This is a genomic window from Vibrio sp. 10N.286.51.B11, from assembly GCF_041469245.1.
Lineage (GTDB): Bacteria > Pseudomonadota > Gammaproteobacteria > Enterobacterales > Vibrionaceae > Vibrio > Vibrio crassostreae_C.
In genome coordinates this window covers 1-41754 of the sequence record NZ_JBFRKI010000024.1, presented here as the reverse complement: position 1 = coordinate 41754, position 41754 = coordinate 1, and the positions used below count along the sequence as shown (strand labels likewise).

Sequence of the window (41754 nt, the reverse complement as noted above, 5' to 3'; positions counted from 1 at the left end):
CGCGATGAACCTTAAATAATTAGAGAGGCAAGGGGTGTTCTTTACTAGCAGCATCGGTGCTTATTCAACGCTGAAGCAAAGTTCCGCTGAGTCAGAGAGCTTAACTGAATCGCCAGTCTGCTTTTATTCTTGAGCTAACAATAAAAAATCCCTATCTAATTACTTTGATAGGGATTTGTTTTATCTAGCAATCAAGTCAAACCGACTTTCTAGTGAGAACTAGAATAGGTCTGAATCTAGGTTGTCGAAGTAGGTGTATGTCCCTTTTGAACCATTGTCACCAGTGTATAGTGCAATAGCGGTCGGGGAACCACCTGCATTTTCAGCTTTTAACCCAGTGTAGTCTGTTCCATCAACATTGACGGTAATGTCTGTATCTACCCATGAAATGGTCACATCTACCCATGTGTCTTTTGAGTATGAAGCAAGGTCAACTTGGCTGCCTGATTCGTTGCGGAATTTAATCATACTAGATGTAAATACAACTTCAGTGAAGCGACCACTAGATGATGCATCGTTATTAGAACCTAAGAAAATGTATGATGCTTTTACATAGCCATCGCTAGGGATGTATACAGATGTAGAAACAGAGCCAGTTTCTGCTGCGCCACTAGCAAAGTCGCGGCCAACGATAGCTTTGTTATTATCAGTGGTTGAGTCCGCACCATCTTCAATTCGTAAAGAGTTAGAACCCGACTTGGCAAAGTCACTACTGATCACTGCTGTATTTAAAACCCCATCAACACCTTTTGTCTGGTACGCAGGGTTAGCCACATCGATCTGCGTACCTACAGTATAAGAATCGAAGTTGTCTGTTACTTCGCCGGGCTCTGGATCTGGTTCAGGTTCAGGTTCAGGTTCTGGCTCAGTACTACCGCCATCAACAACAACTGTCGCTTCCGCAGTATTGTTGTTGTACGGATTACCTGATAGCGCTTGGCCATTCGGGTAATTGTTAAAGTTATCTTCAAATACTAACTCGTCAGTAGTCGTGTCATTTGAATAAACTTTAAAGTTATCAGCGTTCAATTCGTAATGTGTTGTGTTGGAAGTATCACCAAGCTTCAATGACACGATAGTAACGGCAGCTTTGTCGAAAGCCTCAAAACCGTTGCCGCTATTGTCGTATACAGTGTCATTGACTTTGAATGTGTAGTAACCGCTCGCCCAACTGATTTCAACCGCGAGATCTTCACCTAAAGTGTAAGTGCCTACAGGCTCATCAGGAATTTGAGGTTTACCGCTACTATCGGTAACCGTGGAACGGTAGAAAATTTCTCCAGCATTAAAAATAACTTCGCCGTGTAAATTAGTGTTAGAAGTACCAGAAGCGTAGAGACTAATATAAGCGTTGTTACCTGAACCATTCGCTTCTTGCTCGGTGTCTTCATCTACTTGGTAGATTAAGTCAACGGTTACCTTTCCTGATGCGATACTGTCTACTGTTGCCCCTGTGCTGCTGTCAGACAATTTCAAACGTAGTTCACCCACATCATTCTTTACACCGCCATTGTTGGTGTCCAAGATTTGAACGTAGCCATTGATACCATTTGCTTTATTGGCTTCACTGATAGCTTCTTGTACGGCGTCAGTCGCAGTTTGGTCTGAACCAGAGTAGTCTATGCCAGTGGTGTTATCTGAAATATTCAGAGCACCAGCGTCATCGAAAGAAAAAACACCATCTAGAATTTCGATCGTTGATGTGCCTGTTTCATAATATGTGAAAGAGACCGTACCGGCTTCTTCATCATAATTATTAGTAGAAGCACTTGCATCTTTAATCGTGTAAGTACCTAAGTCATCATCGTCGTCATAGTATTTATGATTACCATCTTCTTGGAAAACATACACATTTGGAAGATCTGCATTTGATGACGCGGATATTGAAGCGGAGTTACCATCACTGATTTGCCAGTAACCCGTAGTTAATGCTGAAGGTTGGTTACCTGGATCAGTAGAACCATCGGTCGGGATAGGTAAACCATCACTGTTACAACCGAATAATAAACCTGTCGAAAGAGCGACAGCTGTAGCGACTTTAGAAATCTGCATAAAATATTCTCTTTATGATATTAAATCCATATGTAAATCACATAAGAAGTAGATAATGAATAGTCGTTAAATATTTATTAGGATGAAACTAACGTTAATTAGAACATCCTATTATTTAAATAAAGTGCTTAAAATATGCCCCAAAAATTTACAAGAGGAGAGGGGTATTTTATAAATTGACTATTTCTAATTAGAATGAGTAAGCAACACCAACACGGTATTTTGCTTCGCGATCTTTAGAAGATGAGCTGATATCAGAAGACCAAATCTCAGCAAAAGGTTTCCAAGAACCGAACTTGTAGTTTACTTTTAAGCCAGCATCCCATTCCCAGTCATCACTATTATAAAGAAGTACGTTATCCAAAGATTTTACATAGTTTGCTTCGTAAGAAAGACCAAGCTTCGGTAGAGACTCAATTTTATATGCACCTGTTAGCGTTATTTTGGATTTTTGAGCTGATTCTAAACGTTCGCCAGTTTCTGAATCCTTATCACCAAACTGTGTATGGTTGCGGAAATCAGCATACTCGTGACGGTAACGAATGGCAGTCGTTAATCCCATATCCGCATTATAACCAACACGGAATTGAGGTTTGTAAGTGACTTTTTTCATCTTCCAGTCACCGCCGTTGTAGTTCGGCTCATCCCAGTCCCAAGCGATCGGCATACCAACTTGTAGATACCAGTTGTTATCGACTTTGTAAGTTGCTGTATTTTCTACTTCCATACCGTAAATATACCAATTGCCGTCATAGAAGCTTCTACTGTTTGCTGATTTAACTTCGCCAGAATCTGCGTCGTAGTAAGAATCGTCAGTATGGAATTTAACTTCAAGGCCCGTTGAGTGCTTCCACTTATCTGACAGTTTAAAGCTTTCACCTAGCTTCACTCGGTGTTGATGGCGAGCGTCTACGTGAGCCGTGTCGCCATTTGTTTTTGTATAATCCGTCGCAGCACGATACTCGTAACGATAATCAAGAGATGCACCAGTAGCTGTGCCCGCTAAAAGAGTACATGCAACAGCTGCAGCAATTTTTGTAACAGAATTCATACCTTTGTCTCACTATTATTTTTTAATTCTGGATACATCCAATGTACCCGTGGCTCACAAACCAATACCTTACATGGTATTAAATTAATGTATGACAAATATGGTATTTATTATTGAGTCAGATTTCTGTGAGATCTATCAAAAAGTTCTGACTAATGGCCCAAGTATATAGCTAAATGTTATGAATATCTCAATTTAGGGCTTGTGTATTAAATCAATCATGACGTACTTCTCATATTCACAAACCTTAGAAAATCACTTTTTTGCATGTGTTAAAATAATACAAATATTAAGTGTTTCTATATGTTAATAATGATGATTTTAACCATCGTGGCTTAAACATAGGGAGCATGTTGAGAGGCATAAATATAAACCATAGCCAGATGTTTAATAAAAGTTACAAAATGGCTAAATGTAAATTCTATTTATCGGTTGGCTTATTTAAGTCGAAGAGAAAATATTTAGTACTAATTCGTGTTCAAAAGTGGTTTCTGTACTGAGTGTGTACTCGGTATCTGTTAACAATAAAGGATGAGTCATGTTTAAGAAAAACATATTAGCAGTGGCGCTATTAGCGACTGTACCAATGGTTACTTTCGCAAATAACGGTGTTTCTTACCCCGTACCTGCCGATAAATTCGATATGCACAATTGGAAAATAACTATACCTTCAGATATCAATGAAGATGGTCGTGTTGACGAAATCGAAGGGGTGGCAATGATGAGCTACTCACACAGCGATTTCTTCCACCTTGATAAAGACGGTAATCTCGTCTTTGAAGTACAAAACCAAGCTATTACCACGAAGAACTCGAAAAACGCACGCTCTGAGTTACGCCAGATGCCACGCGGTGCTGATTTCTCAATCGATACGGCGGACAAAGGAAACCAATGGGCATTGTCTAGCCATCCATCAGCAAGCGAGTACAGTGCCGTTGGCGGAACATTAGAAGCGACATTAAAAGTTAATCACGTCTCAGTTAACGCTAAGTTCCCAGAAAAGTACCCAGCTCACTCGGTGGTTGTTGGTCAGATTCACGCTAAAAAACATAATGAGCTAATCAAAGCTGGAACCGGTTATGGGCATGGTAATGAACCACTAAAGATCTTCTATAAGAAGTTTCCTGACCAAGAAATGGGTTCAGTATTCTGGAACTATGAACGTAACCTAGAGAAAAAAGATCCTAACCGTGCCGATATCGCTTACCCTGTTTGGGGTAACACTTGGGAAAACCCAGCGGAACCGGGTGAAGCGGGTATTGCTCTTGGTGAAGAGTTTAGTTACAAAGTGGAAGTGAAAGGCACCATGATGTACCTAACGTTTGAAACCGAGCGTCACGATACCGTTAAGTATGAAATCGATCTGAGCAAGGGTATTGATGAGCTTGATTCACCAACGGGTTATGCTGAAGATGATTTCTATTACAAAGCGGGCGCATACGGCCAATGTAGCGTGAGCGATTCTCACCCTGTATGGGGGCCAGGTTGTGGCGGTACTGGCGATTTCGCTGTCGATAAAAAGAATGGCGACTATAACAGTGTGACTTTCTCGGCACTAAAGTTGAACGGCAAATAGTACATAAGGCTAGTTAGAAACAGGCCTTAAGGAATGTTTTCGAAGACCACTGAACCGAATGTTGAGTGGTCTTTTTGTTTTCTATGAGATTTAAGATGAGCCGGGTATCAGCGAGAGTACAATGAAGCTTACCAATGAACGGTACAGCTGAAACAATACAACCTTGTCAAAAGACAAGGTTGTAATCAGAAAGCGTAGAAAGATTTTAGGACGGCGACTCGATACCGGACTTAGTCATACATCAACTCTTTAGCTTTGTCGGCATCAAACTCCTTTAGAGACTTTCGAGCTAAGTGACGGAATGGGAAAGCTTTAACGACTTCTTCGAATGGTTGGATAGCAAAGGCCCAAAAGATAGAGCCATCTAAACCAAAGATGATCAATGCACACAATGGAATTGAAATTACCCATTGACCAGTAAAGTTGATTTTGAAGACTGCGGTCGTTTTTCCTAGTGCTCTTAGTACATTCCCATGAACCGTGTTGTAGCCACGAACAATTGGCAAGAATATGTAGAGTGGGGCGATAACGGCCAATGCTTGATAGGTAGATTCATCCAAGTTCGGGTAAATGTCACCAATGACCAGACTTAATCCTGCGAATAAGAGTGCACAAACGAAAGAAATGACGACTGCAATATCGATACTGGTATCGACGTTTTTGACTAGGTCATCCATCTTTTTGGAGCCAATCGCTTGGCTGATAGTAATCGCGGAAGAGTGAGCCCAAGCGGTAATAAATTGAGAGACAGCCCTGATCCAAGGCATCACCAAAGTAATCGCTACGTAAGCGTTGATGTTAAGTTGCGAATACAACAATTGATATATCGTTGCGCCAATCAAAAGCATGGTCACGTTCGCTGCTACAGGGAATATTTCGATAAAGTGACGGCGAACGTTGGTAAAGAATTCAGAGCGCTGAGCGTCTAATTTGAGTGAAATCGCTGAGCTTAAATGCACGCACAAAACCAAATACAGCAAGCGGATCGTTATTGCAATAATGCTGCCTAATGCAGCGCCTTGTACTCCAATCCCTTCAAAATTAGAAAAACCATGAATCAGCACATATGAGAGTACAGCATTGATAGGCAGTTCAATTAAGTAACCTTTGAATGGGACTTTAGTTCTGCCTAGCGCATTAAATAAAGCAATGATCACCTGCGTTAACGCGGTAAAAATAACGATGTATTTCGAGATGTCTAGATAGCGGCTGATTTCTAAGTGAAGGGAAGCGTCGTCTGTTAATGCTTGAATCAAGGGTTGTTCGAAAAAAGTAAGTAGAAGCCAAAACAGTGTTGCTACGCCAAGGTTGATAAATAACCCTGCCCAAAATGCTTTAGATAATGACGCGGCGATGCCAGAGCCCACTGCGCGGCTCAATACTAACTGAGTACCGTTTGCCAGCGCCATTTGAATTCCCAGTACAAAGGCAACGATAGTCGTCGCAATCCCCATTGCAGCTAAAGGGATTTCACCAAGAGGGGAAACCAGCAACGTGTCGATCATCAACATCGACTGCATCAAGATACCGTTTAAGGCGAGGGGCCAGGCGAGAGAGAAATTTTTCCTTACGTACGATTGTGAAGACACAAACAACACCTTATGTGTATAACCGTAAGCTTTCTCTGAGGTGGCGGAGTAGAGCGTTTAAAGAAGAAAACACTACGGTAGTTGATGGTTAAAAAATGGGTGCTAAAACAAGACTGACTTGTGTCTTTGAAAAACAAGTCAGTTTGGTTAATCTCGGTTATGCGATGGCTAATTCAACCCTAGAGAGCTTTTGGTTCTCATCGTCTAGCAGGACTTGAGAAGCAATTCGAGCTTGCTTGGTATCGCCAGACATTATTGCGTCGTAAATCGCTTTGTGTTCTTCTAAACAGAAGCGACCGCCTTCAGCGGAGTGGTCGATAAACTGCTTGAAGATAGTCGACAGAATGTTCGCGAATGGAATGTAAAATTGATTACCTGTCGATAAGAAAATCGTTTGGTGAAACAGGTGATCGTTGGTCGTCCACTCTTCATAATCGAAGCTATTTGCTGCGATGGTCATTTTCTGGAAAAGAATCGAAAGCTCTTTGCGTTGCTCTACAGTTGCATTGGTTGCAGCGAGCGCACACGCTTCCGGGTCAATCGCTTTTCTTAAGCCTAAAAATTGAGACAAGAAGGGTTTAGTATCTTCTAAATCTTGGATCCAGTATAGCAATTGCGGGTCCAAGAAGTGCCACTGTGTTCTCGGTTTGATACGAGTGCCCACTTTTGGCTTCGACTCGATTAAACCTTTTGCCGAAAGTAGCTTAGTTGATTCTCGAAGGGCAGTTCTGCTCACTCCAAAGATTTCGCACAGCTCCATTTCGCTGGGTAACTTTTGATTTTCTTCTAACTCGCCTGACAAGATCTTGCGAGCAATTTCTCTCGCCACTTGAACATGAATTCGGCGGCTTGAATCTTCCACCAATGTAAATATTGACATTTAAACCACCTGAAATTGAAACTTTGAAAACACTAAAAGCCAGACGAATCTGGTGTTTAGTGTCAGTGTATACGTCGAATTTAGTGTGAGGTTTTCCCTCATCTACTCGGGTCTGTTAACCTTATATAGTGTGGCGAACTTAAATCGCTGAGTGAGCTTATATAAACCAGCTAACTAGGGCGTTATTTGTCCGCCGTTAACATCTAGGATTTGACCTGTGATGTAACCGCTGCAAGCGTGCGATGCAAAGAAAGCGAATGAAGGGGCAACTTCATCAATATGGCCAAAGCGTCGCATTGGAATGTTGTTAGCAATGGTCGCTTTCAAATCGTCGCTCTTGCCATCGTGAAATGCGGTGTCGATAGTGCCCGGTGAAACAATGTTGAAACGGATATTGTCTTGCGCGAACTCTTTCACCCAATTGCGGTGAATGTCGTGTAACCAAGCCTTAGACGCGGCATAGATGCCTGCACCAACACCACCGCCTTCGCGAGCGGCGATAGATCCTGTGCTAATCACACAAGATGTTTGCCCGGACTCAGCAGCAGAGGCGCGTAAGTGCGGGATAGAGAACTTGGTTGTCATCAGCGCAGAGCGAACATTAAGGTTCATTACGCGCTCATAAAACTCATCATCGATATTTTCTAGATTGGCGCGACCACCAAGGCCACCGGCGTTGTTAATCAACACGTCCATGCCACCAAAATGATCAGTGAACTCTTTGACTAACCTTTCGCACTCTAATGTGTCCATTAGGTTTGCAGGAAAAAAGGCAACATCGCCACCCAGTGCGGTAAGTTCAGATAGAACGTCATCGACTTTTGGGCTGAAAGCACGACTATTGATGCCGATTTTTGCGCCGTATTTTGCAAAGACACGTGCGGTAGCTAAACCCATACCAGCAGTAGAGCCAGTAATTAGAATGCGTTTGCCTTTTAAATCGTTAAACATCAGAGCCGCCTATATTGTAGATTATTCACGCCAATAAATCATACAATAACACTTGCTATATTCAAGGGTGTTTATCTAAAAACGGGTTATTACCGACATAAATAGTGAGAGTAAGGGTGGTTTTGTGAGTTCACGCATACATTGAAATAGTAAATGAGAACTATTTGTATGAATTAATAGGTTAAATTGGTTTTATAAACCTAAAGATGAGCAGGTTTGTGAAATATTGCTCCAACCTTTACTGGTAGTGACCTCACGTTATTCTGATGCTGTGTTGGTGAAGATATAAATCAGTGCTATAGTCCGAGTTAAATAATACATATCTAATCGGTAAGTAGACACATGGCTGGCACTTTCAATTCTATTTCAGGCTCTAAGCGAAGCCTTCATGTGCAAGTTGCACGTGAAATCGCCCGTGGTATTTTGTCGGGCAATTTGCCTCAAGGTTCTATTATCCCTGGTGAAATGGCTCTGTGTGAGCAATTTGGTATCAGTAGAACAGCATTAAGAGAAGCGGTTAAGCTTCTGACTTCAAAAGGTCTATTAGAATCTCGTCCTAAGATTGGTACTCGCGTTGTTAACCGCGCGTTCTGGAACTTCTTAGATCCACAATTGATCGAATGGATGGACGGTTTGGCCGATACAGACCAATTCTGTCATCAGTTTTTGGGTTTACGCCGTGCAATTGAACCAGAAGCGTGTGCTTTAGCTGCTCAGTTCGCGAGTGCAGAACAACGCATTGAGCTGTCTGGTATTTTCCAACAAATGCTAGAAATTTCTAGCGAAGAAACGCTTGATCAAGAGCGTTGGCTAGATATCGACATGAAGTTCCATAGCCTGATCTTCAATGCAACAGGTAACGACTTCTATCTTCCATTTGGTAACATCTTAACCACCATGTTTGTTAACTTTATTTCTCACTCTTCTGAAGAGGGAAGTACTTGTATTAACGAACACCGCCAGATTTATGAAGCAATCATGGCAGGTAATAGTGACAAAGCACGCCACGCGTCAGCAAGTCACCTGTTAGAAACAAACCACAGATTACCAGCCGCTAGTTAATTGTTTTCACTGTTATTTTAGCTTTGATCGTTTTGCATTATCGACGAGAGGGCATTCTCGTAAAACTAGGGTAGTCAAAGTTAAAATTACGGTTATTCAAAAGCTAATTTCAGCAGTGACCTCTAAAAAGCACGTTTGATACGTGCTTTTTTTGCATCCAAATTTGATGAAAACCTGACTGGTGTCCAATATTTAATCTATTATTTGCTGTTTCGTTAAAAGCACTAGTAACCAGTATTTTAAGTTATATAATAATACTAATTAAATTATTGTGAGTGTGATTATGCCCCAGTCTCTACTGCCAAATATTCTTCAATTCATAGGTCAAATCGACCCATTCGATAAGATCCCTAAACAAGCACTTCGCGAACTTGCCTCTAACGTGCAAATTACTTATCTCGGCAAGGGAGATGTGGTCGATTTGTGTGAGTCTGGGAAGGAAAAATCGCTCTATATCATTCGAACGGGCTCTATGGAGCAACGAAAATCGGATGGTGTGCTTCGTGCCCGTCTAGGCAGTGAAGATTTGTTTGGCTTTACGTTCTTAGATTCTGAAGTCAACGACGAAAAAGGCTATAGAGCTGTCGCAATCGAAAACACCTTACTTTATGTGATTCCACACTCGGCACTTCAAACGCTTTTCAAAGCCTTTCCAAGTTGCGCAGAACACTTTGCTTCACAGGCGCAGGTTCGCTTGAAGTCGGCACTGGATGTGGTCTGGTCGAATAAAGAGAAAGGCCTGTTCATTCGTAAAGTTGAGGAAGTGGCAAGCGGGCAGGTGGCAATTGTTAAGTCTGAGCAAACCATCCAGTCGGTTGCGGTTGAAATGCTTCATCAACGCTCACCGTGTGCCGTGATCTATGAAGGTGAAACCATTGTTGGTTTGATCACCGACCGAGACATGACTAAGCGAGTGATTGCCCACGGCGTGAGTACTGATAGCCTGATCTCAGAGGTAATGACGCACTCTCCACTTACTGTAAAACCGGATGATCTGGTGCTGCATGCGGCCTCTATCATGATGCAATTTAATATCCGTAACTTGCCCGTTGTGAAAGAGAATAAGGTCGTTGGTCTTCTTACTACGTCTCATTTGGTTCAAAACCACCGTGTTCAAGCGATATTCTTGATCGAGAAAATCAAATACGCGGGCAGCGTGAAAACCATGTCTTCGTTCACCTCAGAGCGACAAGCTATTTTTGAAGCGCTGGTGGAAGGTAAAGTGGCGCCTGAAACCGTCGGCAAGGTAATGACCATGATTATGGACGCCTACACCCGTCGATTGATTCAAATAGCGATTGATAAGTTAGGCCCACCACCGTGTGATTTCTCTTGGATCGTAGCCGGATCGCACGCACGTAATGAAGTGCACATGTTGTCGGACCAAGACAGCGCGATTGTTCTTGCTGACGATGCAACCGACAGTGACCGTATTTACTTCAAACACTTAGCGATGATGGTGACCAACGGCTTAGCAAGCTGTCACTACCCATTATGTCCAGGTAAATTCATGGCTGCGACGCCAAAATGGTGTCAGCCACTCAGTGTATGGAAGCACTACTACAAGAAGTGGGTGGCTAACCCAGAGTACGAACGCTTGCTTAATATCAGTGTGTTCCTAGAAATTCGTACTATCTACGGCAACAGTGAGTTCGAAGGTATTCTGCGCGATGAGCTGCATAGCAATATTCGCGGTAACCGTGAGTTTTTAAGCACGCTAGTGAAAGACGCGGTCAATACCAACCCGCCACTTGGCATCTTCAATAGCTTAGTGCTAGAGAAGTCAGGTGAGAATAAGAAAACGTTGAACGTGAAGAAGTACGCGATCAACTTGATTATCGACTTAGCGCGTATTTATGGCCTTGCTGTGGAGTGCGATTTGTCGGCGACTGACGAACGTTTCGCTGCTGCCAATGAAAAAGGCATGCTGAGCGACGACGCATTCAAGAACATTCTAGGTGCTTACCAGTTCATTCTCTCTTTCCGATTCGGTCATCAACTTGAAGCGCTGAAGAACGGGGATGTGCCTGACAACAACATCAACCCAGATAGCTTTGGTAGCTTTGAGCGTAAACACTTGAAAGATGCCTTTAGGATCATTGCTGACCTTCAAGAAGCGGCGAAAATTCGTTTCGGAGCACGCTAATGAAATCGTTTTTAAATTACTTTCATCCGCTTGAGCGAATTAAACGTAAACGTAAGCAATATCTGGGAACGGTTAAGTTGCCAGAGGCGTTACATGATCTCGTAGATCAGCCTTGCCCTGAAATGACGGACTTGGCCAAAGACAGTGACTACATCGTGTTGGATCTTGAGACCACAGGCTTAGACAGCGAACAAGATCTGATTTTGTCCATGGGTTGGGTCGATGTGGTTAAAGGGAGAATAGACTTAGCGTCAGCCAAGCATATTTACCTGGATAACGATTCGCAGATCAACGCCGAAACCGCAGTGATCAACCATATTACGCCGCAAATGTTAGAAGAGGGCGCTTCTATTCATGATGCGATGCTGACGTTCTTCGAAGCAGCGAAAGGCAAGATTATTGTCGCGCACGCTTGCATGGTAGAAGAGAGGTTCATTAGCCAATATCTTCTTCGTTGCTATGGTTTACGAGCGATTCCTCTGCTTTGGCTTGATACCTTGTGTATTGAGAAAAGCATGGAGAAAGCGATCAGCAATCATGAAGAAGTCGATTTAACCTTGGCAGGGACTCGCGAAAGGTACGGGCTTCCTGAGTACAACAGCCACAATGCATTAGCCGATGCCGTTTCGACAGCGGAATTGTTTTTGGCTCAGCAGAAGCGAGTTGTGCCTAACGATAATGTGACCGTTGCCTTTCTCTATCGGATTAGTCACTAGGAAAAAGAGCTGCAAGTGCGCGGCTCTTATTTTACTGATTTTAAAGGAAAAAAAGCCAGCGATTAAGCTGGCTTTTGTTTAGGTCTTAGAAAATTAGGACAGTAATTATCTTAGATTATCTATATAGCTATCGATTAGAAGCTGTAAGTAATACCTACACGGCTACGTAATTGACGGTCACGGCTGTCTTGAACGTTACCTAACTCAACGTATGGACGCCAGCTCCAGTCAGCCTCTTTGTAGCCCACTTTAAAGTTGTAATCCCACTCGTTGTCAGCACCACCGCCGCCAGTCCACTCATTGTCAATGAAGTCTTCTGCGTAGTTAGCTTCAAAGCCGAACTGCCATGCATTCCAGTTGTAATCGATGTTACCTGTAACTTTACTGCGGTTCTTATTCTCGTTTGAAGAGTCAGATGTGTAGTCACGGAACTCGTGACGGTAGCGAAGTTTCGCCTTTAGGCCTGATTCGAAAGAGTATTGAACACGTACTTGCGGTTTGTAGGTTACGCTATCAGAACCAAACGTTACTGGCATACTTGGTTGAATTAACCAGTGCTCGTTAAGCTTGAATTTGTAACCGTATTCGAACTCGTTGTCTGCCGCTTCCCATTCAGAGAAAGGCTTACCTTTTTGCTTTATTTCAGCGCCGAAGAAGTGGTTATCGACAGAACCGCTCATCTTGATACGACTTGCCCAGTCTTCTGAGCCATGTTTGTACTCTTGGCGCGCGTCGAGTGATGCGGCAGAAACGCTGCCTGCGAAAAGAGTCGCTAATACTGCAAGTGTTACTTTATTCGTTTTTATCATTGTTATTGTTTCCACTGTATCTAAATAAAAAGGGGTTACTAAAGGACCAACGTTGAGCCCTTTGTTGTATTTGGGATTATAGTTTTGGGTAAAGTAGTTCTACGTCTCGTTGAGCCCACACTTCAGCTAGCTGCTTCTTGACTGTGAATTCGCTGAAATCGGTCTCTGTTGCTAGTTTTACCCATTCAGGGTTTTCCATAGCTACGCCAGCTTTCAGGTAAAGCGGAGTCATACGTTCAACGCGACGACGTTCGTCTTTCTGTGTGTATGGCCACTCTTTCGATAGGTCGTTGTAATCAGCCATTAGCTGAATACCTGTGTCTAAAGAACCGCCTTTCTTATTGGTGTAGTTCCAAAGATCGATACCGACCTTGTCACCGATCTGAGCCATACCGATCAATGGATCTAGGCTGAAATAGTGGTAGTGGTAAGCACGCGTGCGCTCGATTTCATGAGGCTGAGAGCCGTCTTTTTCGAATTGAGTGTCGATACGCATCTTGCCTTTTTGAACCATTTGCTTAGCAAGCGTTTCGTTACCAATAAAGTAAGAAACACCTGCAACTTGATAGTCGTACCAAGTACCGTGGTTGTTTTCTGCGTAAGCTTCGCCTTTAGGACCGCCAGATAAATCATCGATGATCAACCAATCCAAGTATTCGCTGTACCATTGGGTGATTTGTGTTTCGTCAGACTCTGACCAGGTAGGTGATTGAGACAAAATAGCGATTGAATCTAACATGCGATCAGTCAGCGTTCTTGTATCGATGATTCCACCGCGGCGACCTTCTGCTACACCAGGAACACCTTGTCCGTAGTTCACGTTCGGGTTCATCTTGGTGTCTTCGTTGAAGAACCAAGTTCTTATGTATTCGATACCTTGCTGAGCATATTTTTCGTCTTGGCTAAAATAGTAGGCGACCGCTAATGCACGAACAGAACGGGTGAAGTGGCCAATACGTTTTGAGTCAGTTTCGTCAGTTTTTGATGCTGGGTTTGTTTTTCCGTCATGGCGAATCCATGGAAGCCCATCTTCTTTTGATTCATCAGGCCACCAGTATGGGCTAATGCTCATGTAATCGTTCTTGCTGCCACTTGGCGGAACCATTCCTTTATCAGCAACGCTAAAAGGACCATCGTTCATTGCTAGGTCGGCTTCTTCAATAAGCTTTGTGTACGCGTCTTTCATTGATTCAGAAGCATTGTCTGATTGAAGAAGAGTACGGTTCGCTTCTAATGTTGCTTCGTCTAAGAAAACGAATTCAGCGGCTATAGCCTGAGAACCAAAGGTGATAGCACCAATACAAGCAGCAAGATGTAGGAGTCGAGGGGCTTTCATATTTACGCCTTTTATTTTGAATTAAGATAATACAAATATGGTAGCGATCCGAGGTGTGATGATCTGTGAACTTGATCGTGTTGTTAGGACAAAACCACTATTTACAAAGGGTTACAAAATCGAGTTGTTTCGTTAAGTTGATGTTTTTTAGTGATTTGTTTGGCTGTTGATAATGGTTTTGAAGAGTTTTGTTCATCAATAAATGTGCGCTACAGCAAAAAATTGAACCTTTAGATATCATTTTTATTTGTAATACATTATTATTTACTAACTTTCTGTAGCAATACATAACTTTGCTGTGTTGATTGCATGAACAGACGGTGTGAAGCCGAATAAGTAAGAGTGGTCTTGAAGCTAAATGGATTAAATCCACCGCTTTAAGAACATGAGACATTTACTTGAGGTGATTTAAAGCTCAATCAGAGAAGGTTTGAAATGTAGTAGGCAAGGTAGTGACATAGCCTGCTATATAAGTATGAACTTGATAGGAATGAACTGGGTTCGAATCGTTACCCGTTGTTCTCATCAGCGACAAAGAAGAAATCGTTGAAGTGCTTGCGAAAGCATTTTGATTATTGCTCCCAACTATTCTAATTATAACTTCTGCTTTCATCTAGAAAGGTAGGAGATGGTAGTCGAAGATCTACCCTTGCGCTCATGTTGATACAGGCAACATGAGCGTTTTTTTATTTGAAATTTGAGTAGAGAGTCGTGTGCGGCTCAATAAGCGTGTAAACCGCGGCTTAAGAATAGGCTTTTAGGTTGATGACAACACGCTCAAGTGAGTCTGTTACAGCATCAAAGCCACGAACATTCACGCTTAATCACATGAATGTTCGTTTCCCTTCTCTTCTCTTCTCTTCTCTTCTCTTGTCTCTTAGTTGCAGACGTGTAGCTACAAACTTTAACAGCAGGCGTTTAGTTATATCAAAGAGCTCCGTGAGAGCTGTTCTTGAGGCTTAGCTTTCTGTAGGCATCCACACCTGTTTAGAGGTGACTTTGTGATCTTTAAAGGTCAGTTCTTCAACTTTGTCACCGTTAGTATTCCAGCGAGTAAGTTTTCCGTTCGCGACTTCACCTTCATCAAACTTCGCTTGGCTGGCCTTATTACCGTTCGGGTAGTAGTCCGTTACCAATCCATCTTTTTGTCCGTCGCTGTATTCAGCTGTCAGGCTTTGTTCCCCATTGGGATACCAGCGAGAGGCGGTGCCTGATAGTTCATTGTCTTTATAATTGAGTTCTGCTTTTTTCTGTCCGTTTGGATACCAGGTTTCAGCTTTGCCTTGCAGTTCACCTTTTACGTAATTCACTTTAGAAGCGACTTGGCCATTCGGATACCAGTTAGTTTCTAGCCCAAGTTCTAAGCCATCGGCAAACTGAGCTTGGGTCGCGACTTGGCCGTTATCGAACTTCTCTTCAAATTGACCAGTGAAAGGTTTTGAATGGTTTACTTGGTAAGCCACGCCTTTACGCATCTGTAAGTAGTCAACAGCATCTTCACGCGGTGTTGCTGCATAGCTCATAGAAGATACCGTACTAAGAGCAATTAAGATTGGAACGTATTTCTTCATAATGACACCTTTTTATTGGACGGGGAAAGTTTAACGGGTGTGTTAAAAGCATTTCACTTCCGTGTATCCCTGTCAGTATCTAATAGTGGTTTTCAAGTTTTCATTATTGGCTGCCTAATATAGGGAACTTTTAAAAGCAAATTATCGATCTTATTTGTACTACAAATATGTTGGTTTAATTCATTTTTATAAATTATATCTAACGATATTTTTGCTGCTCTTCTTTAAGCTTTGATCGTCAAGAATAATAGTTTTTAACGATGAATCTTCGATTTTTAGAGACCTTGTTCATGTTTTTCGGGGTTTTGGTCGAAATTTAGTGCGGATAACTGCACTGACTTGAGGAATTGCGCTCCTAGGTGGTGCAACTTTGAACTCGATCACTTGTATGATTAATTGAGTGTCAGACTGTAAGATCATTGTCACGCATTTGGATTATTGTAGTACAAATATACTTGCCATTTATTTATAGTGACCTCAACAAAAAAACATTAATAAAAGGTCTAACGATGGAACTCAATACCCTGATAGTTGGCATCTACTTCCTATTCTTAATTGCGATAGGGTGGATGTTTCGAACGTTTACAAGTACGACAAGTGATTACTTCCGTGGGGGAGGTAATATGCTGTGGTGGATGGTAGGTGCAACCGCATTTATGACCCAGTTCAGTGCTTGGACATTTACTGGTGCAGCAGGTAAAGCCTTTACCGATGGCTTTGCCGTAGCGATTATCTTCATCGCGAACGCATTCGGTTACCTAATGAACTACCTTTACTTCGCTCCGAAGTTCCGTCAACTGCGTGTTGTGACGGTAATTGAAGCGATTCGTATGCGTTTTGGTAAGGTGAATGAGCAAGTATTTACTTGGTCTGGTATGCCAAACAGCGTTATCTCTGCAGGTATTTGGTTGAATGGTCTAGCAATCATCGCATCGGGTATCTTCGGCTTTGATATGACAACGACGATTGTCCTAACGGGTCTGGTTGTACTAGTAATGTCAGTAACAGGCGGCTCTTGGGCGGTAATCGCATCTGACTTTATGCAGATGGTTATCATCATGGCGGTAACGGTGACGTGTGCTGTGGTTGCGATTTACCACGGTGGCGGCGTTACGCAGATCGTTAACGACTTCCCAACAGATTCATTCATTACGGGTGATAACCTGAACTACATGAGCATCTTCAGCATCTGGGCTGTGTTCATCTTCTTAAAGCAGTTCAGCATCACCAACAACATGCTTAACTCTTACCGCTACCTTGCTGCGAAAGATTCAAATAACGCACGTAAAGCAGCTCTACTTGCTTGTGTACTAATGACGCTTGGTCCAATCATCTGGTTCATGCCTTCTTGGTTCATGGCAGGTCAAGGTGTTGATTTAGCAGCAGCTTACCCAGAAGCTGGCAGCAAAGCCGCTGACTTCGCTTACCTTTACTTCGTTCAAGAATACATGCCTGCAGGTATGGTTGGCCTTCTGATTGCCGCTATGTTCGCAGCAACAATGTCTTCAATGGACTCAGGTCTAAACCGTAACTCAGGTATCTTCGTTAAGAACTTCTACGAGCCGATTCTTCGTCCTAAAGCGACAGAGAAAGAGCTAATGGTTGTTTCTAAACTAACGTCTACCTTCTTCGGTATCGCGATCATCTTGGTTGCTCTGTTCATCAACTCTCTTAAAGGTCTGAGCCTTTTCGACACCATGATGTACGTGGGCGCATTGATCGGCTTCCCAATGACAATTCCAGCATTCTGTGGCTTCTTCATCCGTAAAACACCGGATTGGGCAGGTTGGGGCACGCTAGTTGTAGGTGGTGTGGTTTCTTACTTCGTTGGTTTCGTTATCACTGCGGACATGATTCAAAACTGGTTCGGTCTAAATGAACTAACTGGCCGTGAGTGGGCTGACCTGAAAGTGGCTATCGGCCTTATCGGTCACATCATATTTACTGCTGGCTTCTTTGTTCTTTCAACACTGTTCTACAAGCCTCTTGCTGAGCACCGTGAGAAAGACGTAGACAAGTTCTTCAACAACCTAGCGACGCCACTAGTTGCTGAAAGTAATGAACAGAAGAAACTGGATAACAAGCAACGTCGTATGTTGGGTTCACTTATCGCGGTAGCGGGTGTGGGCGTAATGACTATGTTCGTACTGCCAAACCCAATGTGGGGACGCATGGTATTCGTTCTGTGTGGCTTGATTGTGTTCTCTGTTGGTCTGTTACTTGTTAAAGCAGTCGATGACAAAGTCGAGCAACAAGACGAAGTGACTCCAGCCGAAGGCTAATTTAATTCGCATCCTAAATAACATCACGGCCACCTGAACGGGTGGTCGTCATTTTTATAATCCAAACTTTAATGTGAGATGTACGATGAACAAAAAACTATTATCGGTAAGCATTATTAGCGCGTTCACACTCGCTTTTGCAACAGGCTGTACAACACAAGAAAAAACAGCACCCGTAGTCAGTGTCGCTGAACAAGCTACGCCTGCTGTTAGCGAAATTGACCGTAGTTACCTATTGAGCAGTGACCGCTTAACAGAGGTAGATGGCGACACTTTAGCCGTTGCTTCGGAAGAGCAAGTGGCTGCGCTTAAAGCACAATTTGAAAACCTAAAAGATGGCGACGAAGTGGTTATCCCTGCCGGTAAATACGCGAACTTAGGTCAAGTGACGATCACGGCGAATGACATCACTATCAAGGCAGAGCAAGCAGGTTCTGCGTGGATCACGGGGTTGATTCAGTTTGAACTGAAAGGCGATGACATCACGCTTGATGGCTTGGTATTTACTGAAGGCGGCCCTAAAGAACGCTTTGGTGCAGTTCGTATGATGGGTAATGGCAATACGCTTCAAAACTCAACATTCTACTACTTCAACCACGATTACACGTACGAGCCAGACGAGCGTCGTTCTGAGTATCCAAAGTACCTTTGGGTATCTCTATGGGGTAAAGACGGCAAAGTCATCAACAACCGTTTCGAAGGTAAGCAAAAACGCGGCACTTTGATTGGTGTACAAAAAGATGACACAGCTGACAACCACCTGATCGCAAATAACATCTTCATGGATCAAAAGCCTAACCAGTTCAACGAATTCGACATCAAAGAAGCGATTCGTTACAACGGCAACAGCTGGGAAGCGATCCGTATTGGTGATTCTAAATCTTCACAGTGGGATTCAAGTTCTAAGTTCGTGAACAACCTAATGATCGATATGGATGGTGAGCGTGAGCTTATCTCGATTAAGTCGGGCGACAACACGATCTCAGGCAACACGATCTTCCAAAGTGCAGCTCTTATTTCACTGCGCCACGGTAAAGGCAACACAGTTGAGAACAACATGATTCTTGGCAATGGAAAGCGCCTAACGGGCGGCATTCGTATCTACGATGAAGATCATGTGATTCGCAATAACTACATTGCCAACACTCGTGGTCGTGATGGTGTGATTGAAGGCAACGCTGACCTACGTGGCGGCATTGTTATTAACACGGGCATCATCGACGTAGCGAATGGTGAGCAGCTAGATCAATCGGTGAAAGGCAAAGAGCTTAATAAGCAGTGGACACCGAAAAACATCACGATCGAGAATAACTCTCTAGTTGATACTGAGTGGGGCATTGTTTACGGCAACCAAAGTCACCGTGTAAGCCTGTTCAACAACGCAGAAGTGGAAGGCATTTATGCGGGTGTTGATGTGGCGTTTAAACACAATGTGGTTGATAACTCGCAGTCACCTGAATTTGTAAGTGTCCGTGCAACGCAAGACTTCCCATTAGTTGGCGCAACCTACACAGACGAAACTTACGTAGGTCAAGTAACGGATTCTGAACTGATCGAAGGCTACTCGGTTGAGCTACCAAAAGTCGTTGTAGAAAATGGCATTAACGCTTACCAAGATGAAGGCGCAGACGTGTCTAAACTTGCGGTTGTGACAGCTGAAACAGCGGGTCCAGACTACGTGCTTGAGAATACGACTAAGTAATTTATTAGTTAATGGCTAATGGCTAATGGCTAAAGGTTAATGGCTTGAGCTACCAAATCAATTCACGATAGCTGTCCTGACCATAACACTTAAAAAGCCTCAACAGATAATGTCTGTTGAGGCTTTATCGATCTTAGGTCGTGATCATCTCAATCTTACGTCGAGACTACTGTGATTTATACTTATGCAGTAGATCCCAAGGGATATGACATAAGTGGTGATCTTCAGGGAAGTGACTTAAGTGATGCTGGTGGATGTCGTCGCTGGCAACATAATTGGTCAACGGCAACACCTCAACAGCGATACGGTCGGCATCATCTCTTGAAGAAATATAGTGCTTAGCTTCGGTTAAGTGTTCTGCATTAGTGCTGTATACACCTGTGCGGTATTTCTCTCCGACATCGACACCTTGTTTATTCAAGCTGTAAGGGTCGATAATCTCAAACAAGTGTTCCATCAAAATCGTGACTGACGTGATGTTTGGATCAAATTCAATTTGTACGCACTCCGCGTAGCCATTGTAATCGCTTTGTGTGCCGTCGCTTTGTGTCGTTTTGTTCTCTGTTGGCTGGGCGCTTCCATTAGCACGGCCTGCTTCTGTGCTGATAACACCAGGAACGTACTTAATAAATTCTTGTACACCCCACAAGCAGCCGCCAGCTAAATAAATTTGTTCCATACTTCTCTTTGAGCTCTCTGTGTTTGTTGATGTTCGTTAGGTACCCGAATCAATACGATGATACCCGTACGTATAAAAAAGCGTCTATAAAAATGAGCGCGCAAATAAAAACAAGCGTTTAGGCATTGTAAACCTGTGCGACTGAACAAACATAAGTTTAATATGATTTGTGATTATATAAGTCAGTATTGCTTTGTTATCAACTCGAATCTCAACATCAAGTGAGCGTTACTCTAAACATGTTTGATCAAATAAAAGACTTCATTAATCCGAGCAAGAACCCAGACTTGACTCAGGCTCATGAATATCAGCGCAAGCATCTTCCTACATTGTGGCTGTTGGGCAAAACGGGGGCGGGCAAGTCATCGTTTATTCAAGCGGTCACGGGCGACTCTTCTGTAGAAGTGGGCAATGGTTTTGCGCCTTGTACCATGACGGCGATGTCGTATGAGTTTCCGCAAGACAAACCCGTGATGAGGTTTCTTGATACCAGAGGACTCAGCGAAGCGAATTACGATGCGAAAGAGGATTTGGAAGAGATTGGTCAGGCAGGTAATGCGTTAGTCGTTGTAATGAAAGCCGACGAACCTGAACAATCCGCTGTGCTTACGGCTCTAAAACAGATTAAGAAACAGAAGAAGATTAAACACTTGTTGCTGGTTCATACGGCGGTGTTGTCTTCCAGTGAACCAGATCGAGCAAGGCAAATTCAGTTCAACACCAACCAAGTAGAGAAGGCTTGGGGTAAAGAGTTTGAATCGGTAGCGGTCGATTTCGAAACGGATGACAACGCTATGTCTAACAGCGAAGCGGTTTACAACTATGACATCTTGTTAGAAAAGCTGAGCAGTATTCTTCCGGTGATAGGAATGATGGTGCAAGACAAAGAACATTCCACGCAAGAAGAAGCCAACTTTGATCAAGTAGAAAACGAAGTGCTTTGGTATGCAGGAAGTGCCGCAGCGAGTGACTTGATTCCGGGTGTTGGTTTGGTGTCGGTACCTGCGATTCAAGCCAAAATGCTTCACAGCTTGGCCAATCAATATGGGGTCGAATGGAATAAGAGAGTCTTTAGTGAGTTGATAGGCACTCTGGGAAGCAGCTTTGCTTTGCAATACGGAATGAAGCTGGGCACTCGACAGTTGATAAAGCTGATTCCAGTTTATGGTCAAACGGTAGGTGCGGTGGCTGCAGCGGCAATGAGTTTCGGCACCTCTTATGGTTTAGGTCGCGCGGCTTGTTTTTACTTCTATCATAAGAACAAAGGTGAAGAAGTGTCTGAACAAGAGATGCAGAAGATCTACAAAGAATCTCTGAAAAAAGGAAAGGCGGCGTCGGGTTATGAAGAAAATTAGAAACCTATTTCGATTACTGGCGGTGCTATCGAGCGGCCGCTGGGGCATTGCCCTGATTTCTGCGATCTTCCCAAGCATTATCATGATGGGTTTTGGTGTGTTCTTGGCGGTCAAATACGGTTATCTACTCGAAATGTCGATTGCCATTGCCGTGAGTACCTTGGTGTTCACCATTCCTCTGTTCATTTCTAGCCGTTCTTCAAGCCGCTCTTCAAATAAAGAGTCTTTCTCGAATAAAGAGAGTGGCGGCCTTGGCGAGGATACTGCTGAAGCTGAATCACAGCATAAAAAAGCTGATATCAACGATGCATTGGTTAAGGCTTCGGCTGATTGGTCTCAAAAAGAGTTGTCGATCTGGAATGATTCAAAACACCATGTACGCCAACAATTAATGGTCGACATAGAGTGGGGCAACTTAGACCAAACCGGTTTAGAGGTACTTGAATTCGTTGCGAAAAAGTTTGATAAGAAATCGCTCGACTTTTCGATTCCTGAAGGGCTAAAGCTGTTCGAAGAGGTCAGCCGACGCTACAAATTGGTAGTGCGAGAGCATATCCCCGGCATTGAGTATCTCAAGGTTTCTTACATCAAAGCGGGCTACGAAGCCTACGATAAATACGGTGAGCTAGGACAGAAGATCTTCAAAGCGGCTATTTGGGGTAACCACCTTAAAAACTTGTATTTGAATCCACTCAAGGTGATTTCTGATTTAGGACGAGAACAAGCGACAGCAACGATGACAAGGGGTGTGGTTGATGACATGCAATACGCCGCCAAACAAGCCTTGTTAGATGAAGTGGCTGCGGTGGCGATTGACCTCTACAGCGGACGTTTCAGCATTGAAGATGAGGCACTTAAAGTGTCTGATGTTTCTGAACTCGACGAACAACGCTTTGCTCCAGAGCTAGAGCCTGTGCGAATCGTGCTGGTGGGACAAACCAGTTCGGGTAAATCTTCACTTATCAATGCACTCAAGCAAGAGTTGGTTGCAGAAGTGGATGTGCTGCCATCAACCGACACTTCAACGGTGTATAACGCGTTTGTCGACGACAATGATGTTCGAGTTGTTGATCTTCAAGGGCTTGATGGCAACTCTAAAACCGAAGCCTTAATGCTGAAAGAGATGACCCAAGCCGATGTGGTGCTATGGGTATTGAAAGCCAATCAGTCTGCGCGTGATTTGGATAAGCAATTGAAAGATAGATTTGATGCTTTCTATGACGATCCGAAGAACATCTCACGTAAGAAGCCGATTGTGGTGTCGGTTGTCAATCAAGTCGATAGATTAAAGCCTGTAGACGACTGGCAGCCACCGTATGACTTAGATAACCCTACATCGGCCAAAGCGAAGATCATTGCTCAAGCGCTCGAATATAATCAAACACTGCTGCTGCCGGACATTGCTTTGCCGCTGGCGATTGCGCCAGACAAGGTAAAGTTTGGTTTAGATACTTTAAGGCAGACGCTGATCGAGCGTATCGCTGACGCAAATAACGTGCAGAGAAACCGCCAACGTTTAGAAGCCATGAAAAGAGGCACGTCAGTTAAAGGTCAACTGAATAAAGCAGTCAAAGTGGGTAAGAAGGTGGCACCCAGCGCATTGAAAGCGGCGACACCAAAACTGGCTGAAATGGCCATCAAGCAAGCCGTGAAGAAGAAGTAAGTCATTCACTGCGAATACGGTTCTGGTGAGGTTTGAGCCTCATCAGAATTTATCTTTTCTAGATCGGCGAGTTTTGGATCTTGGATTTTTAAGCTCAGTAGCTCTCTAGAAGACAGCTTTTTAGAAAACAGCCATCTTCGCCCCTTATTAGAGATGTATTGAGTTTAAAAGAGATTCGATATTATTAAGTAACTCGCTGAACTAGTTTAATAGTATATAAACGGCTGTGATTCACAGTTTATATAACGATGCTATCGTATTTAATTATCATTCTAAATGTTGATCACATTTATACTTTTCTAAGCTGTATTTATAAAACAATTGCACTATATTTAAACTTCGGATCATCTTGATTTCAACGTAGGGATATATTGTGAACATGTATCTGAAATGGCAATCAACAACTTGGCTAACCTTGTTAGCTTGGTATACCTTAGATCACCAACTCTCGTTCCACCTTTCTTCAGAGTAGTACCCTCTAGGCGTCACGCGCCAGCAAAGCAGCGAGCTTTGTTTACCTATCAGCAGCTTTGATAACCTTTGAACGTATGAATGTCGCACTTATTATTCCGTGTAGGGTATTCGTTTTTTGTCGTTCTCGCTAATTATCTTAGCCTCTGTTTAGGTTTGATTAATAAGTCATTATTTAATTTGTTTATTTTCACTGTTAATTTTCTGTGTATCTTTATACGGAACTATTAATTTAATAGTGAGGACTCGTGACATCTAAAGAAAATACATTTCGACCTGATCGGAATGTATTGAAAGGTATTATTATGGAAAACTTCAAACATCTACCAGAACCGTTTCGTATTCGTGTTGTAGAGCCAGTAAAAAGAACAACTCGCGCCTATCGTGAACAAGCCATTGTCGACGCGGGCATGAACCCATTTTTGCTCGACAGTGATGATGTGTTTATCGACTTACTGACAGACAGCGGAACAGGATCTATCACTCAGCGTATGCAAGCCGCGATGTTAATGGGTGATGAAGCTTACAGTGGTAGCCGCAGTTACTACGCATTGTCGAATGCGGTTAAGGATATCTTCGGTTACGAGTTGACGATTCCAACACACCAAGGACGCGGTGCAGAGCAGATCTACATTCCGGTTCTTATTAAGAAGCGTGAAATGGAGAAAGGGCTCGATCGCAGCAAAATGGTCGCCTTGTCGAACTACTTCTTCGATACAACACAAGGCCACACCCAAGTGAATTGCTGTGTGGCGAAGAACGTTTATACCAAAGAAGCGTTCGATACCTCAGTGAACGCGGATTTCAAAGGCAACTTCGATGTGGTGAAGCTGGAAGAAGCGATCTTAGAAGCGGGCGCAGCCAATGTTCCCTACATTGTGAGCACCATTACTTGTAACTCTGCTGGTGGACAGCCAGTGTCTATCGCCAATCTAAAAGCCGTGTATGAAATCGCTCAGAAGTACGATATTCCTGTGATCATGGACTCGGCACGCTACGCAGAAAATGCCTACTTCATTCAACAACGTGAAGCGGGTTATCAGGATTGGACAATCGAACAGATCACGCGTGAGTCTTACAAATACGCGGATGGTTTAGCTATGTCTGCCAAGAAAGATGCCATGGTACAAATGGGCGGCTTGTTGTGCTTTAAAGACGACGCTTTCATGGATGTGTACACAGAGTGTCGAACCTTGTGTGTGGTGCAAGAGGGCTTCCCAACCTATGGTGGCTTAGAAGGTGGCGCGATGGAGCGTCTTGCGGTTGGCCTTTATGACGGCATGCGCCAAGATTGGTTAGAGTACCGTATTGGCCAGGTTCAATACCTTGTTGATGGCTTAGAAGCGATGGGCATCGTGTGCCAGCAAGCAGGCGGTCATGCTGCGTTTGTCGATGCGGGTAAATTGCTGCCTCATATCCCGGCTGGTCAGTTTCCCGCACATGCTTTGGCGTGCGAACTCTATAAAGTCGCGGGTATCAGAGCGGTTGAGATTGGGTCTTTGCTGCAAGGACGCGACCCAGCAACAGGTGAACAACACCCATGTCCTGCTGAGTTGTTGCGCCTTACCATTCCTCGCGCGACCTACACACAAACACACATGGACTTCATTATCGAAGCATTCGAAAAAGTGAAAGAGAATGCAGGACAAGTGAAAGGGCTCGATTTTACCTACGAGCCGCCGGTGTTAAGACACTTCACTGCGCGCTTGAAAGAGGTAGAGACCAGCGAGAAACAAACAGAAAAAAAGAACGAACAAACGCTCGAAGAAGCATTTTAAAATAAAAACATAAGCGAATAGTCACTAGAACCCTAATCAAAGGCTCCCTCGGGAGCCTTTTCTTTTTTTGGATGGTAGGGGAGTTAGGCAGTTAAGCCTTTAAGTAGTTAACCCGTTAAAAGCTGAACTACGCTTGTTTGTTTTTCAGGGTAGATTTCAACATTTGGAATAACCACTGATTCAAAGGTGCGTCTTTTTGCGAGCGGCGGCAGCTCATCACATAGCTCACATCTATGGTTCATGTTCGATTGTTAAAGTTACCCCAACAAAAACACAGATACCAAACGAACAAAGAATTAGAAATACAATGAGGTGATGTATGAACAAGTTAATCGCACTTGGATTGATGGCTTTATCTATGAACACGGCTTTCGCGGCTGACGGTACTTATGCGAGTACTCTCGATATGATGAGAAGCGAAGGCAATCAAGTAAAGGCTGAGCGTGTTGAATCTGATCCAGTGCTTGAAGGAAGAAATGACGCCGCTAATGGCGGAATAAAATTCCAAAAGAACGTTGATCAAGACCAAACGATCCAGCTTACAGGTCGTCGTGATTAACGTTAAAGATGTGCTTACCATTGTCATGAGAAATGCTGGGCCCTCGGGTGCAGCATTTTTCGTTATTGGGTTGTGGAGTATTTTATAAACTCTAGCGATCTAGCCTTGGCATGTTGTGTAACGTGTGGCATTTTGTTGTTCTCTAATTTAAGAACGCGACTCGGTGTTGGTTAAGCATTACAAACCAGTAAGCGAACGCTCGAAAGGACTAGGAATGACTCAAAAAGAAACGGGAATGATTCGTCATATTCTACTGATTAAGTTTAAAGAAAACGCTGAGGCTTCAGAGGTTCAAAAACTAAAGATGTTGTTTGAAGCGATGCCAAACAAGGTTGAAGGGGTCACTTCAGTAGAATGGGGATTAAATGACAGCCCTGAAAACAAGAATCAAGGTTATACCCACTCGGTGTTAATGACGTTCGCCGATGAAGAAGGCCGTCAGAATTACCTTCCGCACCCTGAGCATGATGCGCTGAAAGATGTGTTTCGTCCGCTTTTAGAAGACATCATTGTGTTTGATTACTCCCTGTAATTAGGTTCTGAGTAGGTCTCTTGTGTTTTACTTACCTTCGATAATGAAGAGTTAGGGCCTAGCGATTAAGCCCTAACTCAATAAGAAACGACTTACTCTGTTGGCGAAATAGTGACTGGTGCAAACGATGCGACAGCATTCCCGCCTGCGCCCCAGCGGTAGCGAGGCCAGAAGATAACTGTCTGATTGGGGTAGTACGTCTGTTTGTCGTAGTCCAGATAAGGCATCTCAACGAGGTCTATCTGTGGTTCTAAACGACCTTTATGTCATCTACTGTTTACGCTCATTTTTATTCCGTTAACCTGCCAATAGGCAGTAAAGTTAACGCAAAGCGTGAATAAGAATGGCATTACTTTTAAATAATGCCGTTGTGCCACGGTTAAGCTCTAGTCAATTTGATAGCCACTTCTGATTCCAGTTCACTTAATGGTCGAGGTTTACTGAAGTAATAACCTTGCAGCAGATCTATCCCCAGTCCGTTTAGGCGTTGGTTATGATCAGCAGTTTCCACCCCTTCAGCTACAACACGATAGCCCAAGCTTTTACCCATCATGATCATAGTGTTGACGAAGTCTAAGTTGGTCTGCCCTTGAGTTATGTCAGAGATAAATGAACGGTCGATCTTTACTTCACTTAGTGGAAGTTGCTTTAGTAGAGATAGAGAAGAGAATCCCGTGCCAAAATCGTCAAGAGAGATAGAAATTCCTACATCGTGTAGTTCTTTAAGTGAGTTTATGCATAACTCGTAATCGACAATTGCTGCTGACTCGGTTATCTCAATACAGAATAACGTCAAAGGAAGCTGGTATTGGCGAATAGTTCGAATGATTTCTTGAGCGAAGTGAGGCTGTATCAGCTGTTTTGCACTGATATTAATGGAAATATGGCTCATGGTTTGTAGCCATTCAGATCCTTCAACATCCTTACAAACTCGATGAATGATACATTCACCAAGCTTGCTGATTAGGCCAGCTGATTCAGCAACCTCGATAAACTGGTCAGGAGGGACATCCCCCAATGTTGGAGATTCCCATCTTGCTAGTGCTTCAACAGCAGTAATCTTTTCATCTTGCCCACAATATTGAGGTTGGTAGTGCACCTTTATTTCTTGTTGAGCGATGGCACGACTGAGTTGGTGCTCTATTTCGATTATGTTTTCCGTCTCTTTTGCCATTGACCTTTGAAAGTTGAGATAGCTTTGTCCTCCCAGCTTTTTAGCTTGATACATGGCAATGTCGGCCTGCTTAATTAATTCTTCGGCACTTACGCCATCATAAGGATACATAGCGATGCCTAGGCTTCCTTGGCTGATAATCTCAATATCATCAACGATCAATGGGTTTTGAACGGCATTTAAAATCTGCGTGGCGAGTGCGTTGATGTCTGCTTCGGAACTGACATTACACAAAAACAAGAATTCGTCACCTCCCAAACGTGCGACAAGGTGTTCACTTGATAGCACGTTCTGAATATGTTTGGTCACGTGGCAAAGAAGTGCATCACCGACGTGATGACCAAAAGAGTCGTTGATAATCTTAAAACGGTTAAGATCCATCAACATGACCGCGCGTTTTTGGTTAGGTCGATTCACAATGTGTTGCGCGATGCTTTCCATTATTTTCCGGCGATTAGCGATGCCAGTAAGCGCATCATAATACGCCATGTGTTGAATCTTTTCCGCATCTTCTCGCTCTTGAGTTACATCCGTCATTGAGCCAATGAAGCGCACAGCCTGCCCTTCTGCATTATGAACCGCTGAGCCATTGGCATGAACCCAGATATATCCGCGATGTTGCGTCTTCATCCTGAATTCACATTTGAACGGTACTTCTTCGTTTAAGTGGTTATGAATGGCGGACTCGAGAAGTTCTAAGTCTTCTGAGTGTATATATTGGAACAGATGGTCACATCCTAACTTACGATCAGAAAAGGTATCTTGACAGCCAATCATTTTGGTTAACCGACTGTTCCAGACAAGAGTATTGGTTAGTAAGTCCCAATCCCAGATACCATCGTTTGAGCTGTTAGATACTACTTTGAGCTGTTGCAACAACTGTTGGGAGTTCTTCTGACGATTGTTACTTGTATTGATAAGCTCGTCGCGCTCGATGAACAGTGCGAGCATATCTAAATAATTGTTGAATACCGATTGTGTACCGATATCTTGGTGATCTTGCAATGAATCAACAACAGCGACGAGCTTCCAGTGATCTTCTTGCCCTGAGTTGATAGGAAGAATGGAAGCAACGAAATGATCATAGCGTTCGAAAAATGGGAAATTGCGAATATCGTCTTGAATATCTGTTTGTTGCGGTAGGGTAGTTGGCTGAGTCATGCCTTTTTCTACCCATTTCCTAATAGTGTATTGCTCCGAATTACACTCAGCGAGACAGGCCCAGTCAAGATTGTTTCCGTAAAGGCTTTGAGCATCTCTAATTGAGTCAAAACCTCCTTGTGCTTGTGAATAGAAATTTTCGAATATCTCAGCGGGAGAACGCCCTTGCACATTTAAGAGGATTTGGCGAGTTGAGTTGATATCTTCTTTATGTTCGAGATCTGGGTTTGTGTTACCGCAAGACTGATGAACGATGAGCTTTTGCGGGACACTATTATTGGCATTATTAAAAGGCTTCCCAGAAATACGTTCCAACACGCGGTGAAATACTTGCGTCGCTAGAAGCTCAAGCTGTTGGTCTACTGTTGTTAACTTGGGATTGAATTGTTGACCGACGAAAATATTATCAATGCCTACGATGGCGACATCGTCAGGTACCGAGATATTGCTGTGAGACAGTTGCTCCATCATACCTACAGCATTGTGGTCAGTTGCGCAGATAACCGCAGTGCATTTGGATTTACGCTGTATAAATTCTATTGCGGCTTCTCGTCCCCCAGATAGAGAACAATTCGACACGCGGAAGAAATGGCGTTGGTTGAATGAGCCTTTATGATCAATCACCGTGCGTTGATACGCTTTGAAGCGAGACCTGATATCATTAACAGTGAGATCGCCACAAAAGCCGATTTCTTCGTGTCCTTGACTTTGTAACCATTCATAGAGCTTAGTGACACCATCGCTTTGCACACTATAATACTGCTCAACGGGCAGCGGCGCATAGCTTGCTCCAATAGAAATGACTGGAATGTTTGCGTTTATAGCTTCTTCGATCAACTTTACTGTCGCTGCATGGAGAACGACCACAAGGGCATCGAGATGATTAAAATATATAGGAAGTTTAAAATCTCTTCGCTCACCCGAGCGGATGAAGATCAGATTGACTTTATGGTTTTTCGCAAGCCTTCTAAGGGTTGCATTTAGCTCGCCCATGTAGAAGCCACTGAGCATAGGCAGCACAATGCCAACGGTAGGACGTTTTTTAGATGTAACAATAATCATGTTATTAGCCGGTCGAAAGTTGTGTTGTGTAGAACTGTTTTCGGGGGAGAATAGGTATCTTTTTATTATTTCTTCCATGCTCTACTAAGCGAGCTTGAAAATAAACTTACGGCAAAAGGAAATGCAAAACCACGCACAATCCGAGTAAGTCTAACTCATATATTTGAGAGGTTACTCAGAAGCGGTCCTCAATTTATGGACATGACTTAAGCGACTGATCTGTTCTGACAGTACCTAGAATAACCGGAACGGATTATGACTAGAAACGCAGAAACCACTCTCCTGAATTTAATTGCAACAATAAATGACATACAAACGTAGAGGTAGCGCACAAAATCGAAAAAGGGGATATCGCGATTACGTAATCATTGATCTAGCCGATAGTGAGATAGTGATAAGAGGTCGATAATTCGTTGTCGGATCTAAATTAGAACTGTAAATCTAATTTCTAAGTAGTTGTTATCTCAGGAAGAGTTTTTGTGCTATGCGCCCCTATATTAAATACATTATCCCTATTTTAATTCCTTTCATTATCCTCGTCATGCCGCTATCAGCGTTTCCATTTGAAGGCCTTACGATTATTCAACAACGCGTTATTGCGATCTTTTTGTTAGCGGCATTGTGCTGGGTGTTCGAGCCTATCCCTATTTACGCGACGTCTGTTGTTATTATCGTTCTGCAATTATTGATGTTGTCGGATAAAGGGCTGATCTTTTTAAGGTTTGAGCATGGGGAAGAACATTTTGGTGAGCTGTTAAAATACAGCGATATCATGGCGACATTCGCTAGCCCAATCATCATGCTGTTTTTGGGTGGTTTCTTCTTAGCAATGGCCGCCACTAAATATCGATTAGACGTAAACTTAGCTCGCGTGTTGTTGAAGCCATTTGGACAAGACCCAAAGTTTGTGATGCTCGGCTTAATGTTGATCACTGGTATCTTTTCGATGTTTATGTCTAACACGGCAACAACGGCAATGATGCTCTCTATTTTAACGCCGGTACTGGCTGTGTTTGGTCCGAAAGACCCCGGTCGTGTAGCGTTTGCGCTTTGTATCCCGGTTGCCGCTAACATCGGTGGCATTGGTACTCCGATCGGTACCCCTCCGAACGCTATCGCACTTAAATATTTAGTTGGCGATAACCTCATTACGTTCGGTGAATGGATGGCATTTGGTGTGCCGTTTGTCATTATTATGATGGCGTTAGCGTGGTTTTTAATCGGCTTTATGTACAAAGCTGACCAAAAGAAAATCGAACTAAGTATTAAAGGTAAATTCCTTAAAACACCCAAAGCTATTGCGGTGTACGTCACTTTTGCGCTGACCATCATTCTTTGGTTAATGGGCTCAAGCCATGGCATGAACTCTTATACCGTCGCTCTGATTCCTGTCGCTGTGTTCTCACTCACAGGGATCATTAATAAAGAAGACCTGAAAAAAATTTCTTGGGACGTACTGTGGCTTGTATCAGGTGGTATTGCGCTTGGTTTAGCGCTCGATAAAACTGGCTTAGCAAAGCTCGTGGTACACAGTATTCCGTTTGATACCTACTCACCCTATGTGGTGTTGTTCGGAGCGGCGTTCTTGTGTTTGGTAATGGCAAACTTTATGTCTCATACCGCAACGGCTAACTTGTTAATGCCAATTATGGCTGCGTTAGGTTCGTCTATGGCTTCACTCACGCCACTAGGCGGTGAATTAACGTTAATTCTAGTTGTGACTTTTGCCGCTTCATTAGGTATGTCGCTGCCAATCAGTACACCACCGAATGCGTTGGCTCATGCCACTGGTCATGTGCAAAGTAATCAAATGGCCAGAATCGGTATTATTTTGGGTGTGGTTGGTGTGCTATTGAGCTTTGTTATGGTGTGGCTGCTACATTCAATTGGTCACATAGGGTAACGATACGTGTATCAACAAAAGTTAGAAGCACTTATCGAGCGCTATTTTAACCAAACAGAACGTCGGGTGACGTGCTGTGCCGGTAACACCATTATTGAACAATCAGCGTTAAACACTCGTTTATATTATGTGTTTAGTGGAGAACTGGAAGGGTTTTATACCGATGCGAATACACCGCAAGTGCGAGTATTTAGCGCGGTTAGTGGGGCTTTTATAGGCGTTCATAGCTTCTTTTCAGGTAATTGGACAGCATCTTCAACGGTTGTTGCTAAAACCGATGTTGAGTTAGCGTGGATCGATAAAGACACGCCTGCAGAAGATGAACGTAAATTTGGTCCTCTTACCGCACAGTTCACACCTGTAATTGTCAATGAGTTGTCGCGTCGTCAACGCCGCGCAACACAAGAAGCGATAGCGAAACAAAAAGCGCTAGAGAAGTTACATACTGCTGAGCAAATGACGACCTTGGGTCAATTGGCTGCAGGGATTGCTCATGAGCTTAACAACGCTATTGGTGTCGTAAATAGTAAATCTGGTCGACTTGAAACGGTCATCATGGATCTGCTTGAAGAAGTGCATCCAGAAGCCAGTCAATTTTTCGATTTTGGGTTAATGCATGGTCAGAAAACGTCGTCGTCAGAAGCACGAACACGTGGGCGACAATTTGAAAGAAAATATGGTTTAGACAAAAACATTGCTCGCTCTCTTGCAAAGGCGATTCCAATTGACGCGTTATCTGCAACAGACGTTATTTCAAAACATTGGCTGAAAAACCCAGAAGAAGCGATTCGTTTTTGGCAGATGGGCTGTGATTTACATGATTTACGTTTGGCATCTAGACACACTGTGGGCATCGTAAAATCGGTTAAACAACTTGGCAGAGTTGATATTGACACCGAAGAAGCGGTTGATATTAATGACTCCATTAACCATGCCTTATCGTTGTTACAAAGTGAGTTGCGTCGAGTGTCTGTGCGATTGAGCCCTGCAGATTTGCCGACTTTTAAAGGCTCGAAAACAGAGCTCGTTCAGATTTGGGTCAACATTGTAAAGAATGCTTGTGATGCAATGTCGAATTCAGACGATGCCGCAATAGAGATTCAAACCAGATTAAGTAAGAAAAGAATATTAGTTACGATTACGAATAACGGCCCTGAGATAGACGAGGGGACTCGTAGAAAGATATTTCAGCCCAACTTCACCACTAAAAAAGGTGGTTTATCGTTTGGATTGGGCTTGGGTTTATCAGTAGTTAAGCGGATTGTGGCGGGTTATGGCGGAAGTATCATTGTGAAAAGTGATGCTTCTAAAACTGTATTTAGAATCAAGTTACCAGTAGAGGGTGAACATGGAGAAGCTTAATTTAATCTGTGTCGATGACCAGAGAGAAGTACTGAGCGCAGTGGTACAAGATTTAGAGCCGCTGGCGAGTTGGCTGAATATTGAAGATTGTGAATCAGCGCAAGAAGTGCTTGATCTCATTGATGAACTTGACGCAGAAGGCGAACACATTACCGTCATCGTGTCTGATCATGTGATGCCAGGGAAAACGGGGGTGGAGTTACTCACTGAAGTGTTCCATGACAGCCGCTTTCCGAATACAAAGAAAATTCTTCTTACGGGGCAGGCCACTCATACCGATACCATCAATGCGATTAATGCAGCAGGCATCGACCGTTACTTTGAAAAGCCTTGGCAAGCAAGCACATTGGTTGAGTGCATTCGTACTCTTGTCACTGAGTACATATTTGATCAAGGGCTTGATTACACGGACTATCAGAATGAGCTCGACCAGCAGGTTGTGTTCAGACGCTTGCGTTAGCCTCTTATGTTAGCGACTTACATTATTCACTAGTGTAAGTCGCTTGAAATTCTATGCACCGAAGGACGCTTTCTGAAGGGTTTTTCTTTGAAAGATGTAATCTTTCGCTGCTTATTTTACCTACCTCTTTTAGTCGTTCAGGTTTTGGTACTCAGTTATTAACACACTGGTTGCTGGCTTTAGTCTAAAACTCATACGCTACGCCAACGCCAACGCCAACGGATGCATTGTGTTTTCTTCAGGAACGATTCCCTGAACATACAGCAGAGCTAAAATGTGTCGCAGAGTTCCCGTGTCGTTTGTTAGAAAAGTAAGTCGAAATTATTCAAAAGTGATTCCTAACGCGTGGGACGTGGAGTTCTAAGCCAAATCGGTACTTACAACGTAAAGGACTAGGCTTTTCACGGCTTACTGCGTAATAATGCATTCGCCCACAAGTGGGGGTTTATAGTCAGTAGGATTTTAAAATGAGTGAGATTGCTCGCTTTATATCTGGTGAAGCGCCGGATAAATTTGGTCGAAATATAGAACAGTTATTGGCTTACAATCATTTTTGGTTGGAGCATGACCATAAGTACATTCAAGTGTTCTTCCCAATAGATGAGGGGACTAAGTTTAATCAACATGCCCCGTTGGTTACTCAAGAAGATAAGGTGCTTTTTGCTAATTCAGAAGCGCTCCGCACAGCTCATCTACAAGTGCTTGACCTGATGCTTGAGTTTTGGGGTATGCAGCGAAACGGGAGTGAAATATCTTCATCGTTACCACTTAGCCCGGCTAATCACGTATGGTTAAAGAATCATGACCATAACCAGCTAAGGTTAACGCGAGCCATTCGCAGTTTGTACTTGTTGGGTAATGAAGAGGTTGCGGCTCGGTTATGTGACTTTTTAGTATCAGCGGCGACCGAGACTGGCTCGGTGTCGGAGAAAACCGTTCAGTATTGGCGCAATGCCTTGGAAGGTTAGGGTTTTTCTGTGCAGAGCTTCCGGCACTGCTCATAATTGATTTTCAATGCGCGGTATTTTGTACGATGCCGCTTTCTCTATATTCAACATTTGAATGCAATTTGTGGAATATATCAAAGTTAATTAAACTGATGGTAAGTTATTACTTTTCATTATGTTAGGGTTCTTTTCTTAAGGTCAGCGGATTAGGAAGAGGCTAATGAAAAAGGGATTTGTGATAGCGATATCAATCGGCTTTGTTGTCTTCTTCCTTGTTGGTCGTGAGCTTCAGTGGTTCGGGTCTAGTAATTCCGAGTCGTTTCCTAAACTTCCTGATAGTCCCCAATTTGTTCCTTCTATCGATTTCGACGGTGAGTGGCTAGGCCGCCGTATTAACACCACTGGCAATAATATGTGTGAACGCACAACCATCACCGGAACTATTCGTGAGGGTAAGGCTACTCTAAGGCTTACCTACAATGGAACACCGTTAGAGGGTTGGGTGACGGAAAACGGCGACTTACGTTTATATGCTAAACATCGCCAATGGGATTATCGTTTTTCCGCACGTGGCAGTGGCAGTAGATTTGACGGCCGATGGCACTTAACCAATGGGCCGTGCCAAGGAAGTTGGTTTCTAGAAAAGGTCGATGGCAAGTAGGGTTGTTACTACAAGACGCCGTTTAAAATTAACCAGCACAAGGTTCTTTTAGGAGAGATAAGTGATCAGATTAATCGCCGTGTTCATTGTGGCTTTCGGGCTAGGTGCATATGCGAGCTTACATGTTTTGACAGACTATGTTGTGAGCATTGAAGACAGTCATAAAGCTGCGGTGCGGCAAGGTTTTGAAACCTATAAATATGCAAATACAAAAGACCTTGCCCCATTAATTAAAACATCGAACTTGTTAGCTCGTTATAGTGCTTGTGAATTAGAGGGAGATGAAGGCGATGCGATTGCATTAGCCCTGTCTATTAACGCTATTTCCTTTGGGATGTTATCGAAGCAAGCGTCTGACCTCGATCAAGACACCTTTAGGACTGGTTTGATGATGTACGGAAAACTCAAAGACAACGAAAAAGCGTCTGGTCAGTTAACTGAAATACTTACTGCGTACTGTAAAGATAGTCTTCGCTATCTATACGACTGTGAAAAACTTTCTAATTTGTTAGGCGAAGAATGGGATACACAATGGAAGGAAGTGAAACCAGTATGTACCTAAAAATGATTCAACATATACGGCATTTTGCTATGCCGTATTCAGATGTGATTTGAAAACAAAGGACACAATATGGAAGTAAGGTTGGTCAAAGGTTCAGAGCCTAAGTTCGCTGAATCGATCACCAAAACGAATATGGCGAGTTACTATCAAGCTCGTGGAATCGCTTGGGGTCATAGCCAGTTTTTACGCAGCTGGGATGAGCTGGATAACTATGAAATTTATGTGGGGGATCGCCGTATTGGTGTTGTTCGCTTCAGTTACGCTAGTGGTACAACGTTTCTTAGGGACTTGCAGATATTAGCTGACTGTCAAGGTCAAGGTTTTGGCTCTAAGTGTCTCGATTTGGCTATTGAACATGCGAACAATCAAGCATCGGCTCAGTTAGTGTTGCGCGTGTTCAGTGAGAACCCCGCCATTAAGCTTTATCAATCAAAAGGTTTTACTCAGTTGTCTGAAGTGAAAGGGCTCGTTGAAATGGAGCTGCCTTTAGGGTCATCATTGAGAGAGTGTCATGGATAACCGTATCCAACTAAATTTTGTTAAATACTTATTTTCAGAGTTGCTGTTTATTGTTATTGCACTAGGTCTTGTCTATTGGATATCAGACGGTGATCGTTCATCGCTGCTAACCATAGGGCTGATAATTTGTGTTCCTCCATTAATAAAAATTCTAATGTTGTGGTGGAAGCTTCGCGATAGCTCGTTTGAAATCACGAACGGTCATGTACGTTTAAATGGCGTTGCTTGTGATGTGACTTTACAGCGTAGCTTTCTTCCGTTTGAAATTGGCTCATTCATCAAGCTTTCATACACGAAAGGTGCAATGCAGAAACACAATATTTACCTTTCTAAAGGCGCAATGAGCAAAGAAGAATGGAGCCGTATGTTAGCGTGTCGAACTAGGTCGCCATAAAGAAGCGACATCGCTGTTACTTGAGCTTTTAGTTTCCACGACGAATAGCGATGCGATTAAAGAGTACCAACGAGCGATCTCTTTATATGCTCAAGACCTAGATAAAACCTGGTAAGCAGCGCGTAAAGCTCATTAACTCACATAACAAAAAGCCTAAGCATCAATATGATACTTAGGCTTAAAGGCATAGTTTTTGTTCTTTAGGAAAGCGTTACGCTGAAAGCTCTTTACGAACGATCTCTGCGCCAGCACTTAGCGCATTAAGCTTCGCTGAGGCTATCTCGCGAGGTAGGGGAGCCATGCCGCAGTTGGTGCAAGGGTAGAGCTTGTCGGCATCAACGTACTTAAGTGTTTCACGTAGAGTGCTAGCCACTTCTTCCGGTGTTTCAATCGAATCGGTTGCAACATCAATCGCACCGACCATTACTTTCTTGCCTCGTACGAGCTCAAGCAGCTCAAGAGGTACATGAGAGTTGTGACACTCTAAAGAGATAATGTCGATATTCGATTGCTGCAGCTTAGGGAAGACTTCTTCGTATTGGCGCCACTCGGTGCCTAATGTCTTTTTCCAATCCGTATTCGCTTTAATGCCGTAGCCATAACAAATATGGACTGCTGTTTCGCACTTAAGCCCTTCAATGGCTCTTTCCAAACAAGCGATGCCCCAATTGTTCACTTCATCAAAAAACACGTTAAACGCAGGTTCATCGAACTGAATAATATCCACGCCTGCCGCTTCAAGTTCTTTGGCTTCTTCGTTGAGGATCTTTGCAAATTCCCACGCCAGTTTTTCACGGCTTTGGTAATGCGCATCGTAAAGTGTATCAATCATGGTCATAGGCCCCGGCAGAGCCCATTTGATCGGTTGGTCGGTTTGCTGACGTAAGAACTTCGCATCTTCAACAAACACAGATTTCTGACGAGAAACTGGGCCTACAACCGTCGGTACACTCGCATCGTAACGGTCGCGGATTTTAACGGTTTCACGCTTTTCAAAATCAACGCCATTCAGGTGTTCAATGAAGGTCGTTACAAAGTGTTGACGTGTTTGTTCGCCGTCACTCACAATATCAATGCCTGCTTGCTGTTGCTCGTGCAGAGAGACACGCAGCGCATCTTGTTTGCCGTCTGTGAGTTCATCGCCTTGAAGTTTCCATGGCGACCAAAGCGTCTCTGGTTGTGCAAGCCAAGACGGTTTCGGCAAGCTGCCCGCTGTTGAAGTCGGTAATAGTGTTTTCATAATAATATTGCCTATCCTTGGGTGGTTTGAGAGCGCAATAGACGATTAAAGTGCGTAATTTGCCGACCAGTTCTCTAGAACTGATTGGTATGGCTTAATGAACTTCTCTTCTGCGAATTTACCTTGTTCAACAGCTAGCTGGCTTCGTTCTTCACGGTCGTACACGATTTGAGTCAGCGAGTGATCCAAGTTTTTCAAGTTTGGTTGGTAACAGTTACCCGCAACCGCGTTCGCGTTGTAAATCTCAGGTCGGTAGATTTTCTGGAACGTACCCATGGTACTGATGGTGCTGATAAGCTCTAGGTTAGAGTAATCGTTCAGCAGATCACCAAAGAAATAGAAGGCCAAAGGTGCAACACTGTTAGGCGGCATGAAATAACGAACCTGTAAGCCCATCTTTTTGAAATATTGTTCAGTTAAAGAAGACTCATTCGGTTGGTATTCAAAACCTAATACTGGGTGTTGGTTTTCAGTGCGGTAATAGGTTTTATTATCTGACACGCTTAAGCAAATAACAGGTCGTTTATTAAAGTTCTTTTTGTAAGCGTCAGAGTTAACGAAATATTTAAAAAGCTTACCGTGTAAGTCACCAAAATCTTCTGGAATGCTGAATTTATCTTGGCCTTTATTATGATCCAATAGACGTACGCTAAAGTCATAATCTCGAACATAAGAAGAGAAGTTATTTCCGATAATGCCTTCAATACGCTCGTTAGTTTTACGGTCTACAATATTGGTTTTCAGCACTTCAATTGAAGGGAATGCTTCGCCGTTGCTTTCAATATCCATATCAACAGAAATGATTTCAAGCTCAACAGAGTAGCGGTCGCCCTTAGGGTTATCCCAGTGCGCTAACGCGTTGAAACTGTTATCGATCATTTGTAGTGCATTGCGTAAGTTCGCTTGACGGCTGTCACCGCGAGCCAGGTTAGCAAAGTTGGTAGTGATACGCGTGCTGTCTGCAGGCTGGTAGTTTTCGTCGAGGCTAATGCTCTTAATCGTAAAATTAAATTCTTTATTCATGCTGATTTGGTATCCCAATTTTTTTTCTGATTCTCTCGGTCTTTAGTATTAAAACGGCTTTTATTTTTTGCTTGTGACCGGATTAAGAATCGAAGGCTATGCTGTCTGAAATTAATGCTTAGTAGAATTAATGTCGTATAAAGTTAATCGCTTAAGGTTTTTATACGTTGATAGGTTGACCATTAACAATGGTATTACTTCACATTCAACATGAGGAATATTCATGATCTATTCTGTTTGAATATTTTAGTCGGTGTCAGTTATATTAATTAGCTTGATGGAAATATAACCGCATTAATAGTGTGTTATTTAAGACGATTAATTTAATTAAGAGATGGATGAAATGAGTGAATTGCTGTTGTTGATTTTCTACTGTGCGTTACTGGGCAGTGGTGTTGGGTTTCTAGCCGGTTTGTTAGGTATTGGCGGAGGGCTGATCATTGTTCCTGTGTTAAGCAGCATTTTACTGTATTTAGAAGTTCTACCTTCCGACCAAGTTGTTGTCGCTGCGATTGCTACCTCGTTGGCATCGATACTGTTCACTTCCACATCTTCTGCACTCGCTCACCACAAGAATGGCAAAGTGCCTTGGGATCTGGCGCCTTGGATCATGCTCGGTGTTGCTCTGGGTGCATTGGTTAGTGGTTTTATGGCGGCGTTGTTACCGGAAAAAGTCGTTCGTATTGTGTTTGCTGTGAGTGTGGTTCTTATTGCGATCAAGATGTTCTTAAGCAGCAAAAATGATGCGCCTAAGGAACGAAAACTGCCGAACAAAGGTGTGCTCACTGTGCTGACAACCATTACGGGTGGCTTATCTGCCATGATAGGTATTGGTGGCGGAGCATTGCTGGTTCCGCTATTAACGTTCTTCTCTGTCGATATGAAAAAGGCCATCGGTTGTGCCTCGGCTTGTGGCATTGTGATCGCGTTGTTTGGCTCGATAGGTTACATCAGTTCAGGCAGCAGCCACTTTGCTCTATCAGATGGCTTTGCTGGCTTTGTTTATCTGCCTGCGCTGTTGGGTATTGTGTGCACGTCTTGGTTTACGGCTCCGTTAGGCGCAAAAGCCACCAACCATTTACCGGTTCCAACGATTAAGAAAATCTTCTCAGTACTGCTGGTGGTTATCGCAGCAAGCATGGTTGCTCGTTAATAAAAGATCGTTCAAGTGTGAATATACAGAACAAAAACGAATAAATTGATCAACCACCAATAATTAGAAAAGGGCAGTTTCATAACTGCTCTTTTTTTGTTTATCGGTCTATGCTTATACAACTATGTACATGAGTATATTGATAAAACCGTTTAGTTATGAACAGTTCACCGCTATAGCTAAATGTATTTTGTTTGATTCAACGGAATGCTATCAATGAGTGATTTATGGATCCTTTAACGCAGGGCGTGTTAGGCGCTTCTTTGTCACAATCTGCCAGCAAAAAACAACATTTGGTTGTTGCTGGGGTATTAGGGCTGCTCTCCGGGTTAGCACCAGATTTGGATGCACTGATTAAGTCTCAAAGTGACCCTTTGTTGGCTTTGGAATTTCATCGACAATTTACCCATTCACTCTTCTTTATTCCCATTGGCAGTTTGATCTGCGCTTTGGTTCTGCATCACCTGATTGCAAAAAAACGTGGGCTTTCTTTCAAACAAAGTTGGCTGTTTTGTGCTCTGGGCTATGGTACTCATGCACTGTTAGACGCTTGTACCACCTATGGAACGCAGTTACTTTGGCCTTTCACCAACGCGCGTTTTTCTTGGAATACCATATCAATCATCGATCCTGTTTATACGCTTCCCATTCTAGTGTTGCTTGTGTTTGCGACGTTAAAACGAGCGCCTTGGCTAGCGCGTGTTGCGTTTACTTGGGCGCTAATTTATCCAACATTAGGGATGATTCAGCGAGACAGGGCAGAGGCGATTGGGTGGCAATTAGCGCAAGAAAGGCAACACACACCGATTCGATTAGAGGCAAAACCAAGCTTTGCGAATATCTTGGTTTGGAAAGTGGTGTACGAAACAGAGGCTCATTACCATGTAGACGCAGTGCGGGTTGGCACATCGGTAAACGTATATCCCGGAGAGTCGATTACGAAACTGAATGTTGGCAGGGATTTGCCTTGGCTCGATCCTGATTCTCAACAAGCCAAAGACATTGAACGTTTCCGCTGGTTTTCAAATGGTTATATCGCTCAGGACCCAACAGACGAGCTGCGTATTATCGATGTCCGATATTCAATTGTACCAAATCAAATGAAAGCACTATGGAGCATCAAGCTATCAAAAGCAGTTGATGCAAACGCGCATGTAAAATACGAAACTCATAGAGACAACACGCCAGAATCGAGACAGACCTTTTTCGATATGCTCACTGGTGATAAATGAGCTAGTTTTAAACTGATCTGCACCGTCAATACTGGATGCTACGTTAAGCGACTTTCCATACGTTTAGTTATCTCTGAATTGTTAATTTAGGGGAAGCTATAGCTCATTTATGCCCCATTCCGTATATGGAATCCACGTATT

General features: G+C 43.3%; 33 protein-coding genes and 2 pseudogenes. 21 read left to right on the top strand and 14 right to left on the bottom strand.

The features are described from left to right. Positions 1–219: 219 nt before the first annotated feature. Positions 220–2052, bottom strand: coding sequence for a hypothetical protein (locus AB4154_RS12580; protein ID WP_372123198.1), 1833 nt, complete (start codon positions 2050–2052; stop codon positions 220–222). Between the two features lie 190 nt (positions 2053–2242). Next, positions 2243–3103 carry an oligogalacturonate-specific porin KdgM family protein gene (locus tag AB4154_RS12575; protein WP_017072468.1) on the bottom strand — a complete coding sequence of 287 codons (861 nt, stop codon included), beginning with the start codon at positions 3101–3103 and terminating at the stop codon, positions 2243–2245. 538 nt (positions 3104–3641) lie between these two features. Here AB4154_RS12575 and AB4154_RS12570 point away from each other — a divergent pair. Further along, a complete protein-coding gene (locus tag AB4154_RS12570) occupies positions 3642–4679 on the top strand; it encodes a polysaccharide lyase family 7 protein (RefSeq protein WP_372123197.1) in 1038 nt (345 codons plus the stop codon). A 230-nt stretch (positions 4680–4909) separates the two neighbouring features. Here AB4154_RS12570 and AB4154_RS12565 read toward each other — a convergent pair whose 3' ends face one another. The 3 genes from AB4154_RS12565 to AB4154_RS12555 form a co-directional block, all read right to left on the bottom strand. After that, positions 4910–6277, bottom strand: a complete 1368-nt coding sequence (locus AB4154_RS12565) for an MATE family efflux transporter (RefSeq protein ID WP_081322222.1) — start codon at positions 6275–6277, stop codon at positions 4910–4912. A 148-nt stretch (positions 6278–6425) separates the two neighbouring features. Next, positions 6426–7148, bottom strand: coding sequence for a FadR/GntR family transcriptional regulator (locus tag AB4154_RS12560; RefSeq protein ID WP_372123195.1), 723 nt, complete (start codon positions 7146–7148; stop codon positions 6426–6428). Positions 7149–7322: 174 nt separating this feature from the next. Further along, complete coding sequence (locus tag AB4154_RS12555; protein WP_372123193.1) at positions 7323–8099, bottom strand: SDR family NAD(P)-dependent oxidoreductase; 777 nt, start codon at positions 8097–8099, stop codon at positions 7323–7325. Between the two features lie 342 nt (positions 8100–8441). Here AB4154_RS12555 and AB4154_RS12550 point away from each other — a divergent pair, with 342 nt between their 5' ends. From AB4154_RS12550 to AB4154_RS12540, 3 genes are all read left to right on the top strand, one after another. Next, positions 8442–9161 carry a FadR/GntR family transcriptional regulator gene (locus AB4154_RS12550; RefSeq protein WP_372123191.1) on the top strand — a complete coding sequence of 240 codons (720 nt, stop codon included), beginning with the start codon at positions 8442–8444 and terminating at the stop codon, positions 9159–9161. 283 nt (positions 9162–9444) lie between these two features. After that, on the top strand, positions 9445–11307 hold the full coding sequence (locus AB4154_RS12545) for a DUF294 nucleotidyltransferase-like domain-containing protein (protein ID WP_017069961.1): 1863 nt from the start codon (positions 9445–9447) through the stop codon (positions 11305–11307). Then, positions 11307–12023 (top strand): 3'-5' exonuclease, encoded by a 717-nt coding sequence (locus AB4154_RS12540; RefSeq protein ID WP_372123190.1) that lies wholly within the window; start codon positions 11307–11309, stop codon positions 12021–12023. Before AB4154_RS12545 ends, AB4154_RS12540 begins: the two co-directional genes overlap by 1 nt. 134 nt (positions 12024–12157) lie before the next feature. Here the strand turns inward: AB4154_RS12540 and AB4154_RS12535 are convergent, their stop codons facing one another. The 3 genes from AB4154_RS12535 to AB4154_RS12525 form a co-directional block, all read right to left on the bottom strand. Continuing rightward, positions 12158–12832: an oligogalacturonate-specific porin KdgM family protein gene (locus tag AB4154_RS12535; RefSeq protein WP_017061464.1), complete on the bottom strand. Its 675-nt coding sequence runs from the start codon at positions 12830–12832 to the stop codon at positions 12158–12160. 76 nt (positions 12833–12908) lie between these two features. Next, a complete protein-coding gene (locus AB4154_RS12530) occupies positions 12909–14168 on the bottom strand; it encodes an alginate lyase family protein (RefSeq protein ID WP_102450741.1) in 1260 nt (419 codons plus the stop codon). A gap of 959 nt (positions 14169–15127) precedes the next feature. After that, entirely contained in the window at positions 15128–15739 is a 612-nt protein-coding gene (locus AB4154_RS12525; protein ID WP_017061462.1) for a toxin-antitoxin system YwqK family antitoxin, read from the bottom strand. Between the two features lie 509 nt (positions 15740–16248). Between AB4154_RS12525 and AB4154_RS12520 the strand changes: the two genes are divergently transcribed. Both AB4154_RS12520 and AB4154_RS12515 read left to right on the top strand, forming a co-directional pair. Next, positions 16249–18021 (top strand): sodium:solute symporter family transporter, encoded by a 1773-nt coding sequence (locus AB4154_RS12520; protein WP_017061461.1) that lies wholly within the window; start codon positions 16249–16251, stop codon positions 18019–18021. A gap of 85 nt (positions 18022–18106) precedes the next feature. Next, a complete protein-coding gene (locus AB4154_RS12515) occupies positions 18107–19723 on the top strand; it encodes a polysaccharide lyase 6 family protein (RefSeq protein WP_372123188.1) in 1617 nt (538 codons plus the stop codon). Between the two features lie 166 nt (positions 19724–19889). On the opposite strand, the gene AB4154_RS12510 is transcribed toward AB4154_RS12515, so the two are convergent. After that, complete coding sequence (locus AB4154_RS12510) at positions 19890–20402, bottom strand: peptide-methionine (S)-S-oxide reductase (protein ID WP_017063632.1); 513 nt, start codon at positions 20400–20402, stop codon at positions 19890–19892. Between the two features lie 239 nt (positions 20403–20641). On the opposite strand from AB4154_RS12510, the gene AB4154_RS12505 reads away from it, so the two are divergent. The 3 genes from AB4154_RS12505 to tnaA all read left to right on the top strand — a co-directional run bounded on the left by AB4154_RS12505 (position 20642) and on the right by tnaA (position 25669). Next, entirely contained in the window at positions 20642–21757 is a 1116-nt protein-coding gene (locus AB4154_RS12505; RefSeq protein ID WP_017063633.1) for a YcjF family protein, read from the top strand. Further along, a complete protein-coding gene (locus AB4154_RS12500) occupies positions 21744–23420 on the top strand; it encodes a GTPase family protein (RefSeq protein WP_372123186.1) in 1677 nt (558 codons plus the stop codon). Before AB4154_RS12505 ends, AB4154_RS12500 begins: the two co-directional genes overlap by 14 nt. 776 nt (positions 23421–24196) lie before the next feature. After that, positions 24197–25669 (top strand): tryptophanase, encoded by a 1473-nt coding sequence (gene tnaA, locus AB4154_RS12495; protein ID WP_102394496.1) that lies wholly within the window; start codon positions 24197–24199, stop codon positions 25667–25669. Between the two features lie 127 nt (positions 25670–25796). On the opposite strand, the pseudogene AB4154_RS12490 reads toward tnaA, so the two are convergent. Continuing rightward, positions 25797–25907: pseudogene (locus AB4154_RS12490) on the bottom strand (LysR family transcriptional regulator); the annotation flags it as partial. 81 nt (positions 25908–25988) lie between these two features. On the opposite strand from AB4154_RS12490, the gene AB4154_RS12485 reads away from it, so the two are divergent. Both AB4154_RS12485 and AB4154_RS12480 read left to right on the top strand, forming a co-directional pair. Next, complete coding sequence (locus tag AB4154_RS12485) at positions 25989–26228, top strand: hypothetical protein (RefSeq protein WP_017069969.1); 240 nt, start codon at positions 25989–25991, stop codon at positions 26226–26228. A gap of 214 nt (positions 26229–26442) precedes the next feature. After that, entirely contained in the window at positions 26443–26760 is a 318-nt protein-coding gene (locus AB4154_RS12480) for a Dabb family protein (RefSeq protein WP_009846539.1), read from the top strand. A gap of 146 nt (positions 26761–26906) precedes the next feature. Here AB4154_RS12480 and AB4154_RS12475 read toward each other — a convergent pair. Further along, positions 26907–27017, bottom strand: a pseudogene (locus tag AB4154_RS12475) (DUF3103 family protein); the annotation flags it as partial. A 122-nt stretch (positions 27018–27139) separates the two neighbouring features. Continuing rightward, positions 27140–30157 carry an EAL domain-containing protein gene (locus tag AB4154_RS12470; RefSeq protein ID WP_372123185.1) on the bottom strand — a complete coding sequence of 1006 codons (3018 nt, stop codon included), beginning with the start codon at positions 30155–30157 and terminating at the stop codon, positions 27140–27142. Between the two features lie 484 nt (positions 30158–30641). Here AB4154_RS12470 and AB4154_RS12465 point away from each other — a divergent pair, with 484 nt between their 5' ends. The 8 genes from AB4154_RS12465 to AB4154_RS12430 all read left to right on the top strand — a co-directional run bounded on the left by AB4154_RS12465 (position 30642) and on the right by AB4154_RS12430 (position 36965). After that, positions 30642–32060 (top strand): DASS family sodium-coupled anion symporter, encoded by a 1419-nt coding sequence (locus tag AB4154_RS12465; RefSeq protein ID WP_372123184.1) that lies wholly within the window; start codon positions 30642–30644, stop codon positions 32058–32060. Between the two features lie 6 nt (positions 32061–32066). Further along, positions 32067–33422 carry an ATP-binding protein gene (locus tag AB4154_RS12460; protein ID WP_372123182.1) on the top strand — a complete coding sequence of 452 codons (1356 nt, stop codon included), beginning with the start codon at positions 32067–32069 and terminating at the stop codon, positions 33420–33422. After that, the gene (locus AB4154_RS12455; RefSeq protein ID WP_102326563.1) at positions 33409–33882 is read left to right on the top strand and encodes a response regulator; all 474 of its coding nucleotides are present in this window, start codon (positions 33409–33411) and stop codon (positions 33880–33882) included. The genes AB4154_RS12460 and AB4154_RS12455 overlap by 14 nt, the downstream gene beginning before the upstream one ends. A 467-nt stretch (positions 33883–34349) precedes the next feature. After that, a complete protein-coding gene (locus tag AB4154_RS12450; RefSeq protein WP_017066571.1) occupies positions 34350–34850 on the top strand; it encodes an opioid growth factor receptor-related protein in 501 nt (166 codons plus the stop codon). A 199-nt stretch (positions 34851–35049) separates the two neighbouring features. After that, complete coding sequence (locus AB4154_RS12445; RefSeq protein WP_017062406.1) at positions 35050–35490, top strand: hypothetical protein; 441 nt, start codon at positions 35050–35052, stop codon at positions 35488–35490. 61 nt (positions 35491–35551) lie between these two features. After that, positions 35552–36052 carry a hypothetical protein gene (locus tag AB4154_RS12440; RefSeq protein ID WP_017064207.1) on the top strand — a complete coding sequence of 167 codons (501 nt, stop codon included), beginning with the start codon at positions 35552–35554 and terminating at the stop codon, positions 36050–36052. Positions 36053–36121: 69 nt separating this feature from the next. Further along, entirely contained in the window at positions 36122–36571 is a 450-nt protein-coding gene (locus AB4154_RS12435; RefSeq protein WP_136973884.1) for an N-acetyltransferase, read from the top strand. After that, positions 36564–36965 (top strand): hypothetical protein, encoded by a 402-nt coding sequence (locus AB4154_RS12430; protein WP_017062409.1) that lies wholly within the window; start codon positions 36564–36566, stop codon positions 36963–36965. Before AB4154_RS12435 ends, AB4154_RS12430 begins: the two co-directional genes overlap by 8 nt. A 211-nt stretch (positions 36966–37176) precedes the next feature. Here AB4154_RS12430 and AB4154_RS12425 read toward each other — a convergent pair whose 3' ends face one another. After that, entirely contained in the window at positions 37177–38205 is a 1029-nt protein-coding gene (locus AB4154_RS12425; protein ID WP_017062410.1) for a methionine synthase, read from the bottom strand. Positions 38206–38250: 45 nt separating this feature from the next. Further along, the gene (locus tag AB4154_RS12420) at positions 38251–39228 is read right to left on the bottom strand and encodes a DUF1852 domain-containing protein (RefSeq protein WP_017064213.1); all 978 of its coding nucleotides are present in this window, start codon (positions 39226–39228) and stop codon (positions 38251–38253) included. Between the two features lie 343 nt (positions 39229–39571). Between AB4154_RS12420 and AB4154_RS12415 the strand changes: the two genes are divergently transcribed. Next, the gene (locus AB4154_RS12415; protein ID WP_136973886.1) at positions 39572–40381 is read left to right on the top strand and encodes a sulfite exporter TauE/SafE family protein; all 810 of its coding nucleotides are present in this window, start codon (positions 39572–39574) and stop codon (positions 40379–40381) included. A gap of 227 nt (positions 40382–40608) precedes the next feature. Then, positions 40609–41613 carry a metal-dependent hydrolase gene (locus AB4154_RS12410; protein ID WP_372123180.1) on the top strand — a complete coding sequence of 335 codons (1005 nt, stop codon included), beginning with the start codon at positions 40609–40611 and terminating at the stop codon, positions 41611–41613. The last annotated feature ends 141 nt before the right edge of the window (positions 41614–41754 follow it).

What these genes read in the sequence shown, in the direction of transcription:
- AB4154_RS12540 (WP_372123190.1), top strand. Translation starts at nt 11,307, where the DNA reads ATGAAATCGTTTTTAAATTACTTTCATCCGCTTGAGCGAATTAAACGT.
- AB4154_RS12560 (WP_372123195.1), bottom strand. Translation starts at nt 7,148, where the DNA reads ATGTCAATATTTACATTGGTGGAAGATTCAAGCCGCCGAATTCATGTT.
- AB4154_RS12445 (WP_017062406.1), top strand. Translation starts at nt 35,050, where the DNA reads ATGAAAAAGGGATTTGTGATAGCGATATCAATCGGCTTTGTTGTCTTC.
- AB4154_RS12420 (WP_017064213.1), bottom strand. Translation starts at nt 39,228, where the DNA reads ATGAATAAAGAATTTAATTTTACGATTAAGAGCATTAGCCTCGACGAA.
- AB4154_RS12430 (WP_017062409.1), top strand. Translation starts at nt 36,564, where the DNA reads ATGGATAACCGTATCCAACTAAATTTTGTTAAATACTTATTTTCAGAG.
- AB4154_RS12520 (WP_017061461.1), top strand. Translation starts at nt 16,249, where the DNA reads ATGGAACTCAATACCCTGATAGTTGGCATCTACTTCCTATTCTTAATT.
- AB4154_RS12545 (WP_017069961.1), top strand. Translation starts at nt 9,445, where the DNA reads ATGCCCCAGTCTCTACTGCCAAATATTCTTCAATTCATAGGTCAAATC.
- AB4154_RS12555 (WP_372123193.1), bottom strand. Translation starts at nt 8,099, where the DNA reads ATGTTTAACGATTTAAAAGGCAAACGCATTCTAATTACTGGCTCTACT.
- AB4154_RS12575 (WP_017072468.1), bottom strand. Translation starts at nt 3,103, where the DNA reads ATGAATTCTGTTACAAAAATTGCTGCAGCTGTTGCATGTACTCTTTTA.
- AB4154_RS12425 (WP_017062410.1), bottom strand. Translation starts at nt 38,205, where the DNA reads ATGAAAACACTATTACCGACTTCAACAGCGGGCAGCTTGCCGAAACCG.
- AB4154_RS12455 (WP_102326563.1), top strand. Translation starts at nt 33,409, where the DNA reads ATGGAGAAGCTTAATTTAATCTGTGTCGATGACCAGAGAGAAGTACTG.
- AB4154_RS12470 (WP_372123185.1), bottom strand. Translation starts at nt 30,157, where the DNA reads ATGATTATTGTTACATCTAAAAAACGTCCTACCGTTGGCATTGTGCTG.
- AB4154_RS12500 (WP_372123186.1), top strand. Translation starts at nt 21,744, where the DNA reads ATGAAGAAAATTAGAAACCTATTTCGATTACTGGCGGTGCTATCGAGC.
- AB4154_RS12550 (WP_372123191.1), top strand. Translation starts at nt 8,442, where the DNA reads ATGGCTGGCACTTTCAATTCTATTTCAGGCTCTAAGCGAAGCCTTCAT.
- AB4154_RS12505 (WP_017063633.1), top strand. Translation starts at nt 20,642, where the DNA reads ATGTTTGATCAAATAAAAGACTTCATTAATCCGAGCAAGAACCCAGAC.
- AB4154_RS12515 (WP_372123188.1), top strand. Translation starts at nt 18,107, where the DNA reads ATGAACAAAAAACTATTATCGGTAAGCATTATTAGCGCGTTCACACTC.
- AB4154_RS12530 (WP_102450741.1), bottom strand. Translation starts at nt 14,168, where the DNA reads ATGAAAGCCCCTCGACTCCTACATCTTGCTGCTTGTATTGGTGCTATC.
- AB4154_RS12510 (WP_017063632.1), bottom strand. Translation starts at nt 20,402, where the DNA reads ATGGAACAAATTTATTTAGCTGGCGGCTGCTTGTGGGGTGTACAAGAA.
- AB4154_RS12570 (WP_372123197.1), top strand. Translation starts at nt 3,642, where the DNA reads ATGTTTAAGAAAAACATATTAGCAGTGGCGCTATTAGCGACTGTACCA.
- AB4154_RS12410 (WP_372123180.1), top strand. Translation starts at nt 40,609, where the DNA reads ATGGATCCTTTAACGCAGGGCGTGTTAGGCGCTTCTTTGTCACAATCT.
- AB4154_RS12450 (WP_017066571.1), top strand. Translation starts at nt 34,350, where the DNA reads ATGAGTGAGATTGCTCGCTTTATATCTGGTGAAGCGCCGGATAAATTT.
- AB4154_RS12525 (WP_017061462.1), bottom strand. Translation starts at nt 15,739, where the DNA reads ATGAAGAAATACGTTCCAATCTTAATTGCTCTTAGTACGGTATCTTCT.
- AB4154_RS12485 (WP_017069969.1), top strand. Translation starts at nt 25,989, where the DNA reads ATGAACAAGTTAATCGCACTTGGATTGATGGCTTTATCTATGAACACG.
- AB4154_RS12480 (WP_009846539.1), top strand. Translation starts at nt 26,443, where the DNA reads ATGACTCAAAAAGAAACGGGAATGATTCGTCATATTCTACTGATTAAG.
- tnaA (WP_102394496.1), top strand. Translation starts at nt 24,197, where the DNA reads ATGGAAAACTTCAAACATCTACCAGAACCGTTTCGTATTCGTGTTGTA.
- AB4154_RS12415 (WP_136973886.1), top strand. Translation starts at nt 39,572, where the DNA reads ATGAGTGAATTGCTGTTGTTGATTTTCTACTGTGCGTTACTGGGCAGT.
- AB4154_RS12580 (WP_372123198.1), bottom strand. Translation starts at nt 2,052, where the DNA reads ATGCAGATTTCTAAAGTCGCTACAGCTGTCGCTCTTTCGACAGGTTTA.
- AB4154_RS12535 (WP_017061464.1), bottom strand. Translation starts at nt 12,832, where the DNA reads ATGATAAAAACGAATAAAGTAACACTTGCAGTATTAGCGACTCTTTTC.
- AB4154_RS12465 (WP_372123184.1), top strand. Translation starts at nt 30,642, where the DNA reads ATGCGCCCCTATATTAAATACATTATCCCTATTTTAATTCCTTTCATT.
- AB4154_RS12435 (WP_136973884.1), top strand. Translation starts at nt 36,122, where the DNA reads ATGGAAGTAAGGTTGGTCAAAGGTTCAGAGCCTAAGTTCGCTGAATCG.